Source organism: Serratia nevei (assembly GCF_024160145.1).
In the GTDB taxonomy this organism is placed as follows: Bacteria; Pseudomonadota; Gammaproteobacteria; order Enterobacterales; family Enterobacteriaceae; genus Serratia; species Serratia nevei_A.
In genome coordinates, this window is the sequence record NZ_JAMYWQ010000002.1 from 285308 (window position 1) to 340675 (window position 55368).

The window sequence follows — 55368 nt, forward strand, 5'->3', positions numbered from 1 at the left end:
AGCGTCCGCGATGTTCCGCCTTGGTATCGATGAAGCCATGGCCGACGCCCTGGCGCAGCTGACTTTGCCGCAAATGGTCAAGCTGGCTGAAACCAACCAGCTGGTTTGCCATTTCCGCTTTAACGAAAGCCAGACGATCGAACGCCTGACCAAAGAGTCGCGCGTCGACGATCTGCAACAAATCCATACCGGCATTTTGCTATCAAGCCATTTACTGCAAGAGCTATCGAGTAAAGACGCTAGCCCGACGAAGAAAAGAGCCTGATGATGGTTGAGAAAAGTATTGTTCAAGAAGCCAAGGACATTCAGCTCGCCATGGAGCTGATTTCACTGGGGGCCCGTTTGCAGATGCTGGAGAGTGAAACCCAGCTCAGCCGCGGGCGCTTGATTAAGCTTTATAAGGAGTTGCGCGGTAGCCCGCCGCCGAAAGGGATGTTGCCGTTCTCAACCGACTGGTTTATGACATGGGAACAAAATATTCATTCTTCGATGTTTTACAACGCCTACCTGTTCCTGATGAAAAGCGGGCAGTGCAGCGGGGTGGAAGCGGTGATTAAAGCCTATCGCCTCTACCTGGAACAATGCCCCCAGCAGGCCGGCGATGCGCCGTTGTTGGCGTTGACCCGCGCCTGGACGCTGGTGCGTTTTGTCGACAGCGGCATGCTGCAGCTCTCCGCCTGCAGCTGCTGCGGCGGCGCGTTTATCACCCATGCGCACCAGCCGCTGAACGGTTTCATCTGCAGTTTATGCCAACCCCCATCCCGCGCCGTAAAAAGACGTAAACTTTCGCCGCAACTGGCCGATATTATTCCTCAACTGCTGGACGAGCAGGTCAAACGCGCCATTTGAGCCGCCGCATTGCCGGCTCTCGGCAATGAATACCGACGTGTGATACGCAGGGGCGGCATGCCGCCCCCAGACACGCAGCCTGGTCTGTCGCGCCAGGGCGCGTTTGCCCCACCTTCCATCCACATTGTTAATTTAAGGAATGCGTGTGCTAGTTATTTTGGGTTATCTCGTGGTATTGGGTGCGGTGTTTGGCGGCTACCTGATCGTGGGCGGTCATCTCGGTGCGTTATATCAGCCGGCCGAATTTCTGATCATCGGCGGAGCCGGGGTTGGCGCTTTCATCGTCGGCAACAACGGCAAGGCGATCAAAGCCACGCTGCGCGCGCTGCCACGGCTGATGCGCCGTTCCAAATACAACAAAGATCTGTACATGGATCTGATGGCGTTGCTGTTCCGCCTGCTGGCCAAATCGCGTCAGCAGGGCATGCTGTCGCTCGAGTTCGATATCGATAATCCGCAAGAAAGTGAAATTTTCTCTAATTATCCGCGCATCCTTGCCGATAACACACTGGTGGAGTTCATTACCGACTATTTACGGCTGATGGTGAGCGGCAATATGAATGCGTTCGAGATCGAAGCGCTGATGGACGAAGAGATCGAAACTTACGAACAGGAAAGTGAAGTGCCAGCCGGCAGTCTGGCGATGGTGGGCGACTCCTTGCCGGCGTTCGGCATCGTCGCGGCGGTGATGGGGGTGGTACACGCCCTGGCCTCGGCCGACCGGCCGGCCGCTGAACTCGGGGCGTTGATCGCCAACGCCATGGTCGGTACTTTCCTCGGTATTCTGCTGGCCTACGGTTTCATCTCGCCGCTGGCCACGTTGCTTCGTCAGAAGAGCGCCGAAAACGTCAAAATGATGCAGTGCATCAAGGTCACGCTGCTGTCGAGCCTGAACGGTTATGCGCCGCAGATCGCGGTCGAGTTCGGCCGTAAAACGCTGTATACCACCGAACGTCCTTCTTTCGTTGAGCTGGAAGAACACGTGCGCCGCGTGAAAGCGCCGGCACAGCAGGCGACGGAAGAAGAAGAAGCATGAAACAGAATCACCCGGTCGTTCTGGTCAGAAAGCGCAAGTCGCATCATGCCGCCCATCACGGCGGCTCCTGGAAGATCGCCTATGCCGACTTTATGACGGCGATGATGGCGTTCTTCCTGGTGATGTGGCTGCTGGCGATCGCCAGCCCGCAGGAGCTGACGCAAATCGCCGAATATTTCCGCACGCCGCTCAAGGTCGCCCTGACCAGCGGCGACAAGAGCAGTTCCGAAAGCAGCCCGATCCCGGGCGGTGGCGACGATCCCACGCAACAGCACGGCCTGGTGAAAAAGCAGGTTGATTCGCCGGACAAACGCGCCGAAGAGCTGCGCCTGAACAAGCTGCGCGAAAAGCTGGACGAGTTGATTGAGTCCGATCCGCGCCTGAAGGCGCTGCGTCCGCATCTGTTGATCAACATGATGGACGAAGGGCTGCGCATCCAGATTATCGATAGCCAGAACCGGCCGATGTTCAAAACCGGCAGTGCGCAGGTCGAGAGCTACATGCGCGACATTCTGCGGGCGATCGCGCCGATCCTCAATGATTTGCCGAACAAGATCAGCCTGTCCGGGCACACCGACGATATTCCTTACGCTACCGGCGAGCGCGGCTACAGCAACTGGGAACTGTCGGCCGATCGTGCCAACGCCTCCCGACGTGAGCTGATCGCCGGCGGTCTGGCGGAGGGCAAGGTACTGCGGGTGGTGGGCATGGCGGCCACCATGAGCCTGAAACAGCACGGCGCCGATGACGCGATTAACCGTCGTATCACCGTGCTGGTGCTGAATAAGCAAACGCAAGAAGGCATCGAACACGAAAATGCCGAAAGCAACGCGATGGATATCGCCCAGCCGGACAGCCTGAAACAGCTGGCGCCGTCGGCGACCATGCCGGCCAGCCAAACGCCGGAACCCCAGGCGACAACGCCGGCGGAGCAAACGCCGCCGCAGGTGGCCGCGCCAGGCGGGCAACCGCAGGCATCCCCGACGACAGCCCCGGCCGGCCAGGCGCCGGAACAACCGGCGCCCGCACCGACTAACCGCGACTCACAGCCAGAGGTGACCCCGTGAGCATGGACATTAGCGATTTTTATCAGACCTTCTTTGATGAGGCGGACGAGTTGCTGGCCGACATGGAGCAACACCTGCTGGAGCTGGATCCGCTGGCCCCCGATATCGAGCCGTTGAACGCCATCTTTCGCGCGGCGCACTCGATCAAGGGCGGCGCGGCGACCTTTGGTTTTTCGGTGCTGCAGGAAACTACCCACCTGCTGGAGAACCTGCTGGACGGTGCAAGACGCCAGGAAATGAGCCTGAGCACCGAGATTATCAACCTGTTTCTGGAAACCAAAGACATTATGCAGGAGCAACTGGACGCCTATAAAACCTCGCAACAGCCTGACGCCGAAAGCTTTGAATACATTTGCCAGGCGCTGCGTCAGCTGGCGCTGGAAGCGCAACAGCAGCAGGAGGCGCCCGTGGCTCAGCCGGCCGTTCAGCAGCCCGATGTACGGCCACCGGCCGCGCAGGCGGCGATCGAAGGCGGCATGCGCATCAGCCTGAACGGGCTGAAAGCCAGTGAAATCCCCTTGATGTTGGAAGAGCTGGGCAACCTCGGCGAGGTCAAAGATCCACATCAGACGGAACACAGCCTGGACGTGACGCTGCTCACCTCCGCCAGCGAAGACGACATCAGCGCCGTGCTGTGTTTCGTGCTGGAACCGGAGCAAATCAGCTTCTCGACGCCGATGCAAAGCGCGCCGGCAGCGGCCGAAGCCAGCCAGCCTGAAGCGGTCGCCGTGCCGGAGCCTGCATCTGCGCCTGAGCCGGTCGCCAGCGCCGCGCCGCCTGCCGCCAAACCGGCCGCTGCACCGGCGGAAGCGCCGAAAGCGCGCGCCAAGGCGAGCGAATCCACCAGTATCCGCGTGGCGGTGGAAAAGGTGGATCAGCTGATCAACCTGGTCGGCGAACTGGTGATCACCCAGTCGATGCTGGCGCAACGCTCCGGCACGCTCGATCCGGTGAATCACGGCGATCTGCTGAACAGCATGAGCCAGCTGGAGCGTAACGCGCGCGATCTGCAGGAGTCGGTGATGTCCATCCGTATGATGCCGATGGAGTACGTCTTCAGCCGTTACCCGCGCCTGGTGCGCGATCTGGCCGGCAAACTCAACAAACAGGTGGAGCTGACGCTGCAGGGCAGTTCGACCGAACTGGACAAGAGCCTGATCGAACGCATTATCGATCCGCTGACGCACCTGGTGCGCAACAGCCTCGACCACGGTATCGAAGAGCCGGCTACCCGCATCGCCGCCGGCAAGTCGGCGGTGGGCAATCTGGTGCTGTCGGCCGAACACCAGGGCGGCAACATCTGCATTGAAGTCATCGACGACGGTGCCGGTTTGAACCGTGAAAAAATTCTCGCCAAGGCCGCATCGCAAGGGCTGGCGGTCAGCGACAGCATGAGCGACGAAGAGGTCGGCATGCTGATCTTTGCACCGGGCTTCTCCACCGCCGAGCAGGTGACCGACGTTTCCGGCCGTGGCGTCGGGATGGACGTGGTGAAACGGAATATTCAGGAGATGGGCGGCCACGTCGAGATCCGTTCGCAGGCCGGTAAAGGCACCACCATCCGCATCCTGTTGCCGCTGACGCTGGCGATCCTCGACGGCATGTCGGTCAAGGTGAACGACGAAGTCTTTATCCTGCCGCTGAACGCGGTGATGGAATCGCTGCAGCCGCAGGCGGAGGATTTGCACCCGCTGGCCGGTGGCGAACGCGTGCTGCAGGTGCGCGGCGAATACCTGCCGCTGGTGGAGCTGTATCGGGTCTTCGAAGTGGAAGGCGCCAAAACCGACGCCACGCAGGGCATCGTCGTTATCCTGCAAAGCGCCGGTCGCCGCTATGCGCTGCTGGTGGATCAGCTGATCGGCCAGCACCAGGTGGTGGTGAAGAATCTGGAAAGCAACTACCGCAAAGTGCCGGGCATCTCCGCCGCCACCATTTTGGGTGACGGTAGCGTGGCATTGATCGTCGATGTCTCGGCGTTGCAAACCTTGAACCGTGAAAAGCGTCTGACGGACGCCGCCGCATAATAATGAGTTTATTGATTTAAAAGGTGAATGATATGGCAGGATTGGCAGCCGTCAGCAAATTGGCTGGCGAAACGGTAGGGCAAGAGTTTCTGATTTTTACCCTGGGCAACGAAGAGTACGGCATCGATATCCTCAAGGTGCAGGAAATTCGCGGCTACGATCAGGTGACCCGCATCGCCAACACCCCGGCGTTCATCAAGGGCGTCACCAACCTGCGCGGCGTGATCGTGCCGATCATCGATCTGCGGGTGAAATTCTCGCAGCAGAGCGTGTCCTACGATGAGAACACCGTGGTGATCGTGCTGAACTTTGGCCAGCGCGTGGTAGGCATCGTGGTTGATGGCGTTTCCGACGTGCTGTCGCTGACCGCCGAGCAGATCCGCCCGGCGCCGGAGTTCGCGGTGACGCTGGCAACGGAATACCTCACCGGTCTCGGTTCGCTGGGCGAGCGCATGCTGATCCTGGTGGATATCGAAAAGCTGCTGAGCAGCGAAGAGATGTCGCTGGTCGACAGCGTGGCGAAAAGCGTCTGATTCATGACCCGAGGGGGCAGGGCGCTGCCCCCTTCATCCATTACTATTCCTGACCTGTCGCGACGCCGCAGACCGAGCCCGGAACCCCCACTAAAAATAGTTACTTTCCCGCATAAAGTTTTGCCGCGCTGCGCCGATAACTCTCTCATTCAACGTCATCAGAGCCTGTCTGCGCGGGCTTTCAACAAGGGAAATCATGTTAAATCGTATGAAGGTGGTCACCAGCCTATTGCTGGTGTTGGTGCTGTTTGGCGCCTTGCAGTTGATTTCGGGCGGACTCTTTTTCTCCTCGCTGAAAAGCGATAAGGAAAACTTTACCGTTCTGCAAACTATCCGCCAGCAGCAGCTGCAGCTGAGTGAAAGCCGCGTGGACCTGCTGCAGGCGCGCAACTCATTGAACCGTGCCGGTATTCGTTACATGATGGATACCAATAAGATCGGCAGCGGCGCGACCATTGATGAACTGCTGGCCAAAGCGAAAGAAGAGCTGGGCGAAGCGGAAAGACACTACGCCGCGTACGAAAAAATTCCTCAGGATCCGCGTCAGGATCCCCAGTCTGCGGAACGCCTCAAGCAGCAATACGACATTCTGTACGGCGCGCTTTCCGAACTGATCCAATTGCTGGGCGAAGGCAAGATCAACGCGTTCTTCGATCAACCTACGCAGAGCTACCAGGACAATTTTGAGCAAAGCTACAAAGTTTACCTGGAGCAAAACGGCCAGCTTTACCAAATCGCGGTCGACGGCAGCAACAGCTCCTACAGCTCGGCCATTTGGACGCTGATCGTGGTTCTGGTGGTGGTGCTGGCGGTGATCGTACTGGCCTGGACCGGTATTCATCACATCCTGGTGCGTCCGCTGAACCGCATGATTGACCACATCAAACAGATCGCCGCCGGTGACCTGACTCAGCAGATCGTCGTCACCAGCCGCAACGAAATGGGCGTACTGGCGGCCAGCCTGAAACACATGCAAAGCGAACTGATCGAAACCGTCAGCGGCGTGCGTCAGGGCGCGGACGCTATCTACAGCGGCGCGTCTGAAATCGCCGCGGGCAACAACGATCTCTCCTCCCGCACCGAGCAGCAGGCCGCTTCGCTGGAAGAGACCGCCGCCAGCATGGAACAGCTGACCGCGACGGTGAAACAGAACGCCGAAAACGCCCGTCAGGCTTCACAACTGGCCTTGAGCGCCTCCGAAACCGCGCAGAAAGGCGGCAAGGTTGTGGCCAACGTGGTGCAGACCATGCACGACATCGCCGGCAGCTCGCAGAAAATCGCCGATATCACCGGCGTGATCGACGGCATCGCCTTCCAGACCAACATCCTGGCGCTGAACGCCGCTGTGGAAGCGGCGCGCGCCGGCGAACAAGGCCGCGGCTTCGCGGTGGTGGCCGGTGAAGTGCGCAACCTGGCGCAGCGCAGTGCCCAGGCGGCGAAAGAGATCAAAGGCCTGATCGAGGATTCGGTCAGCCGCGTCGATATGGGTTCCGTGCTGGTGGAAAGCGCCGGCGAAACCATGGGCGACATCGTCAACGCCGTCACCCGCGTGACCGATATCATGGGCGAAATCGCCTCGGCCTCGGATGAACAGAGCCGTGGCATCGATCAGGTTGGTCAGGCGGTGGCGGAAATGGACCGCGTCACCCAGCAGAACGCCTCGTTGGTGGAAGAATCCGCCTCGGCGGCGGCGGCGCTGGAAGAGCAGGCCAGCATGCTGACCCAGTCCGTGGCGGTATTCCGCCTGAGGTCGGAAGGCCAGGAAGAGTTTAAAGCGCCTGTCACCAGCAAGGCGGCGGCAACACCGGTAATCAATCATAAGAAAATGAACGCCAGCGATCTGCAGGATAACTGGGAAACGTTCTGACCGGTATCGGGCCTCTCTCGCAGGGGCCCTTTTCCCTACGTAGGCCGGTCGCCGGCCGGCTGCAAGGAGGTTCACAGTGTTTAACCGAATCCGTATCTCTACCAGCTTGTTCCTGTTGTTGATGACCTTCTGCGTTCTGCAGCTGGCCAGCAGCGGCCTGTCGTATTCCGCGTTTCGCTCCGATAATCACAACCTCGACATCATCACTCTCGGCAGCCAGCAGCGCGATTCGCTTAGCCTGAGCTGGGTGTCGCTGTTGCAGGCGCGCAATACGCTGAACCGCGCCGGCACCCGCGCGGCACTGAAACTGCCGCAGGAGCAGGTGAACGAATTGATGAGCAACGCCCGCAGTTCGCTACAGAAGGCCGATCTCTATTTCAATCAGTTCATGGCGGTTGAGCGCAGCAGTGAGCAACAGAGCCAGCAGACGGCAACCACCAAGGCCAGCTACGAGCGGCTGCGCGGCGCGCTGCGCGAGCTGATCGGCTTCCTGGAGAAAGGGGAGCTGCAGGCGTTTATGGATCAGCCGACGCAGAAAACCCAGGACCTGTTCGAAGCCGACTTCGTGCAGTACCTGCAGCTGATCAACGGTGATATCAACGAAGCCAGAGACGCCAACCAGTTCTCCTTTACCTTGGCGGGCATGATGCTGGCGGGGGCGGTATTGATGCTGATCGTAGTGACCGGCAGCGCCATGTGGTGGTTGCGCACCATGCTGGTACAGCCACTGAACCAAATCCGCAGCCACTTTGAACGCATTGCCGCCGGCGATTTGGCGACGCCGATTCAGGTGTACGGCCGCAATGAAATCAGCATGCTGTTCGCCGGCCTGCAGCGCATGCAGCAGTCGCTGATCGGCACCGTCGGCGCCGTGCGCGACGGGGCAGAATCGATTCTGATCGGCCTGCAGGAGATCGCCGAAGGCAACAACGATCTCTCCTCCCGTACCGAGCAGCAGGCCGCTTCGCTGGAAGAGACCGCCGCCAGCATGGAACAGCTGACCGCCACGGTGAAACAGAACGCCGACAACGCGCGCCAGGCCTCTCAACTGGCGCGCGACGCCTCGGCCACTGCGGCCAAGGGCGGCGCACTGGCCGGCGACGTGGTGACCACCATGCACGATATCGCCAACAGTTCGCAGAAGATCGGCGCCATCACCAGCGTGATCGACGGCATCGCATTCCAGACCAACATTCTGGCGCTCAATGCGGCGGTGGAAGCGGCGCGCGCCGGCGAACAGGGGCGTGGTTTCGCCGTGGTCGCCGGCGAAGTACGTAACCTGGCGAGCCGCAGCGCGCAGGCGGCGAAAGAGATCAAGGGCCTGATCGACGAATCGGTCAGCCGCGTCAAACACGGCTCGGTGCTGGTGGAGAACTCCGGTGCCACCATGCAGGACATCGTGCGTTCGGTGACCCGCGTGACCGACATCATGGGCGAGATCGCTTCGGCTTCGGATGAGCAGAGCCGCGGCATCGAGCAGGTGACGCAGGCGGTGACGCAGATGGATCAGGTGACCCAGCAGAACGCCTCGCTGGTGGAAGAGTCCGCCTCCGCCGCCGCCACGCTGGAAGAGCAGGCCATTACCCTGGCCGACGCGGTCGCGGTATTCCGTCTGGCGGACGATAACTTCGTCGCGCCAGGTAACAGCAACAACGCAGTTTCACCCGTGGTAAAGGAAGCCCAAGATTGTTAAACCGCAAAAGCAGCACGTTTTTCCCCGGTGAGGCGGTATGAAACAGGCGCCGTCAACTTCTAACCGGGATACTGCGTCGATGTTGACGCAAATGGTGCAGCGCCTGCCGCTGTCGGACGTGCATTTTCGCCGTATCAGCCAGTTGATTTATCAACGCGCCGGCATCGTGCTGGCGGAGCACAAACGCGAGATGGTTTACAACCGCCTGGTGCGCCGGCTGCGGCTGCTGGGATTGCACGATTTCGGCGACTACCTGGCGCTGCTGGAAAGCGACCCGAACAGCGCGGAATGGCAGGCGTTTATCAACGCGCTGACCACCAACCTGACGGCCTTTTTCCGTGAGGCGCATCACTTCCCGATCCTGGCGGAACATGCGCGCTCGCGGCCGAACGGCTACAGCGTCTGGAGCACCGCGGCCTCGACCGGCGAAGAGCCGTATTCGATCGCCATCACGCTGAGCGATGCCCTGGGACAACGCGCCGGCAGTTGCCAGGTCTGGGCCAGCGACATCGATACGCAGGTGCTGGAAAAGGCGGAGGCGGGCGTTTACCGCCAGGAAGATCTGCGTACCCTGACGCCGACCCAAATGCAGCGCTATTTTCTGCGCGGCACCGGGCCGCATCAGGGGCTGGTGCGCGTGCGGCCGGAGCTGGCGGCGCGGGTGAACTTTCAGCCGCTGAACCTGCTGGCGCCGGAGTGGGCGCTACCGGGGCAATTCGACGCCATTTTTTGTCGCAACGTCATGATCTATTTCGATAAGGCGACGCAGGAACGCATCCTGCGCCGCTTCGTTCCCTTGCTTAAGCCGGGGGGGCTGATGTTTGCCGGCCACTCCGAGAACTTCAGCCAGATCAGCCGGGATTTCTACTTGCGTGGGCAGACCGTGTATGGGCTGACCAAGGAGAGGTAATGAGTAAAATCAGAGTGTTATGCGTAGACGATTCGGCACTGATGCGCCAGCTGATGACGGAAATTGTGAACGGCCATGCCGACATGGAGATGGTGGCCACCGCGCCGGACCCGTTGGTGGCGCGCGATCTGATCAAAAAATTTAATCCTCAGGTGCTGACGCTGGACGTCGAGATGCCGCGCATGGACGGGCTGGATTTCCTCGAGAAGTTGATGCGCCTGCGGCCGATGCCGGTGGTGATGGTTTCATCGCTGACCGGCAAAGGCTCGGAGATTACGCTGCGTGCGCTGGAGCTGGGGGCGGTGGACTTCGTCACCAAACCGCAGCTCGGCATTCGCGAAGGCATGCTGGCTTACAGCGAGCTGATTGCCGAGAAGATCCGCACCGCCGCCAGAGCGCGCCTGCCGCAGCGTTCCAACAGCCCGGCGCCGGCGATCCTCAGCCATGCGCCGCTGCTGAGCAGCGAAAAACTGATCGCCATCGGTGCTTCCACCGGCGGTACCGAAGCGATCCGTCAGGTGCTGCAGCCGCTGCCGGCCACCAGCCCGGCGCTGCTGATCACTCAGCACATGCCGCCGGGCTTTACCCGTTCGTTCGCCGAGCGGCTGAACAAGCTGTGCCAGATCACGGTGAAGGAAGCCGAGGACGGCGAGCGCGTGCTGCCGGGCCACGCCTACATCGCACCGGGGGACCGCCACCTGGAGCTGGCGCGCAGCGGCGCCAACTATCAGGTGAAGCTGCATGACGGCCCGGCGGTCAACCGCCATCGCCCGTCGGTCGACGTGCTGTTCCGTTCGGTGGCGCAGTATGCCGGCCGCAATGCGGTGGGGGTGATCCTCACCGGCATGGGCAACGACGGGGCGGCGGGGATGCTGGAGATGCACCGCGCCGGGGCCTATACCCTGGCGCAGAACGAGGCGAGCTGCGTGGTGTTCGGCATGCCGCGCGAGGCGATCGCCAGCGGTGGCGTCAGCGAAGTGGTCGAGCTGGACAGGATGAGCCAGCGCATGCTGGCGCAGATTGCCGGTGGCCAGGCTCTGCGCATTTGATTTCAGTCCGCGGGGGCTGCCCTGCGGCGATATGACCCACGGCCGCCGTGCGGCGGCCTGCGGGTTTTGCATTATTAAACGGTTAACTATTTTCAGGAGTAACAATGGCAGACAAGAACCTCAGATTTCTGGTTGTGGACGACTTTTCCACCATGCGTCGCATCGTCAGAAATTTGCTTAAGGAGCTGGGCTTCAACAACGTCGAAGAAGCGGAAGATGGCGCGGATGCGCTGAACAAGCTGCGCACGGGCGGTTTCGACTTCGTGGTGTCCGACTGGAACATGCCAAACATGGACGGGCTGGAGCTGTTGCAAACCATCCGCGCCGACAGCGCGCTGGCCGCGATGCCGGTACTGATGGTGACGGCGGAAGCCAAGAAAGAAAATATCATCGCGGCGGCGCAGGCCGGCGCCAGCGGTTATGTAGTGAAACCTTTTACGGCGGCGACGCTGGAAGAAAAGCTCAACAAGATTTTTGAAAAATTGGGCATGTAAGGAGAGGGCGATGAGAGACATTCCAATGCCTGCCAGCGATGCAGCGACCGCGGGAGAGATCATCTCCCGTATCGGCCAACTGACCCGAATGCTGCGCGACAGCATGCGCGAACTGGGGCTCGATCAGGCGATCGCCCAGGCGGCAGAGGCGATCCCGGATGCGCGCGACCGTCTTGACTATGTCGTAACCATGACGGCGCAGGCGGCGGAACGGGCGTTGAACTGCGTCGAGGCGGCGCAGCCGCGCCAGGCGGAGCTGGAATCCGGCGCGAACGCGTTGAAAGGGCGCTGGGACGAGTGGTTTGCCAATCCCATCGAGCTGGACGACGCGCGTTCTCTGGTCAACGACACGCGTCAGTATCTGGACCAGGTGCCGGGCCATACGGCCTTCACCAATGCCCAGCTGCTGGAGATCATGATGGCGCAGGACTTCCAGGATCTGACCGGCCAGGTGATCAAGCGCATGATGGACGTAGTGCAGGAGATCGAAAAGCAGCTGCTGATGGTGTTGATGGAAAACATGCCGGAGCAGCCGGTGAAGGAAAAACGGCCGAACGACAGCCTGCTGAACGGCCCGCAGCTCGACCAGAACGGCGTCGGCGTAATCGCCAACCAGGCACAGGTCGACGATCTGCTCGACAGCCTCGGTTTCTAAGGCTTTTCGGGGCGCGCGACGGCGCGCCCCGAAAGTTGCGCGGTGTCCCGTAAAGATTAATGTATATAGCATTGCTATATACATTGTTGTGGTTGTAATTTGTACTCCAGTTAAAGGAGGTCGCCATGACGTTAGGTTCTGTCTTTACCAATAATCGGACACAGGCTGTACGCTTGCCTGCAGAGGTGCGTTTCCCTGATACCGTTTCTAAAGTGACCGTCCGCGTAGTGGGCAAAGAGCGCATTCTTGCCCCCCTGGAGAATACCTGGGACAGCTTCTTCTGTGCGGAAAATGAGGTGAGCGATGATTTCCTCAATGAACGTGCCGGGCAGCACCAGCGCGAGCGGGAAGATTTTTGATGTTCAGTCATATGCTGGACACCAACATTGTTATCTATGTCATTAAGCGCCGGCCGCTGGAAGTGCTGGAGGCATTCAATCGTTATGCAGGTAAAATGGTCATTTCGTCAATCACCTATGGCGAATTGGTTCACGGGGTGGAGAAAAGCGCTCGCCCAGCGGTGAACGCCAGAGTCGTTGAGGATTTTGTCTCCCGATTGGACATTCTCGATTACAGCGCCAAAGCGGCATCGTACTACGGCAACATCCGGGCTGCGCTGGAACGCCAGGGAACGCTTATTGGCGTAAACGATCTACATATCGCCGGGCATGCGCGCAGCGAAGGATTGATCCTGGTGACCAATAATCGATGCGAATTTGAGCGCGTTGAGGGTTTGCGGCTGGAAAATTGGTTGTAACGTCTCCCTGATGGTCTCATCCCCTAAATAACCCGCCTTTTTCCCCGTTGTTCCGCCAATGACATCGCCAATTTTTTGGCATGCTGACCGCCATTCTTTACCCTCCCGATACAGGAACGGCGTTTCGTGGCTGAAGACAGCGATCTGGAAAAAAGCGAGGCCCCCACGCCCCACAGGCTGGAGAAGGCGCGTGAAGACGGCCAGATCCCGCGTTCCCGCGAACTGACCTCGGTACTGATGCTGCTCGCGGGCCTGGCGATTATCCTGATGTCGGGCAGCAACATGACGCAACAGCTGGCGGCGATGCTCACGCAAGGCCTGAACTTCGATCACGGCATGGTCAGCAACGATAAACAGATGGTGCGCCAGCTGGGCATGTTGCTGCGCCAGGCGGTGCTGGCATTGTTGCCGATCATGGCGGGGCTGGTGCTGGTGGCGCTCGCCGCGCCGATGCTGTTGGGGGGTATTTTGTTCAGCGGCAAGTCGATCAAGTTCGATTTGAAGCGGCTGAATCCGCTTTCCGGACTGAAGCGGATCTTTTCCACCCAGGTGCTGGCCGAGCTGCTGAAAGGGATCCTGAAAGCGACGCTGGTCGGCTGGGTGACCGGCCTTTATCTGTGGCACAACTGGGCGGCGATGCTGCATTTGATGACTCAGCAGCCGCTCGACGCGCTGGGCAATGCGCTGCAGATGATCCTGTTCTGCGGTTTTCTGGTGGTGCTGGGATTGACGCCGATGGTGGCGTTCGACGTGTTCTACCAGCTGTGGAGCCACTTCAAAAAACTGAAGATGACCAAGCAGGATATCCGCGACGAATTCAAAGACCAGGAAGGGGATCCGCACGTCAAGGGGCGCATCCGCCAGCAGCAGCGGGCGATCGCCCGACGCCGCATGATGGCCGACGTGCCCAAGGCGGATGTGATCGTCACCAACCCGACGCACTACGCCGTCGCGTTGCAGTACAACGACAAAAAAATGAGTGCGCCGAAGGTGCTGGCCAAAGGGGCCGGCGAAATCGCGTTGCGCATTCGCGAGCTCGGTGCGGAGCACCGCATCCCGATGCTGGAAGCGCCGCCGCTGGCGCGTGCGCTGTATCGACACAGCGAGATTGGACAACATATTCCGGCCACCCTGTATGCCGCGGTCGCCGAAGTGCTGGCCTGGGTGTACCAGCTGCGCCGCTGGCGGCGCGAGGGCGGCCTGATCCCGAAAAAACCTGAACGTTTACCGGTGCCGGAAGCACTGGATTTTGCGAGAGAGAGTGACTCTAATGGCTAATTTGGCCTCCCTGCTTCGTTTGCCGGGCAATTTTAAAGATACGCAGTGGCAGGTGCTGGCCGGCCCGGTGCTGATCCTGCTGATCCTGTCGATGATGGTGTTGCCGTTGCCGGCGTTTATCCTCGACCTGCTGTGCTGTTTACCTTCAACATCGCGCTGTCGATCATGGTGCTGCTGGTGGCGATGTTCACCCAGCGTACGCTTGAGTTTGCCGCCTTCCCGACCATTCTGCTGTTCTCCACGCTGCTGCGTTTGTCGCTCAACGTCGCGTCCACGCGCATCATCTTGCTGGAAGGGCACACCGGTTCCGCCGCCGCCGGCCGCGTGGTGGAGGCCTTCGGGCACTTCCTGGTGGGGGGCAACTTCGCCATCGGTATCGTGGTGTTCATCATCCTGGTGTTGATCAACTTCATGGTGATCACCAAGGGGGCGGGGCGCATCGCCGAAGTGGGCGCGCGCTTCGTACTGGACGGCATGCCGGGTAAACAGATGGCGATCGACGCCGACCTGAACGCCGGGTTGATCGGCGAAGACGAAGCGAAGAAACGCCGCGCTGAAGTCACCCAGGAGGCCGATTTCTACGGCTCGATGGACGGCGCCAGTAAATTCGTGCGCGGCGACGCCATCGCCGGCCTGATGATCATGGTGCTGAACGTGGTCGGCGGCCTGTTGGTCGGCGTGGTGCAACACGGCATGGAACTGGGGGCGGCGGCGGAAAGCTATACGTTGCTGACCATCGGTGACGGCCTGGTGGCACAGATCCCGGCGCTGGTGATCTCCACCGCCGCCGGCGTTATCGTCACTCGCGTAGCGACCGATCAGGACGTCGGCGAGCAGATGGTAGGCCAGCTGTTCAACAATCCGCGTGTGATGCTGCTGAGCGCCGGGGTGCTGGGCCTGCTGGGCCTGGTGCCGGGCATGCCGAACCTGGTGTTCCTGCTGTTCACCGCCGCTCTGCTGGGCCTGGCCTGGTGGCTGCGTGGCCGAGAGCAACAGGCACCGAAAACGGTAGAGGCGCCGGTGATGCCGGAGAATCCGCAGGCCGCCGAAGCCAGCTGGGCCGATGTGCAATTGGAAGATCCGCTGGGGATGGAGGTGGGTTATCGGTTGATTCCGATGGTCGATTTCCAACAGAACGGCGAACTGCTGGGGCGTATCCGCGGGATCCGCAAGAAATTCGCGCAGGACATGGGCTATCTGCCGCCGGTGGTGCACATTCGCGATAACCTGGAACTGCCGCCGGCCAGTTACCGCATCCTGATGAAAGGCGTCGAGATTGGCAGCGGCGAAGCGCAGCCGGGCCGCTGGCTGGCGATCAACCCCGGCAATGCCGTGGGCGAGCTGGCGGGAGATAAAACCGTCGATCCGGCCTTTGGGCTCGAGGCGGTGTGGATCGACAGCGCCTTGCGCGAACAGGCGCAAATCCAGGGCTTTACCGTGGTGGAAGCCAGCACCGTGGTGGCGACGCACCTCAATCACCTGATCGGCCAGTTCGCCAGCGAGCTGTTTGGCCGCCAGGAAACCCAGCAGCTGCTGGATCGCGTGTCGCAGGAAATGCCGAAACTGACCGAAGACTTCGTGCCGGGCGTGGTGTCACTGACCACGCTGCACAAGGTGCTGCAAAACCTGCTGGCCGAGCGCGTTTCTATCCGCGATATGCGCACCATCGTCGAAACGCTGGCGGAGCATGCCCCGGCGCAGAGCGATCCTTATGAGCTGACTACCGTGGTACGGGTGGCGCTGGGCCGGGCGATCACGCAGCAGTGGTTCCCGGGCAACGGCGAGATCCAGGTCATCGGTCTGGATACCCAACTGGAGCGCCTGTTGTTGCAGGCGTTGCAGGGCGGCGGTGGTCTGGAGCCGGGGTTGGCCGATCGCCTGTTGGAACAGGCACGCCAGGCGCTGCAGCGGCAAGAGATGCTCAGCGCGCCGCCGGTGCTGCTGGTCAACCATGCGCTGCGGGCCTTGCTGGCGCGCTTCCTGCGCCGCAGCCTGCCGCAGATCGTGGTGTTGTCCAACCTCGAAATCAACGACGATCGCCAGATTCGCATGACCTCGACCATTGGAGCCGCCTGATGAAACGCTGTCTGTTCGTGCTGTGTTTGCTGGCGCCGTTAACCGCCGGCGCGGTGTCCGGCTCCTGGGTGGCCGAAGGGTCGGGCGTGACGCTGGAACAGGGCGGCATGCGCGATGAGTCCGCCGGTTTGCGGCCGCCGAACGCGTTGCCGGATGCCAATGCGCGCATCACCAGCGTCAGCTGGCGCTATCGGTTGCTGGGGCCGGAGCCGGTCGGGCTGCAGGCCCAGCTGTGTACGGTGAACCGCTGCATTCCGCTGGGCGGCGGCAGCGGCAGCAGCAACGGTCTGCAGGGCGAACCGGCCAATGCGGAATTGCGCTTTGTCTATTACGTGCAGTCGCAAGGCGGGCTGAACCCGCCGCTGCGGGTGATTGGCAATCAGGTCATCGTTAATTACCAGTAGGATCAGGCCAGAATTTGCAGGCCGTTGCGTTCCACCAGTGACAGCAACTTCATTGCGGCGGAGTTCGGTTGCGCTTCGCCGCGCTCCCATTTTTGTACCGCCTTTTTACTGACGTTGAGATACAGCGCAAACACCGGCTGACTGACGTTTTCCCGTTCGCGCAGCGCGCGGATCTCGGCCGGCCCGAACTGTTTCACCGGCCGCAGACACAGCATGTCGAAGGTGCGCATGGTCACGTCGTCGACGAAACCGGCGCGGTGCAGGCCCTGAACTTCCTGGTGGATCGATTTCAGCATCTTGCTCATAGTTGTAACCTTATTAATTCCCCGCAGTTGACCAGCTGATACAGTCTGAATGGTGAATAATCCAGATACAGCGCCGCCAAATGCCGCCAGGAAATTAACTCATCCTGATTGATGTTGTCTCTTTCGTTTTTGGCAAAGCCATACATGAAAAAGATCCTGCCTTCATCTGCCGTTGCGATTAATACCCGATACCCGCGCCGTTTTCCACTCCCCATCCGGGCGATGCGTTTTTTGTAAACGCAACCACCGAGATTGGCGTCGTACAACTGATTTTGCATCTCTCGCGCCGCTTTCACTATCGTGGCGTCACTGATGCGTTCGTCGCCGGCAAATGTCTGGAAGGCTTTTGTGAGATAAATGTCGGTCATTCACTCTCCGTGTAAAATATACCCTTAGTGGGTATAGATCAAGATGTTTAACGACCGAGCTAAGATGACGAAATAGGGCGTGATGGGGAACAGGCAAATATCCGTTCTGCGCAGCCTGGCGCATAACGTTAAGGGAATTCAGAAAGCGATAAGAAGAAACTGCGAGAGGGCGCGCATAGCCGGGTAAACCCGCGCCCGGCGGTGCGCACACCGGGCGAAAGCAGGTGACTAAACGCCGATTTTTCTGCCGAGCAGGCTGCCGGCGTGCGACTGGCCGTCCGGGCCATACAGCGATTTGTTGTTCTTGCTGAGGATCGCCAGCGCCTGAGCGTTATGGTCGATCTGCTGATTGAGCAGCAGGCCATTGTGCTGATTCTTCTCGCGCAGCGTTTGGCTGAGCAGTTGAACGCGTTGCCAGCGATCGGCCAGGGGAGCGTGGCTGGTGTAGGGGGCGCGTTGCCCACAGGCTTTTTCCTGCCCCAGGCGCTGTTGCTCAAGGTAGGCGACCGTCGCCAGCAGTTGGCTTTTGGCATCGGTTACGCGCTGCAATGCCACGCCGGGCAGCTGGCCGGAGCACAGCAAGTCGTGCTCTTCCTCCAGCACGCCATTGAGCGCCTGCAGCGTTTCCAACAGTTTATCCAGCAGTTGTGCCAGGTTTTCCATAGTGATGACTTATCCTTTACCGCTACCCGCCGCGCCGTCAGTCGCGCCCGGCGATCCATTGAATGTCGCTCTGCGCGTCTTGCAGCAGCGCGTCGGCGATTTTGCCGGCGTCCATCTTCAGCTCGCCGTTGCGGATCGCCTGCTTGATGGCCTCGACCCGACCCATATCGATATCCTGGGTGCCCGGCTGCATCAGGCGTGCCTGTGCCTCGCTCAGTTTGACCTGCGTGCCGCTGACGGCGGTTTCGGCCACGGCGGCCTTACGCGGCTGGAGCGGGTTGTCGGCCGGGGTTTCACGCGGTTGCACAGTGGATACCGGCTGTAACCGCTGGGTGCGATCGATACTCATGGTCCATCTCCGTTTACGCCGTGACCGCTCTCGGGCGACGACGCTGCAATGAAAGTTTTGCGGCCCTGGTGGCCAATACAATGCTGCTTGATTTGTCTTATCGGCAGGGTTGGCGGAACCTTTACTTTTTTATAACGTAATGCGAATCGCACCGTCGTCCCCGACCACGCCGCTGACGATCTGCCCGGACGCCATGCGCACGCGCACGCTGTCTTCGGCGGCGGCGTTGTTCATCGCCTTGCCCGCACCGCTGATGTTGAACCCTTCGCCCTGAGCGGTGACCTGCACCGGTTGCCCGGCCTTGACAACCCAGGCGCGGCGCAGCATGGCGAGGGTCAGCGGCTGGCCGGGGCCGATATTGCGCAGGCTGACGGCGCCCAACGCTTTGCCCGCTTCGGTCAACGCGCGCGGCGGCAGGGTATCGAGCCGGCCCTCTTTCAACGTCAGGTCCGCCGCCGTCAACCGGCTGCCGGCGCTGATGCCGCGTGCCGAAACGAGATAGCGGCCGAACACCTGCACCTGCGTCTGGATAAAACGCCGTTCCTGGCCACAGCGTGCCGAAATGCTGACGTTGCCGCCGATCCGTGCGTTGGGCGGCAGCGACAGCTGCGGCAGTTGGCAGGCGGGCCATTGGGTTGGCGGCGTGCGCACCCGCACTTTCACCTGCACCGGCTCGCCGTCGAATTTACCTTTGATGAAGCTTTCGATTTGCGTCGCCAAATCGTCGGCGCGCGCGTTCAGACTGCACAGCAGGCCGATAAGCAGCAGCATTTTACCTTTCATCGTCATCTTCTCAAGCCTCATCGGGATACGCGTAAGTGTACCCGCAGCGCGCGCAGGCTAAGCAGATAAATAGCGCCCCATTTTGCGTCTATTCCCGCGATAGGGTGGCGCAGGGGGCGTTTATGCTGTCGGCTCCAAATTCTAACCTCGCGGAGGGAGCATGCTCGACAAACTGGACGCGGCTCTGCGCTTTGGCCAAGAGGCGCTGAACTTGCGCGCCCAGCGGCAGGAAATACTGGCCGCCAACATCGCCAACGCAGACACGCCGGGTTATCAGGCGCGGGATATCGATTTCGCCAGCCAATTGAACAAGGTGCTGGAACAGGGGCGCGTCAACGGCAACGGCATGTCGCTGAACCTGACGGCGGCGCGCCACATTCCGGCGCAGACCCTGCAGCCGCCGCAGCTCGATCTGCTGTACCGAGTGCCGGATCAGCCGTCGATGGATGGCAACACGGTGGACATGGATCGCGAACGCACCAACTTTGCCGATAACAGCCTGAAATATCAGACCGACCTGACGCTGCTCAACGGGCAGATCAAAGGGATGATGTCCGTGCTGCAACAAGGATAAGGCGCATGTCTTTACTGAACATTTTTGATATCTCCGGCTCGGCGTTGTCGGCGCAATCCCAGCGCATGAACGTCAGCGCCAGCAACATGGCCAACGCCGACAGCGTGACCGGCCCGGACGGCGAACCTTACCGCGCCAAACAGGTGGTGTTCCAGGTCGCGGCAGCACCGGGCCAGCCGACCGGCGGCGTGCGCGTCGCTCAGGTGGTGGACGATCCGGCGCCCGAGCGTCTGGTGTATCAACCGGGCAACCCGCTGGCGGATGCCAAGGGCTACGTGCGTATGCCGAACGTCGATGTGGTGGGCGAAATGGTCAACACCATCTCCGCTTCCCGCAGTTACCAGGCCAACGTCGAGGTGCTCAACACCACCAAGTCGATGATGATGAAAACCCTGACGCTGGGTCAGTAACCGGAGGTTCCCATGGCTATTGCCGCAACCACTAACGAGTCGTTGGACAACACCGTCATCGGCAACAACAGCAAAAACACCAACAGCCAGGATCTGCACAACAGCTTCCTGACGCTGCTGGTGGCGCAGTTGAAAAACCAGGATCCGACCAACCCGATGCAGAACAACGAACTGACCTCGCAGCTGGCGCAGATCAACACCGTTCAGGGCATCGAAAAACTCAACACCACGCTGGGTTCGATCTCCGGCCAGATCAACAGCAACCAGTCGCTGCAAGCCACTGCGCTGATCGGCCACGGCGTGATGGTGCCGGGCAACAACATTCTGGTCGGCAGCAAGGACGGCCAGGTCAGCACCACGCCGTTCGGCGTGGAGTTGGAGCGCGCCGCCGATCAGGTGACCGCGACCATCACCAACGCCAGCGGGCAGGTGGTGCGCACCATCGAAATCGGTGGCCTGACCGCCGGCGTACACGCCTTTACCTGGGACGGTTCGCTGGATGACGGCTCCACCGCGCCCGACGGCGCCTACAAAGTGGCCGTCAACGCCAAAGGCAACGGCGAGCAGCTGGTGGCGCGCAGCCTGCACTTCGGCCTGGTCAACGGCGTGATCCGCGACGGCAACGGCGCCAAGCTGGATCTCGGCCTGGCGGGCAACGCCACCCTGGAAGACGTGCGACAGATCTTATAACCCTAAGCATCAGGCTCAATCGGACGATAGCCTGACCACTATTCGGAGAATAATATGGCCTTTTCTCAGGCAGTCAGCGGCTTGAACGCGGCAGCAACCAACCTGGACGTGATCGGTAACAACATCGCCAACTCCGCGACTGCGGGCTTCAAATCCGGCAGCGTGTCCTTTGCCGACATGTTCGCCGGTTCGCAGGTGGGGCTGGGCGTCAAGGTGTCCGGCATCACCCAAAACTTCAAGGGCGGCACCACCACCGGCACCAGCCGCGCGCTGGATATCGCCATCAACGGCAACGGCTTCTTCCGCATGCAGGATAAAGATGGCGGCATCTTCTATACCCGCAACGGCCAGTTCAAGCTGGACGAGAACCGCAACCTGACCAACATGCAGGGCCTGCAGCTGACCGGTTACCCGGCGGCCGGTTCTCCGCCGACCATCCAGCAGGGGGCCAACCCGGTGCCGCTGAGCATTCCTGAAGGCATGATGAACGCCAAGGCGTCCACCTCCGGTGAGATGGTAACCAACCTGAAGTCCACCCATAAAGTGCCGGATAACAAGACCTTCGATCCGACCAAGCAGGACAGCTACAACTACGTCAATACCATTACCGCCTACGACTCGCTGGGCAACGCGCACAACATCAACGCCTACTTCGTCAAGACCGACGACAACAAATGGCAGGTCTACACCCAGGACGGCAGCGCAGCCCCGGTCGATGCCGGCACCATGGAGTTCAGCACCAGCGGCAGCCTGGTCAAAACCACCAGCACCAACGGCACGCCGGGCGAGTTCAGCATGGTGATCCCGATGACCGCCAAAGACGGTGCCCCGGCGCAAAACTTTACCCTGAGCTTCGCCGGCAGCATGCAGCAGAACGTGGGCAGCGACTCGGTGAGCAAAGTGGCGCAGGACGGCTATGCCGCCGGTGAATACACCAACTTCCAGATCAAGGACGACGGCACCGTCGTGGGCATCTACTCCAACCAGCAGACCCAGGTGCTGGGCCAGATCGTCATGGCCAACTTCTCCAACCCGGAAGGGCTGGCGTCGCAAGGCGATAACGTTTGGCAAGAAACCGGTGCGTCCGGTCAGCCGCGTGTCGGTCTGTCGGGCGGCGGCGGCTTCGGTAAGCTGACCAGCGGCGCGCTGGAGTCTTCCAACGTCGATCTGAGCCAGGAGCTGGTGAACATGATCGTCGCGCAACGCAACTACCAGTCCAACGCCCAGACCATCAAGACGCAGGACTCCATCCTGCAGACGTTGGTTAGCCTGCGCTAATAGGGCCGAGTTATGGATCACGCGATTTATACCGCGATGGGCGCGGCGCGCCAGACGCTGGAGCAGCAGTCCATCACCGCCAACAACCTGGCCAACGCCTCGACGCCGGGCTTTCGCGCTCAGCTCGCCGCGTTGCGCGCGGTGCCGGTCGACGGGCCAAGCCTGGCGACGCGCACGTTGGTGACCGCGTCGACGCCGGGCGCCGACATGAGCCAGGGGGCGTTGAACTACACGGCGCGCCCGCTGGACGTGGCACTGCAGCAGGACGGTTTCCTGGCGGTGAGCCTGCCGGGCGGCGGTGAAGCCTATACCCGTAACGGCAACATTCAGATCTCCTCCAGCGGGCAGTTGACGGTGCAGGGGATGCCGTTGATGGGCGACGGCGGCCCGATCGAGGTGCCGCCGTCGGCGGAGATCACCATCGCGGCCGACGGCACCATTTCGGCGCTGAACGCCGGCGATCCGCCGAACACCATCGCGCAGATCGGCCGGCTGAAGCTGGTGAAGGCCGATGCGCGCGAAGTGATGCGCGGTGACGACGGGCTGTTCCGCCTGACGCCGGAAACCCAACAGCAGCGCGGCAATCAGTTGCAAAACGATCCGCAGGTGCGGGTGATGCCGGGCGTGCTGGAAGGCAGCAACGTCAAGCCGATGGAGACCATGGTCGACATGATCGCCAACGCCCGCCGCTTTGAAATGCAAATGAAGGTCATCCACAGCGTGGATGAAAACGAACAGCGTGCCAACTCACTGCTCTCAATGAGTTAAGCAGCAAGGAAATAACCGATGATTCCATCCTTATGGATTGCCAAAACCGGTCTGGACGCGCAGCAGACCAACATGGACGTGATCGCCAACAACCTGGCGAACGTCAGCACCAACGGCTTCAAACGCCAGCGTGCGGTGTTTGAAGATCTGCTGTACCAGACCATGCGTCAGCCGGGGGCGCAGTCCTCCGAGCAGACCACGCTGCCTTCCGGCCTGCAGATCGGTACCGGCGTACGTCCGGTGGCGACCGAACGCCTGCACAGCCAGGGCAACCTGTCGCAGACCAACAACAGCAAAGACGTCGCCATCAAGGGGCAGGGTTTCTTCCAGGTGCTGCTGCCGGACGGCACCCAGGCCTATACCCGCGACGGTTCGTTCCAGATAGACCAAAACGGCCAGCTGGTGACCTCCAGCGGTTTCCAGGTGCAGCCGGCGATCACCATTCCGGCTAACGCGCTGTCCATCACCGTCGGCCGCGACGGCATCGTCAGCGTCACCCAGCAAGGGCAAACCGCCGCCCAGCAGGTAGGCCAACTGACGCTGACCACCTTCGTCAACGACAGCGGTCTGGAGAGCGTGGGCGAGAACCTGTATCAGGAAACCGAAAGCTCGGGCCCGCCGAACGAGAGCACTCCGGGGCTGAGTGGTGCCGGTTTGCTGTATCAGGGTTACGTGGAAACCTCCAACGTCAACGTGGCGGAAGAGTTGGTCAACATGATCCAGACTCAGCGCGCGTACGAGATCAACAGCAAAGCGGTATCGACTTCCGATCAGATGCTGCAAAAGCTGACGCAACTGTAATCTGTCATTGACGGGCCCGGCTTGCCGCGCCCGTCATTCTCTTTCGTGAAACAAAGGCGATACCCGTGGTAACCACATATTCGATGGCAATCCTGCCGCGGCAGGGACAACGCTGGCTGGCGGGAATGGTGATGCTGACGCTGAGCGGCTGCGCCTATATCCCGCACAAACCGCTGGTGGACGGCGCGACCACGGCGCAGCCCGCGCCGGCCAGCGCGCCGATGCCGAACGGCTCGATCTTCCAGACGGTGCAGCCGATGAACTACGGCTATCAGCCGCTGTTCGAAGACCGCCGTCCGCGCAACGTCGGCGACACCCTGACCATCGTGCTGCAGGAAAACGTCAGCGCCAGCAAAAGCTCCTCCGCCAACGCCAGCCGCAACGGCGCCAGCAAGTTCGGCGTCGCCACCTCGCCGCGTTACCTCGACGGCCTGTTGGGCAATGCGCGCGCCGATATGGACATTTCCGGCGACAGCACCTTCGGCGGCAAGGGCGGCGCCAACGCCAACAACACCTTCAACGGCACCATTACGGTGACGGTCAACCAGGTGCTGGCCAACGGCAACCTGCACGTGGTGGGGGAAAAACAGATCGCCATCAATCAGGGCACTGAATTCATTCGCTTCTCCGGCGTCGTCAATCCGCGCACCATCAGCGGCAACAACTCGGTCACCTCGACGCAGGTGGCGGACGCGCGCATCGAATACGTCGGCAATGGCTATATCAACGAAGCGCAGACCATGGGTTGGCTGCAGCGCTTCTTCTTAAATGTTTCACCGTTCTAAGGATTGACTGATGCTGAAAAAATGGTTTATCGCGCTGTGCGTCGGGCTGGTGTGCTTGCCGGCGGCGGCGGAGCGCATCCGCGATCTGGTGACGGTGCAGGGCGTGCGAGACAACGCCCTGATCGGCTACGGCCTGGTGGTGGGGCTGGACGGCTCCGGCGACCAGACCATGCAGACGCCGTTCACCACCCAAAGCCTGAGCAACATGCTGTCGCAGCTGGGCATCACCGTACCGCCGGGCACCAACATGCAGCTGAAAAACGTGGCGGCGGTGATGGTGACCGCCAAACTGCCGCCGTTCTCACGCGCCGGGCAGAACATCGACGTGGTGGTTTCCTCGATGGGCAACGCCAAGAGCCTGCGTGGCGGCACCCTGCTGATGACGCCGCTGAAAGGCGTGGATAACCAGGTTTATGCGCTGGCGCAGGGCAACGTGCTGGTGGGCGGCGCAGGCGCGGCGGCCGGCGGCAGCAGCGTGCAGGTCAACCAGCTGGCGGGCGGGCGCATCAGCAACGGCGCCACCATCGAACGCGAGCTGCCGACCACCTTCGGCAGCGGCGGCGTGCTCAACCTGCAGCTGAACGACGAAGATTTCACGCTGGCACAGCAGATCAGCGACGCCATCAACCGCCAACGCGGCGGCGGCACCGCGACGCCGCTCGACGCCCGTACCATCCAGGTGCTGGTGCCGCAGGGCAACAGTTCTCAGGTGCGCTTCCTGGCGGAAATTCAAAACATTACCGTCAACGTCGGGGCGATGGACGCCAAAGTGATCATCAACTCGCGCACCGGTTCGGTGGTGATGAACCGCGACGTGATCCTCGATTCCTGCGCCGTCGCCCAGGGCAACCTGTCGGTGGTGGTCGATCGGCAAAATACCGTCAGCCAGCCGACGACGCCGTTCGGCGGCGGCCAGACGGTAGTGACGCCAAACACCCAGATCTCGATGCAGCAGCAGGGTGGGTCGTTGCAGAAGGTGAACGCCAGCGCCAACCTGAACAACGTGATCCGCGCGCTGAACGCGCTGGGCGCCACGCCGATCGATTTGATGTCGATCCTGCAGGCGATGCAGAGCGCCGGCTGCCTGCGCGCCAAGCTGGAAATCATCTGATGGCCGGCGATCTGATGGCGATGTCGGGCGCGGCCTACGACGCCCAGGCGCTGAACGGCCTGAAGCGCGACGCGGCGGCCGACCCGCAGGGCAACCTCAAGCAGGTGGCGCAGCAGGTGGAAGGCATGTTCGTGCAGATGATGCTGAAAAGCATGCGTTCTGCCTTGCCGCAGGACGGGGTGTTGAGCAGCGATCAAACGCGGCTCTATACCTCGATGTACGACCAGCAAATCGCCCAGCAGATGTCGCAAAAAGGGCTGGGGCTGGCCGACATGATGGTCAAGCAGATGAGCAACGCCAATACGGTGCCGAGCGAAACGGCGGGTCTGTCGCCGATGGCGCTGGACAACGAGGTGCTGCAAACGCTGCCGAACCAGGCGCTGGAGCAGATGGTGCGCCGCGCGATGCCGAAGGCGCCGCCGGCCACGGCGCCGCTGTCGCTCAATAACGGCAACTTCGTCGCCCGCCTGTCGATCCCGGCGAAGGTCGCCAGCCAGCAGAGCGGCATTCCGCATCAGCTGATCGTCGCGCAGGCGGCGCTGGAGTCCGGCTGGGGGCAGCGCGAGATCCCGACCTCGGATGGCACGCCGAGCTACAACCTGTTCGGCATCAAGGCCGGCGGCAGCTGGAGCGGGCCGGTGACGGAAATCACCACCACCGAGTTCGAACAGGGTGCGGCGAAGAAGGTAAAGGCGAAGTTCCGCGTCTACGGTTCGTATGTCGAAGCGATCGCCGATTACGTCAAGCTGCTGACCAACAACCCGCGCTACGCCGACGTGGCCGCTGCGCGCAGCCCGGAGCAGGCGGCGCATGCGTTGCAACGCGCCGGCTACGCCACCGACCCGCAGTACGCCAGCAAACTGGTCAGCGTGATTCAGCAAATGAAGAACGCAGGGGAACAGGCGGTCAAGGCCTACACCCACGATCTGAAAGATTTGTTTTAACCCTCGGGCGCAGCGTATTGCGCCCATTTTTTTCCTCAAGTTCTTCTCATTTTTGCCGATAACCGAGACAGGCTGAGCGAACAGGCTCAGCAGCTCAATTAGAACCCTGTGGGCCACCGGCGCCGCAGCATAAGGAATTCCGATGTCCAATAGCTTAATCAATACCGCGATGAGCGGGCTGAATGCGGCTCAGGTGGCGCTCAGTACCGTCAGCAACAACATCTCCAACTACAACGTGGCGGGCTACAACCGCCAGACCGCGATCCTGGCGCAGAACGGCGGCATGGCCACCATGAATGGCTTCATCGGCAACGGCGTGACCGTCACCAGCGTCAACCGCGAGTACAACCAGTTCATCACCAACCAGCTGCGCGGCGCACAAAGCGCGTTTGGCGCGCAAAATGCCTATTACGAGAAGATTTCTCAGATAGACAACCTGTTGGCGAGCAAAACCAACCCGCTGTCGACCAACATGCAGGATTTCTTCACCAACCTGCAGAACCTGGTGAGCAACGCCGGTGACGATGCCGCGCGCCAGACGGTGCTGGGCAAGGCCAACGGCCTGGTGAACCAGTTCAACAATACCGACAAATTCCTGCGCGACATGGATAACGGCGTCAACCAGCAAATCAGCGATACGGCGCAGCAGATCAACAGCTACAGCCAACAGATCGCCAAGCTGAACGACGAGATCACCCGTCTGCGCGGCAGCGCCGGCGGCGAACCGAATGCGTTGCTGGATCAGCGCGATCAGCTGGTCACCGAGCTGAACCAGCTGGTGGGCGTACAGGTCACGCAGCAGGACGGCGACGCCTACACCGTCTCCTTCGCCAACGGTTTGACCCTGGTGCAGGGCAGCAACACCTATCAGGTGGAAGCGATGCCTTCCAGCAGCGATCCTTCCCGTCTGACCATCGGTTATAACCGCGGCAACGGCGCCAGCGAAGTACCGGAAGGCCAGATCACCAGCGGCAGCCTGAGCGGCGTGCTGAAATTCCGCAGCGAAACGCTGGACGGCGTGCGCAATCAGCTGGGCCAGTTGGCGCTGGCGATGGCGGACAGCTTCAACCAGCAACATCGCGCCGGTTTCGACCTGAACGGCGACGCGGGTGGTGACTTCTTCAGCTTCAGCGGCGGCCGGGTGGTGGATAACACCCGCAACACCGGCGACGCTTCGTTGTCGGTTGCTTACACCGATACCGGCAAGGTGAAGGCCAACGATTATCGCGTTGAGTTCGATGGCAGCAACTGGCAGGTCAGCCGCCTGCCGGACAACGTGAAAGTCAACGCCACGCCGGGCACCAGCGCGGACGGCAAACCGACGCTGAACTTCGACGGGTTGGAAGTGAGCATCGACGGCAATGCGCAGGCCAAAGACAGCTTCACCGTGAAGCCGGTCAGCGACGTGGCGGGCAACCTGAAAGTGGCCATCACCGATTCGTCCAAGATCGCTGCCGCCGGTAAAGACGACAGCGGCCGCGGCGATAACGAAAACGCCAAGAAGCTGCTGGATCTGCAGACCAAAAACCTGGTGGACGGCAAGGCGACCCTGAGCGGCGCTTACGCCGGCATCGTCAGCGGCGTCGGTAACCAGACCGCTGCCGCCAAGGCCATTGCCACCTCGCAAGCCAAGATCGTGACGCAGCTGGGCGAGCAACAGCAGTCGATGTCCGGCGTCAACCTCGACGAAGAGTACGGTGAGCTGCTGCGTTTCCAGCAGTACTACATGGCCAACGCGCAGGTGATTCAGACCGCCAGCTCGCTGTTCGACGCGCTGCTGAATATTCGTTGATTTCATTGTTAACCGGCGCCGACAGCGGTGCCGGTCGCTCAGAGTAAGGAACCCACAGCATGCGTATGAGCACCAGCATGATGTACCAACAGAACATGAACGGCATCACGGGCAACCAGTCGCTGTTCATGAAGGCCGCCGAGCAGCTTGCGACCGGCAAGCGGGTGATCAACCCGTCCGACGATCCGCTGGCGGCGTCGCGCGCGGTGATGTTGTCGCAGTCGCAGGCGGAAAACAACCAGTACACGCTGGCGCGTACCTTTGCCCGCCAAAATGTGTCGATGGAAGAGACGGTTCTCGCCGGCGCGACCACCACCATTTCGGACATGAAGGCGCTGATCGTCAGTGCCGGCAGCACCGAAAGCGACAACGACCGCCAGTCGCTGGCGACTCAGTTGCAGGGGCTGAAAGATCAGCTGTTGAACCAGGCCAACAGCACCGATGGCAACGGCCGCTATATGTTCGGCGGGTATGTGAACGACAAGGCGCCGTTCGTCGATAACGGCGGCACCGTCAGCTACCAGGGCGGCGACAAAGCGGTACAGCAGAAGGTGGACGCCAACCGCACCATGACCATCGGCCATACCGGCAATGCGGTGTTCATGTCGTTGACCAGCAATCCGAAGCCCGAGCCGGACGGCAGTGCGCCGGTCAGCAACGTGTTCGAGAGCATCGATATCGCGCTGAACGCGCTGAAAACGCCGTTGCAGGGTGCCGACGAGGCCACCAAGCAGCAGGTGAACGACGCGCTGGCGAAAGCCAACCGCGGTCTGGACAACTCCTACAACAACGTGCTGAGCGTGCGTGCCGAGCTGGGCAGCCAGCTGCAAGAGATGGATCAGCTGGACAGCATCGGTAAAGAGCGCGACATGACCAACCAGATCCAGATGAGCGCGTTGACGGATGCCGACCTGGCCGAGTCTATCTCGTCTTACTTTATGCAGCAGACGGCGCTGCAGGCGTCGTATAAAACCTTCAGCGATATGCAGGGCATGTCGTTGTTCCAGATGAATCGTTAAGAGCAAGATCCCGTTGCCCGATCGCGACGGGTTTCCCTTTGGTGCGCTTAGAAAACGTCCCCTCCGCTCGCGGGGGGGAAGGCTTCTTGAAACCGGGCGCACTCGTTTGGCGCGTCACTCGTTCTCCCACTACTGACCGAGCGGCGCGCCTTTTTTTCATCAAGAAAGAAATAATAAGATTGTCACCCGTATTTAATGCGCAACGGCATAATTGAATTACCGGTGGGAAAATCGTGAGGGGATATTATTTCCCTGATGATAAATGGCGATGTTATTTCTTTTTCTTCACCACTTTCCATTTTCCCCCATCGCTGGTCTCGGTGAAGGAAACTCTAAACTTGTTGCTTTTCCAGTGGGTCAAACCGAATAATCGGCGTGCCTTGCGGTTGCTTTTCGCTTTAATCATGATCTCGCTCCTGTGGTTAGCAAAGGTCGATGCTGCGCCCTGCAGCCGGCAGGCTGCCGGACGCATTTATTCAGGGTGTAAGTTATCTGTCGCGCATTTAACTCTGCGCGACTGCGTTATTTTTTATTTTCGCTGAGGAGTAAGCGTTTTTATCGCCGCCGATGGCTAATGGGGAGGCGATGTTTTCTTGTTACCGTGTCTATTCTAGGTCGGGGTTTTATTTATTCAAGCCGCCGGAGACATTTGAACCTTAATCCGGATAAAAGGCGTTTCTCAGGCTTTTGTCCCAATAAAACGGTTTTATTGCCATTTTGTCTCAGGCAAAAGGGGGAGAAGGAAGGAGGAGGCGGATTCAGAAGGTCATGCCGCCGATCACCGCCGCCAGACGATCGAATATCTCACCGAACAGATGCTCGCAGAATGGCGCCAGCATCGGCATCATCATGCCCAGCGTCATGATGCCGAAGGTCATGGTGACCGGGAAGCCGATCACGAACACCGACAGCTGCGGCGTCATGCGGTTGAGCAAGCCGAGCGCCATGTTCAGCGTCAATAGCAGGCAGATCAGCGGCAGCGCCAGCATCATGCCGTTGATGAAGATCAGCGAGCCGACCTGGGTCAATACCAGGAAACCGTTGCCGTTCAGCGGCTGCGTTTGGATAGGCAGGGTGTGGAAACTGTCCGCCAGCAGCGAAATCAGCCACAGATGGCCGTTGAAGCTAAGGAACAGCAGCATCGCCAGCAGGTTGAGCAGGCGCGCCAGCACCGGCATGTTCGGGCCGCCGCTGGGATCGAAGAAGGTAGCGAACGACAGGCCCATCTGCATGCCGATCACTTCGCCCGCCAGGCGCACCGCCGCGAAGGCGAACTGCATGGTCAGGCCCAGGGCCACGCCGATCAGAATCTGTTGAATCGCCAGCCACAGGCCGGCGGCGGAGAAGATCGGGATATTGCTGGCGGGCAGCGTCGGTGCGATCAGGATAACGATCAGCCCGCCAAGGCCGACTTTGACCTTCTTGCTGATTTGCTTTTCGCTGAATATCGGTGCGGTGCTGATCAGCGCCAGAATGCGCAGCAGCGGCCAAAAATAGTGGCTGAGCCAGACGGTGAGCTGGGCGCTGTCAAAGGTGAGCACGGTCAGCCGATCAGGGTAGGCAGGTTGCTGAACAGGGTGCGCATGTAGTCCAGCAACAGGTTCAGCATCCAGGGACCGGCGATGATGATGGTGGCCACCACCGCCAGAATTTTTGGAATGAACGACAGCGTCATTTCGTTGATCTGGGTGGCGGCCTGCAACAGGCTGACCACCAGGCCGCTGATCAGCGCCGCCAGCAGCAGCGGGGCGGCCAGCGCCAGCGCCACTTTCATCGCTTCGGTGCCTAACGCCATAACCGATTCGGGTGTCATCTCGCTTTCTTCTCCGGGCAGGGGTTACGAATAGAAGCTCTGTGCCAGCGAGCCGAGCAACAGCTGCCAGCCATCGACCAGCACGAACAGCATCAGCTTGAACGGCAGCGAGATGGTGGCCGGCGGCACCATCATCATCCCCAGCGCCATCAGCACGCTGGCGACCACCAGATCGATAATCAGGAACGGAATGAACACCGTAAAGCCGATCTGGAAGGCGGTTTTCAGTTCGCTGGTGACGTAGGCGGGCAGCAGGATGCGCATCGGTACCGCCTCCGGGCCGGCCAGCGGCGGCTGATTGGCCAGCCTGGCGTACAGCGCCAGATCGGTTTCACGCGTTTGGCGCAGCATAAATTCGCGCAGCGGCTGAGAACCTTTATCCAGGGCGACCTCCAGCCCGATCTTGTCCTGGCTGAACGGCAGGTAGGCGTCCTGATAGACCTTGTCGAACACCGGCGACATGATGAAGAAGGTCAGGAACAGCGTCAGCCCCAGCATCACCTGGTTCGGCGGCGCGGACGGCGTGCCCAGCGCGTTGCGCAGCAGCCCGAGCACGATGATGATGCGGGTGAAGCTGGTCATCATCAGCAGCATGGCGGGCAGGAAGGTGAGTGAGGTCAACAGCACCAGCGTCTGCACCGGCAGCGACCAGCTTTGGCCGCCGTTGGCCAGCGGCTGGCTGATCAGCCCCGGCAGTTGCGCCAAAGCCGCCGGGCTGACGAACAGCAGGGCGGCAGGGAGCCAAACCGCCGGACGGCGGACGAGGGTATGAAGAGTCGAGGTCATGCCGATTTTTCCGGGCGTTTCAGAACTTTTTGCATCAGTTGGCGGAAGTCCGCCGGCGTCGCCGCGTCGGCCGCCGCGGCGTCTTTCGGCGGCGCGGGCAGGGTATGCAGCGGGGTGATCTGCTGGGCGGTGACGCCCAATACCAGCAAGGTATCGTCGACTTCCACCACCACCACGCGCTCGCGCTGCCCGACCTGGCAACTGGCGCGCAGGTTGAGCAGCTTGTTGTTGCGCGCCTGCGGGGCGAAGCCCAGCCGGCGGAACAGCCAACCGGCCAGCAGGATCAGCAGCAGAATGCCGCCGAGTGCGCTGCTGACCTGCATCAACACCGAACCGGCCGGCAAGGCCGGCGCGGTAGGGGGTTGGGTGCTTTGGACGGTAACGGGCGCAGGGGCGGTCATCAGCGGCTCAGGCGACGCATGCGTTCGGACGGGGTGATGATGTCGGTGATGCGCACGCCGAACTTGTCGGCCACCACCACCACTTCACCTTGTGCGATCAGGTAACCGTTGATCAGGATATCCAGCGGCTCGCCGGCCAGGCCGTCCAGTGCGACCACCGAGCCTTGCGACAGGCGCAGCAGCTCTTTGATGGTCATCTTGGTGCGCCCCAGTTCCACGGTCAGCTTGACCGGAATATCCAGGATCAGGTCGATATCCTGCAGGCTGCCGAGCGCATCCTGAGCTTCCAGCGACTTGAACACCCCTTCGGTGCTCGCGCCGGATTTCTCTGAAGACTGCTGCTCGTTAAACGCATCAGCCCACAGATCGTCTACGGATTCCTTTCCTTCGCCAGACGGTTGCTTAGGATCACTCATTGGGCTGTTCCTCACTCAGAGCATTCAAAATAGGGTTAATCAAATGTTCAACACGCAGGGCATATTGCCCGTTCAACGTGCCGTATTGGCTGGTCAGAACCGGTACGCCGTCCACGTGGGCGATCAGGCGTTCCGGCTTGTCTATCGGTAATACATCGCCCGGCTGCAGCTTCAGGACTTTCGACAGCCGCATCGGGATATCGACGAAGTTGGCGATCAGCTCCAGCTCGGAGTGCTGCACCTGTTTCACCAGCGTTTCGCGCCAGTGGCTGTCTTCCTGCCGCGAGTTTTCCAGCGGCGGGTTGGTCAGCAGTTCACGCAGCGGTTCGATCATCGCGAACGGAATGCAGATGTTGAACTCGCCGGTCAGCGCGCCGATCTCCACCTGGAACGGCGTGGTGACCACGATGTCGTTCGGCGAGGTGGTGATGTTGGTGAATTTCACCTGCATTTCGGCGCGCACGTACTCTACGTCGATCTTGTAGATGGCGCTCCAGGCGTCGCCGTAGGCGTCCAGCGCCAGGCGCAGCATGCGCTTGATCACCCGCTGTTCGGTCGGGGTGAACTCGCGGCCTTCGACCTTGGTCGGGAAGCGGCCGTCGCCGCCAAACAGGTTGTCGACGGCGATGAACACCAGGCTCGGCGCGAACACGAACAGGGCGGTGCCACGCAGCGGGTTCAAATGCACCAGGTTCAGGTTGGTCGGCACCGGCAGGTTGCGGGCGAACTCGTGATACGGCTGGATTTTGATCGGGCCGACGGTAATGTCCGGGCTGCGGCGCAGCAGGTTGAACAGCCCCATGCGGAACTGCCGGGCAAAACGTTCGTTGATGATTTCCAGCGCGTGCAGACGCTCGCGCACCACGCGGCGCTGGGTGTTTGGATCGTAAGGCTTGACCTCGCTCTCTTTGCCGACTATCGCTTCGGGTTCATCACCCGCGCTGTCGCCGTTGAGCAAGGCGTCGATCTCTGCCTGTGAAAGAATGCTGTCGCCCATAGTGATTACCGCAGTATGAAGGCGGTGAACAGCACGTCGCTGACCACCTGCTTCGGTTGTCCCTTAACCAGCGGCGGGCTGAGCACGTCCTTAATCTGCGCCACCAACTGTTGCTTCCCTTGTTCATTGGCCAGCTGGCTCGCTTCCTGACGGGAAAGCAGCATCAGCAGACGGCTGCGCACTTCCGGCAGAAAATCGTTCAGCTGACGACGGGTACTTTCGTCCGGCAGACGCAGCGTGAGGCCGATGTACAGCACGCGATCCGGGTTGTTGTCCGGCGTCACCAGGTTGACGGTAAAGGTGTCGAGCGGCATGAACACCGGCGCGGCCGGCGGTTTCTCTTTGGCGGCGGCCGGTTCGGCGCCGTTTTTATGCTGTTGCAGCAGCCACCAGCTGTAGCCCGCGGCGCCACAGGCGACGACGCTGATCAACACCAGCAGGATGACCAGAAGGGGGCGTTTCGGTGCTGCCGGAAGGGAGTTCTGAGACATAGCCAAATCTAATTCCTGTTGTTCCACCCGCGGCCGGCGAGGCGGCGGGCATGGCGCGCGGCAAGGCCGCACGCATGACATGTAAAGGTATTATCGCGTCTATTGCGGCGTGCAATAGCCTGAATAGACGCGCAAATGGGTGCCAGCTTGGGCGTTTGCAGCGGCTCAGGCGAAAATATCGACGCCGTTGGCCGCATTGGCCATGCGCTGCAGCGCTACCGGTGCACTGATGCCGTCGTCGGCCGCGCCGTCACCGCCATGATGTTCAGCATAGCTGGAACGGCCCTGGCCGTTGGCGGCCTGCTGTTGCGCCTGCTGCTGCCATTGCGGGGTGGACTCGCCGCCCACGCTGCTCTGCCCCAGGTTGATACCGCTCTCTGCCAGCGCGTGGCGCAGCTGCGGCATTGCCGCTTCCACCGCCGCGCGCACCTGGCCGTGAGCGGAGGCGATGTGCAGCTGCGCCTGCTGATCGTCCAGTTTCAGCGTGATCTGCAAGGCACCCAGCTCCTGCGGATGCAGGCGCAGTTCGGCGCTCTGTTGGCCGTTGCGGTGGAACATCAGCACCTGTTGGTTCAACGCCTGCTGCCACTCCGGGCTGCCCAGCTGCGCGTTGAGCTGCGGCGCAGGCGGTGCGCTCACCAGTGCGCTGGCCGGTGCGGCCGTTTGCGTCGGGCTGGCGGCGGCCAGAGCAACGGCGTGATTGAGCGTCGGCTGCGTCTGCGTCTGAGTCTGAGCCTGCGCCTCACTCGCCGGCAGCGGCTGCGCCGCGCTTGCGCGTTCGCCGGTGGTCGGCTGCGGGAGCGCCGCTGTTGCCTTGTCACCGTCGGTGGCCGGTGCTTTCGCGCTGGCTACCGACGGGGCTGATGGGGCAGACGGAGCCGCGGCGGTGATATCACCGGCCGCCGCGATGTTCAGCAGGCGGTTGCCGGGCTGCAGCGTCGCCGCATCATCAGCGGTTGCCACCGGCAGCGGTTGTTTCCCGTCGGCCGGTTGAGCCTGGGCGACGATCGCGGCCGGGAGCATGGCGTACAGCGCCTGCAGCGTTGCGGCATCCAGCTCTTTGGCGGCGACGATCGGCGGTTGCACCGGCTTATCGTCGGCGGCGGGCGCATCGCCCTCGATGCCTTCAGGTGAAAGCGTATCGGCGGAGGCTGTCTGGCCCGGCAGCAGGCCGCCGCGCTCGCCGAAGGTGGCCAGCAGTTGATTGAGCTGGTTGCGGCTCAGGGCCGGGGCGCGTTCCTCGTCCGCGCTCAGCGCGACCGGCGGCTGTTTGCCGTCGGCGGCGGGCGCGAAACGGGCGCCGAGCAGCTGGGCGAAAGCGGACGACAGCTGGCTCTCATCCAGCGCCGACGTCAGTTCGGCCAGGCCGCCGGCGTCGCCGGGTAAGACCAGGCCGGGCAGGGCGTTCAGATTCATGGGTTGATATTCCTTTGTGCACTGCGTTGAGCGAACTCATCCATCAGTTTTTGATCCCGTTTGTTCTCCTGCTGCTGCTCCGCCGTCATGGCGCGGGTATGCAGGGTCTCGAAAGCGTTCAGCCGCTGTTGTTTGTCTTGCCATTGCTTCACCGCATGATCCACTTTCTGCCCCCACTGCAGCAGCTGCTGGCGGTGCTGGTCGATGGCCTGCTCCAGCGTGCCGATAAACTGCTGGTAGTTTTGCCAGCGTGAGCTATCCATGCCGTCGCAGAGCGTATGATTCAGCTTCTGGCGGTATTCGTCCTGATAGTTGAGCAGCATCGACAGCTGTTGCTCTGCCGCCTGCTGCGCCTGTCGTACCTGGCCCAGCTGTTGCGCGGCCTGTTCCACCGCATCCTGCGCCAGATCGCGCAGGGTAATCAGGGGTGACTGTGATTTCATCGCTCTGCGCCTCTGTGACGTTAAACAATCAACTGCTGCAGCTGTTGACAGGCTTCATCATAGCCGCTGCGTTCAAAGATGCCCTGTTGCAGGTACGCTTCCATCTGCGGATACAGCGTCATCGCTTTGTCCAGCAGCGGATCGCTGCCCGCCGCGTAGGCGCCGACGCTGATCAGATCGCGGTTGCGCTGATAGCTGGCCAACATCTGTTTGAAGGTGCGCACCCGGCGATAATGCTCTTCGTCGATCAGCGACGTCATGGCGCGGCTGATTGACGCTTCGATGTCGATCGCCGGGTAGTGGCCGGCCTCCGCCAGGCGCCGCGACAGCACCACGTGGCCGTCGAGGATCGCGCGCGCCGAGTCGGCGATCGGATCTTGCTGATCGTCCCCTTCGGTCAACACGGTGTAGAAGGCGGTGATGGAGCCGCCGCCGCTGATGCCGTTGCCCGCGCGTTCCACCAGCGCAGGCAGCTTGGCGAAGACCGACGGCGGATAGCCTTTGGTCGCCGGCGGTTCGCCGATGGCCAGGGCGATCTCACGCTGCGCCATGGCGTAGCGGGTGAGAGAATCCATGATCAGCAACACGTGCTGCCCGCGATCGCGGAAATCTTCGGCGATGCGGGTGGCGTAGGCCGCCCCCTGCATGCGCAGCAGCGGCGACACGTCCGCCGGCGCGGCGATCACTACCGAACGCGCCCGGCCTTCGGCGCCGAGAATGTTCTCGATAAAGTCTTTGACCTCGCGGCCGCGCTCGCCGATCAGGCCAACGACGATCACGTCCGCCTGGGTATAACGGGCCATCATGCCGAGCAGCACGCTCTTGCCGACGCCGGAGCCGGCGAACAGGCCCATACGCTGGCCGCGACCGACGGTCAGCAGGCCGTTGATGGTGCGTACCCCCACGTCCAGCACCTGCTCGATCGGCGTGCGCTGCAAGGGGTTGAACGGCGCGGTGATCAGCGGCGCGCGGTAACCGGTTTCCGGTGAAGGCAGACCGTCGAGCGGTTTGGCGCTGCCGTCCAGCACGCGCCCCAACAGGGCCGGGCCGAGCGGCAGCTGTTTGCCGGCGCTTTGGCCTTCGGGCGCGATGCGGGCGTAAACCCGCGCGCCCGGCACGATGCCTTCCACTTCTTCCAGCGGCATCAGGAACAGACGCTGGCCGTTGAAGCCGACCACTTCGCTTTCCACTTCCTGCACCTCACCGGCGTCGTGCCGTTCGATGAGGCAGGTGGCACCGAGCGGCAGCTGCAGGCCGGTGGCCTCCAGCACCAGCCCGGTAGCGCGGGTCAGGCGACCGTAGCGGCGCACCGTCGGCGCGCGCGCGATGCGCTTTTCCAGCGTATCCAGAGAGCTCAGCCAGCGGCCGAGACGCGCGGTCATCAGACTTCTCCCGGTGCCGCCAGGCGGCACAGTTCATGCCAGCGCGTCGCCAGGCTAGCGTCGAGATCGCCTTCCTCGGCGCTGACCTTGCAACCGCCCGGATGCAGTTCGCCGTCCGCCAGCAGGCGCCAGCCGTGCAGGCTGAGGGTGACCCCCAACTGCTGCTCGACGCGCGGGTAGTCGTCCGGGTGTACCCGCAGCTGCGGTTTGCCGTTGAACATCGGTTCCTGCTGGATCAGCTGTTGGATCTGCGCGAGCAGGGCGGTGCCGTCGCACACCGGCGGTTGGCCCAGCACCTGTTTGGCGGCGGTCAGCGCCAGCTGCATCAGCCGCGAAGCGATCACGCTGTCGAGCGCGTCCAGCGTGTGCTGGAATTCGGCGACCAGCTGCTGCCAGTGGGCGGTCAGCGGCTGCTGCTGCTGCTGCGCTTCCAGCAGCCCCTGCTGACGGCCTTCCTCCAGCCCGGACTGAAAACCGGCCTCATAGCCTTTTTGCTGGCCGTCGGCATAGCCCAATTGCTGGCCCTGTTGCTCCGCCTGCAGGCGCAGCGCCGCCAACTGCTGCTGCAACTCGGCCTGCGCGTCAGGCGACGGATCGTCGAGACTGAGATCCGGCAGCGGCGGCAGTTCAATCGCCGGTGTCTGTTCCCCCAAATCGTTGAGCGACCAGGGTTGCCAGGGCAGGGCGTTAATGCGATCAGACATAGGTGTCCTCGCCGCCGCCGATGATCATTTCGCCGCTTTCCGCCAGGCGTCTTACCACCAGCAGGATGGCTTTCTGTTCGTTCTCCACCTGCGACATGCGCACCGGCCCACGGTTGGCCAGATCGTCGCGCAGAATGTCGGCGGCGCGTTGAGACATGTTCTTGAGGAACTTCTCGCGCAGCGGCTGTTCGGCGCCTTTCAACGCGATCAGCAGCGACTCGCCTTCCACGTCCTGCAGCAGGCGTTGGATACTGCGGTCGTCGACTTCCACCAGGTTTTCGAACAGGAACATCTCGTCGATGATCTTCTGCGCCAGCTCGCCGTCGTATTCGCGCATCGCGTCGATGACCGCTTCTTCCTGCTGGGTTTTCATCAGGTTGATGATCTCGGCGGCGGTGCGCACCCCGCCCATTTTGCTGCGCTTGAGGTTCTGGCCGTCGAGCAGGTTGTTCAGCACTTCGGTCAGCTCCGCCAGCGCCGCCGGCTGCACGCCGCCGAAGGTGGCGATACGCAGCATCACGTCGTTGCGCAGGCGTTCGTCGAACAGGGCCAGGATATCCGCCGCCTGGCCGCGTTTGAGGTGCACCAGAATGGTGGCGATGATCTGCGGGTGTTCGTCGCGGATCAGATCGGCAGCGCTCTGCGGCTCCATAAAGTTGAGCGTTTCCATGCCGGTGGTGGTCTCGCGGGATTCGAGAATGTCTTCCAGCAGGCTGGCGGCGCGTTCTTCACCCAGCGCCTTGACCAACACCGAACGCAGGTAGTCGCTGGCGTTGACGCTCAGCGCCGCGTATTGCTCGGCATCGTCTTCAAACTCGGTCAGTATTTCGCCGAGCTGTTTGTGCGACACCTGGCTCATGCCGGCCATGGTGCCGCTCAGCAGCTGTACTTCGCGCGAGGAGAGGTGTTTGAACACCTCCGCCGCGCGATCTTCACCCAGCGTCATCAGCAGGATGGCGCTTTTGTCGGTTCCGGTCAGGCTCATATCTCGTTACTCATCCATTGGCGGATTACCAGAGCGACCACGCGCGGGTCTTTGTCAGCCAGATCGCGGATCCGCTGGCTCTGGACTTCTGCGCTGACGCGCTGCTGCGATTTACGACGTTGCGCCAGCTCCTCGTTGCTCGGTTTGCTGCTGTCGACCGCTTTAGCCGCAGGGGCGTTGGCGCTGGCGATAGCGGCCTGTTGCGCCGCCTGGCGCTGTTGCAGCTGCGGCCGCACTAGTTTGCGCCACAGCAGCCAGGCAACCAGCAGCACCAGCAGATAGCGGCCCGCGTCGATCAGACGATCGATAAACGACTGGCTTTGCCAGAACGGCAGTTCGCCACCGGTCACCTGGCTGTCGGTAAACGGCGTGTTGACCACGTTCAGAGTGTCGCCACGGCTGCTGGAATAGCCCATCGCCTCACGCACCAGCGCTTCGATCTGCGCCAGCTGCTCTTTGCTCATCGGCTGCGGTTTGCCGTCTTTATCCACGCCGAGGTAGTTGACCACCACGGCGACCGACAGACGTTGCACGGTGCCAGCCTTTTGCTGGGTGTGGCGAATAGTGCGGTCGAGCTCGTAGTTGGTGGTCGCGTCGCGACGGGTGTTCTGCGGAACGCCGGCGGCCGCCGCGCTGCGGGTGGTCGCGGTGTTTTGCGTGGCCGCGTTGGCGTTGGCATTATTGCCTGCCGCAGCGGCCGGCTTGGCGGTCTCTATCGGCGCGGTGGCCGGCGCGCTCGGCTGATTGGACAGCGCGCCCGGCACGCCGCCGACCTGCGGCCCACCGATCTGCTCGCTCAGGCTGGTTTGCTGAGAGCGGATAGCGGCTTTGTCCGGCTGCTGGTTTGGTTGGTACTGTTCGTCGGTCTGCTCGCGGGTGGCGAAGTCGATCTGCGCCGTGACCTGCGCACGCACGTTGGCGCTGCCGACTACCGGGGCGAGGATCGCTTCGATGCGGCGCTGGAAACCGTTTTCCACTTCGTTGGCGTATTTCAGCTGCGAAGCGTTGAGATCGCGCCCGGTGCCGTCGGACTGCGTCAGCAGGCGGCCGGCCTGATCGACCACGGTCACGTTGCCCGGCGGCAGGCCGGCGACGCTGCTCGACACCATATAAACGATGGCGTTGATCTGGCCATCGTCCAGCGCACGGCCGGGTTGCAGGGTCAGCGTTACCGACGCGGAAGGGGATTTTTGTTCGCGTACGAACAGCGAAGGTTTGGGCAGCGCCAGGTGGACGCGGGCGTTTTGCACCGGCCCCAGCGACTCGATAGTGCGCGACAGCTCGCCTTCGAGGGCGCGCTGATAGTTGATCTGCTCGCTGAACTGGCTGATGCCGAATTTTTCCTGGTCCAGCAGTTCGAAGCCGACGGCACCGCCTTTCGGCAGCCCTTGCTGCGCCAGGCGCAGACGGGTTTCATGCACCTTTTCTGCCGGGATCAGCAGCGCTGCGCCATTCTCGGCAAAGCGGTAAGGGATATTCATCTGCGTCAGCTGGGTGACGATGGCACCACCGTCGCGATCGTTCAGGTTGCTGTACAGCACGCGGTAGTCGGGACTTTTCACCCACAACAGCAGTGCGACGACGATGGCGATCGCGGCGGAAGCGGCAACCAGCAACGGAATTTTCGGGTTGGCGCGCAGACGATTCCAGATGGCCTGCAGGCCGTTGTCGCGGCTTTCGCCGGCGGTTATCGAAGCACTCATTTTAGGTCGCGTCCTTCAATGGCGCTCACGATCCCGTACGGGCCGCTGAGCAGCTCCCTGCCAGGCTGATGAACGGTATGGTTAGCGTTGTGTGACAAAACAGACTCCCTGATACACATATCTTCTAAATAGCGGCGCTCCCATTTCTGGGCAGGCCATTATTCGCCTGTTCAGACAATTCTGATTGACCGATAAGCCGGGTTTTTTGCAGTTAATTAGCCGCTTTAGTCTGAAAAACGCTGTGTTAGGGTGTGCATCATTGGAGAAATGCAGGGCGAAACTTCGTCCAGCGAGACGAGACGATTGAGGACCAGATGGCGATTCAGGGCATTGAAGGGGTGCTGCAGCAGATGCAGACCATGGCGGTTCAGGCCGGCAAAATGGGGCAAAATTCGGCGCCGCAGGGCGTCAGCTTCGCCAGCGAACTGACCGCGGCGCTCGGCAAGATCAGCGAGACCCAGCAAACGGCGCGCAAACAGGCGCAGGACTTCGAGCTGGGTGTGCCGGGCATCAGCCTGAACGATGTGATGGTCGATCTGCAGAAATCGTCGGTGTCGTTGCAGTTGGGCGTACAGGTGCGCAACAAACTGGTGGCGGCCTACCAGGACATCATGAATATGCCGGTGTGATGCTCGGCCTGTGTCGCCTGTCAGAGCCGGGTCCGTCGCCAAAAGCGACGGATCTCGACGGCCAGCAGGAGGGCAAAAGGGCCGATGACCAGCAGTATCAGCAGCATCGAACAGGCCTCAACCCGCCAATTCCGCGATGCGCGCGTGGGCGTTCGCCAGCCCCTGAGCGAGGCCGTGCGGTTTCATATCCAGCCCTTCGGCATAGATAAATTGCACGTCGCCGATCCCCATCAGCCCCAGCACCGAGCGCAGGTAGGGCGTCACGGCGTCGGTTGGCTGGCCGGCGTGTACGCCGCCACGTGAACTGAACACCAGCGCATTGACGCCTTTCACCAGCCCGACCGGGTAGCTGGCGGTATAGTTGAACGTCACCCGGGCGCGCGCCACCAGATCGAACCAGTTTTTCAACGGGGTCGGCACGTTAAGGTTGTACATCGGCGCCCCGATCAGCAGCAGATCGCTCTCTTTCAGCTCGGCAACCAGTCGATCCGAAAGCGCCACCGCCGCCATGACGCGTTGGCTGGTGTTTTCCGCACCGCGCAGCGCAGCGAACAGCTCGCCGTCCAATACCGGCAGATCCAACGCCGTCAGATCGTGTTCGACGATCCGGTCTTCGTATCCTTTGGCCCGCCGTTCCGCCAGATAGCGGTCAATCAGGTTATTGGTCTGCGAGTCGTTTCCCATAATGCTGGATTTGAGCACCAGTATTTTTTTCATGCGGTTGTCCTCTGACGGTCATCTGTGGCTTTCACCGGGGATCCCGGAATGACGGCAGGTTATCATTGCTTAATGCTCATCAGTGGTGATAGGTTTTCACTTTATTGATTCCATTATGGAAACATTAAGATGAAAAGCGATCTCAGCGCGCTGCCGGCTTTTGTTGCCGTGGCGGAAGGGGGCAGCTTTGCCGCCGCGGCCGAAAAACTGCATCTGACCCGCTCTGCGGTCAGCAAAATCGTGTCGCGCCTGGAGGCGCGGCTCGGCGTGATGCTGTTTATGCGCACCACGCGCAGCCTGAGCCTGACGGATGAAGGGGCGCTGTACTACGAACACTGTCGGCAGGCGTTGGCGGGCATCCAGACGGCGGAACACCAGCTGGACAGCGGCAAGATGCGGGTCAGTGGGCGGCTCAGGGTCTCGGTGCCGGTGTTGTTCGGCCATCTGTGCATTGCGCCCTTGCTGACGGCGCTGGCGCATGAGCACCCGTTGCTGACGCTGGAAATCTCGTTCAGCGACCGCAGGATCGATCTGATCGACGAGGGATTCGATCTGGCGATACGTATCGGCGAACTGACAGACAGCGGCAGCCTGGTGGCCCGACGCCTGGGCGAACATGGCATGCTCCTGTGCGCCTCACCCGACTACCTGCAGCGCTGCGGCGAACCACGCTCGGTGGACGCGTTAAGCCGACATCAGGCGGTGGGCTATCTGCGCGCCGGCGTCGTGCTGGCCTGGCAACTTCGCGACGAAAACGGCGAGCTGCGGTCGTTCAGGCCTCCGGCCAAGATGATGATGGATGATATGCAGGGGATCGTCGACGCCGTTGCCGCCGGCGCCGGCATTGCCTGGCTGCCGGAGTGGTTGGTACGCGATCGGCTGATGGCGGGGACGCTGAAAGAGGTGATGCGCGGTAAGTCCAATCTCCGTTTTCCGGTGAACGCCGTGTGGCCCTCTATGCCTTACCAGCCGCTCAAGCTGCGGCTGGCGGTGGACAAACTGCTGGCGGAGCTGCCGGGAAAATTGGCGTTCATCGCAGAGTCGGCGCGCAAATAGGGAAAGGGTGGCTTAATCAGCCGAACAGAGCGAGAAAAGTCGCGTTGTCATACATATTGAGTGGGCGTAACCCGATTATTATGGCCTGATTAGTAAGGTTATTATTAGGGGCGTGCCAATGAGCAGGAAAAGTGAGTCCAGATGGCGCCTGGTCAGTATTTTTATGCTGGCTTTTTTAGCCGTATTAATTGGCGTTGTGGTTAAATTGGGCTGAAGTCTGACCAGGTGATAAAAAACCTGGCCGTTTTATTGTGCGGCCAGTAAACGCATCATGTCTTCTTCATACAGCAATGCTAACAGCCACAGTCCCAACAACATTATTGCCAGAGAAAATAATCGCTTTTCATTACGCATCGCTTAATTCGCTTTTCGGCGGATGGACGTTGCGTAGCCTATCTCAGCGTTGTTACAACTGTTAGGTATTTGTGCCAAATAAAGCCATTTTGTTGCGCGTTTATTTATGTTCCTCCGGCGGCCAGCGTTTCGATGCCCTGGAGGCCGGGTTCCATAATCCTTTGGTGGCCGCGAATGGCGGTTGGTGCGAAGCCGAAGCGTTTACGAAAACGTTCGGCGAAACGCGAGGCGCTTTCATAACCGACATGTTGCGCAATGGCGGAGATTGGCCAGTCGGTCGATTGCAGCAGGGCCAGCGCGCTGCTCATGCGCACGTCGATCATCAGGTTGCGCAACGCGGTGTTTTCCATCGACAGTTTGCGGCGCAGCATCACTTCACTCATCGACAGGCTTTCCGCGACTTTGGCCGCCGTCCAGATGCTGTGCGGATCGGTCGCCAGGCAGCGGCGCACGCGCTGCGTCAGATCCTTGGCTTCGTTGTGGATGAAACGAATGCCGAACTGGGCCAGCCACAGCAGAATTTCCAGCATTTTGTGACGCACGATGATGGTGGGAAAACGCTGCCGGAGCGCCAGCGCCAGACTGGTGGTCTCAAAACTGTGCTTCAGGGCGCAGGGCAGGTTGCGCAGCGCCAGAACGGCATCGAACGGCATCGGCGCCGGCGTTTCCTCGGCCGGAGGCTGGATATTCAGCAACAGTGGGTCACAGGTCAGCAACTGGCAGCTGAACACACCTTCTTTGGATGGGCCGTTAATAATGTCCACCGTCTGTCCCCCGTCGATAATCAACAGTTCGCCGGGATGAGCCACCACTTCATGTTGTTGCCAGCGTACGCGCTTATGGCCTTGTTGTATCAGATACAGATGTGGTTGCTCAAAATAGACTGAAGGGAATAATAATTCAGTATGCTGAATGATGTGCGCTGAGGCGCCAATTCCTGGACAGAGATTAATTGTACGTTCCATCGATATTCATTTCGCAGCCATTATCTGAGAATATCTTTACGCTTTGATCAGCGTTGGAGCAACATTTTTCCATGGGCTGTGAAACACAGCGGCGTGTTTTATCTATCAAAAATCAATTTCCTGCTGAACAGAAAACGTCCGTGTCGGGATGATGTTTATCCATTAAGGTGAGAGCCAAGCTCGAAGCGCGCATTTTACTAATTACCCATAAACTGAATAATTCAAATGCCATAGATTAATATCCTAACGTAACCCGAGAGTAATAGCGCATAGTGCTATTTAATCCATTTTCGTCAGTATTGTCGATCTTATCGGACCTGTGGTTCCCCCAACAGCAACGCGCGGTCATGAAATTGGCCGTAGGTATTGTTGACCACGTTTTGACGCGTGGACTGTTCGATCAGCGTTTTCAGCTCATCCATGCGCTGTTGTAACAGGCGTTTTAGCTCGGTTTCGTTGTCGAGGATCTGTTGCAGCTTGTTGCGCAACATCTCCTGCAATGCCATCGACGGGCCGGCCTGGCCGGTAAAGGCGGCGGTTTTCTCCACCGCCGTCACGTAGGCGAATTCCAGCTCGACGAGCTCTTCCCAGCGCCCGGTTTGCGCCAGTGCGATCATCTGGCTGCTCAGACTGTAAATTTGTTGATAGGCGGCTAACAGCTGCTGTTGACGTTCCATTACACGGCGTCCTGCGAAGGTTGGTAGTTGGGGCCGATCTGGCGCCAGGCGTCGGCGATGTTTTCCAGCAGCTTGACCACTTCGGCGATCGCCGCTTCGTCGTTGTGCAGGTTGGCCTGCATCAGTCGACGCTTCATATAGTCATACAATGCCGCCAGATTTTCGGCGATCTCGCCACCTTGTTGAGGGTCGAGGCCGCTTTTCAGACCGTTGTCGATGATGTTGATGGCTTTGGACAGCGCCATGCCCTTGCCGGCGATATCGCCCTGGTTCATCAGGATGCGTGCGCGAAGCAGGGCGCTGAGCGCCCCGTCGAACAGCATCACGATTAACTGGTGCGGGCTGGCGCTCATCGCGCCGCTTTCCAGACTGACCTGTGCATAGGCCTGAGTGCCGCTTCGGTTATACATGCTGTTTCTTTACCTGTTAAGGAGTTACTTGAACTGTTGGGTCAAATAGTTACTGGTGCCGTTCATTTTCGACATCATGGTATCCAACTGAACGAACTGCTGCTTGTAACGGTCGATGGTGTTTTGAATGCTGGCCGTGACCGTAGTGATCTGGCTGTTCAGGCGATCGAGGTTGGTATTGATGCTCTTGGTCGAGTTCTCGATGATGCCGCCGGATTTGATGTAATTTTGGATCTCGTTGTGGATCTCGGTGGCCATGCCGGTGTCTTTGCCGTTGCCGACGAAGAAATTGCTGACCTGATCCGGTTTTTCATCCAGCGCTTTTTTCAGCTTGGTGCTGTCGATTTCCAGCTTGCCGGTTTTGGTGTTGGTGGAAATACCCAGGTTGCCCAGGCCTTTCAACTCCGGGTTGTCCTGGGCGGCGCTCAGGGCGCTTTTGATCGAAGACTGAATACCGCGCAGGGTGTTGTCGCCCAGCAGCGGACCGTTGCTGGGGTTTGGCGCTTCGCCGCTTTTAACCGGGGTGAATTTGGTCAGCGAATTGAAGGTGTCCAACAACGAGTTATAGCCGTCGACCCACTCTTTTATTTTGTCGGTGGTGCCGGCGGTGTTGGTGCTGATTACCAGGTTTTGTTTTTCATCAGGTTTGGTTTTGGTTTTCAGATCGATGGTGACGCCCTGCAAGGCATCGCTGATCGAGTTGGTGCTGCGTTTAATTTCCGTGCCGTTCACCACCAGTTCCGCATCTTGTGGCTCTACCGTTTGCTTCATGGCGGTGGCGGTGCCGCGGGTGGCTTTGTAGTTCAGGATATCGCCCAGTTTGTCGTCATTGTCGACCTGGAGGGAAATCTTGTTGTTCTCGCCGGTGGAGGAGGAGCTGACCGCCAGCTGATAATCGTTGTCGCCGACGCGCATGATGCTGGCGGTGACGCCGGCCTTGGCACCGTTGATGGCGTCGCGCAGTTCCACCAAGGAGGTTTGATCGTCGCTGAGCGGGATCTTGGTCTCTTTCGGCGGATTGCCGGCGGTGATGGTCAGGGAACGGTCAGTCGCGCCGTCGGTGCCTAACTTGGCGGTCTGCTCGCTGATGGGCGCCTGGGTGGTCAGCGTTTGCGCCTGCGCCAGATTCTTCACTTCCACCACGTAGTTGCCCGGTACCGCCTTGGCGTTGGTGGTGATCTTGAAGGCATCGTGTTCGGTGGCGGTGGTGGCCTTGAAGAAGTCCTCTTTCGCCATCTCTTTGCTGAGATTGTCGAATTTTTCCAGTGCGCCTTTCAGCGTGCCGTAACCGGTCAACTGGGCGTTATAGCTGGATTGTTTGGTGGTGTAAGGGGTCAGGCGCTGTTGTTCCGCTTTGGTCAGCTTGTCCAGCAAACCGTTGAGGTCGAGTCCTGAGCCGAGACCTAATGAACTGATCGTTGCCATTGGTAATTCTCCTTGATAATGACTTTATACGCTTTACGCGTTATCGGCCCAATGGTGAAAAAGTTTACCGAAAAAAACAAAAAAGCGATGGCGCAATAGAGGAGGGAAAAAACGCGTTATTTCCGCCATTGCCGCAAGCGCAAAAAATTTTAAAAAATTGCTAAAGGTTGTTAGGGGAGGGCCGATACCTGAGGGGACGGTGGTTGACGCCGTGGGCAAACAAGCCCGAACCTTTTAACTGTGTTGCGAAGAACGCAACTGACTCGTAAGGAAAGCAAACAATGGCACAAGTAATCAACACTAACAGCCTGTCTCTGATGGCGCAGAACAACCTGAACAAATCTCAGTCTTCTCTGGGTACTGCGATTGAGCGTCTGTCTTCCGGTCTGCGTATCAACAGCGCGAAAGATGACGCTGCGGGTCAGGCGATCTCTAACCGTTTCACCGCTAACATCAAAGGTCTGACTCAGGCTTCTCGCAACGCCAACGACGGTATCTCTCTGGCGCAGACCACTGAAGGCGCACTGAACGAAGTTAACGACAACCTGCAGAACATCCGTCGTCTGACCGTACAGGCTCAGAACGGTTCTAACTCCAGCAGCGACCTGAAATCCATCCAGGACGAAATCACTCAGCGTCTGTCTGAAATCAACCGCATCTCCGAGCAGACTGACTTCAACGGCGTGAAAGTGCTGAGCAGCGATCAGAAACTGACCATCCAGGTTGGCGCTAACGACGGTGAAACCATCGATATCGACCTGAAAAAAATCGACGCTAAGCAACTGGGTCTGGATACCTTCAACGTGACCGACAAAGGTCCATCTGTTGGTGCAGCCGTGACTAACGGTACCGTTGTTAAAGCTGACAGCGGCGCGGATGTTACTTATGATCCAACCAAATCCACCCTGGCAGCAGGTAAAGAGCTGGTTGCTGGTAAAGATAAAGACGGTAAAGCGGTTAACTACGTGCAGACCACCGCAACTGACGGCACCAAAACCTACAAAGAAGCAAAAATCAGTGATGCAGGCGTTGTAACCGAAGGCGCTGACGTTACCATCAAAAACCCACTGGATACCCTGGACAAAGCGCTGGCACAGGTTGACGGCCTGCGTTCTTCCCTGGGTGCGGTACAGAACCGTTTCGATTCTGTTATCAACAACCTGAACAGCACCGTTAACAACCTGGCTGCTTCTCAGTCTCGTATCCAGGATGCTGACTACGCGACCGAAGTGTCCAACATGAGCCGTGCCAACATCCTGCAACAGGCTGGCACCTCTGTTCTGGCACAGGCTAACCAGTCTACTCAGAACGTCCTGTCCCTGCTGCGTTAATCGTCTCTCCCGATTAACTGTCGCAAAGAAACCCCGCCTCGGCGGGGTTTTTTTATGCTCGCGCACCGCGCGGTGATTACATGGCATAAATAAAGCCCGTTTTGTGCGACTGTTCAGCCGATTGGCATTCCTCCCCCTACGCATAATAGCGCTGACTCTCTTATCCGCAGGTTTAAGACATAGTGAGCGATCTGTATACCGCCGAAGGCGTGATGGACAAAAATTCTCTCTGGCTGCGCTACGTCCCGTTAGTGCGCCACGAGGCGTTGCGCCTGCAGGTCAGGCTGCCCGCCAGCGTGGAGCTTGACGATTTGCTGCAGGCGGGGGGAATCGGGCTGTTGAACGCCGTTGAGCGTTATGACGCCCTACAGGGAACCGCCTTTACCACCTATGCGGTGCAGCGCATCCGCGGCGCGATGCTCGACGAGCTGCGCAGCCGCGACTGGGTGCCGCGCAGCGTGCGGCGCCATGCGCGCGAGGTTGCACAGGTGATGCGGCAATTGGAACAGCGTCACGGCCGCCCGGCGAGCGAGACGGAAGTGGCGCAGACGCTGAATATCTCACTGGATGAGTACCGTCAAATTCTGTTGGACACCAATAACAGCCAGCTTTTCTCCTACGACGAATGGCGCGAGGAGCATGGCGAGAACGCGGAACCGATGCTGGAAGGGCATGAAGAGGCCAACCCGCTGCATCACCTGTTGGAAGGCAGCCTGCGCCAGCGAGTGATCGACGCCATCGAGGCGTTGCCGGAGCGCGAAAAAATGGTGCTGACGCTGTATTACCAGGAAGAGTTGAATCTCAAAGAGATCGGCGCCGTGCTGGACGTCGGGGAATCCCGGGTCAGTCAACTGCACAGCCAGGCGATCAAACGGCTGCGCGCGCGGCTGGCGAACGATACCTGACGGCGGCTGCCGCCCCCCAACTCGATGACACATGCGACAATCGGACTGCCCTTTATGCCAGGAATACTGTTGAAGAAACGGCCGCTTAGCCGTTACCTGAAAGATTACAAGCACAGCCAGACCCATTGCTCCCAGTGCGGCAAACTGTTGGACCGTATGGCGCTGGTGTTTCGAGGCAAGATCATCAATAAAGAAGCCATCGCGCGTATGGATCAGCCGATCGACGATGCGGTCTGGCAAAACGTGCAGCACGAGCTGACCGCGCTGTGCCGCTTTTGCAGCGAGATCTCCTGCAACAGCCACCCGAGCTATTTCGATATCATGGCGTTCAAACAGTATCTGTTCGAACAGACCGAGATGAGCCACAGCACCATCCGCGAGTACGTGGTGCGGCTGCGTCGGCTGGACGAAATGCTGGTGGCGCGCAACTACCCGGCGGACAAGTTCGCCAACAGTGCCAGCCACCAGCGCATCATCGACGACCTGCCTACTGCTGCGCACAACAACTACCGCATTGCGCTGCGCAAATACGATCAGTATCTCGCCTGGCAGCGCAGCTACTGAGACTTTCCCCGGCCGTGGGGCCGGGGTCTGCCGTTCCCCCGTGATAAAGGATGATTATTCGGTTCACATCTGATAAATCTATCGCTTATCCGATGTCGATACTCGATTCCCTGGGGGGAAGTAGTGAACCTGCAACAACAACTGGCGCAATTTCCGCGTCTGGACCTGGTTGGCGCTGCCACACCGCTGGAAAAGCTGTCCCGTCTCTCCGATTACCTCGGCCGCGAAATCTACCTTAAACGTGATGATGTCACGCCTATGGCAATGGGCGGCAACAAGCTGAGAAAGCTGGAGTTTCTGGCCGCCGATGCGCTGCGACAAGGCGCCGATACGCTGGTCACCGCCGGCGCCATTCAATCCAACCACGTGCGCCAGACGGCGGCGGTGGCGGCGAAACTGGGCCTGCACTGCGTCGCGCTGCTGGAAAACCCGATCGATACCCGTGCGGAAAACTACCTGACCAACGGCAACCGCCTGTTGCTTGGGCTGTTCAACGCCGAGGTGGTGATGTGCGAAGCGCTGCACGATCCGCAGCAGCAGCTGGCGGAACTGGCGACGCGCCTCGAGGCGCAGGGCTTCCGCCCTTACGTGGTGCCGGTAGGCGGCTCCAATGCGCTGGGCGCCTTGGGATACGTGCAGTGCGCATTGGAAATCGCCGAACAGAGCCAACGCAGCAACGTGGCGTTCAGTTCGGTGGTGGTGGCGTCCGGTAGCGCCGGCACCCACGCCGGGCTGGCGGTGGGGCTGCAGCAGCTGCTGCCGGAAACCGAACTGATCGGCGTGACCGTCTCGCGCACCGTGATCGATCAGCTGCCGAAGGTGGAGCAGATCCAGAAAGCCCTGGCCTGTTCGCTGAATATCGACGAGCTGGCGTCGATCGCGCTGTGGGACGATTACTTCGCGCCGCAGTACGGCATGCCGAACGAAGAGGGCATGGCGGCGGTGCAGCTGCTGGCGCAGCTAGAGGGCGTGTTGCTGGATCCGGTGTACACCGGCAAAGCGATGGCCGGTTTGATCGACGGCATCGCCCAGCGGCGTTTCCGCGATGAAGGCCCCATTCTGTTCGTTCACACCGGCGGTGCGCCGGCGCTGTTCGCCTACCATCCGCAGGTGTAAATACCGCTTGTTATTCCATTTTGAACTATATTTATAAGGTTATATTCCTTTATGCGGACGGTCGCACTGTTAAAGTGCTGATATCAAAAAAGATAACTAACACACAGGGGTGTTTATGATGTTTGCGAAAGTTCGTCGTCAATGGCTGTTGGGCGTGGCAGGTGTCGCATTGGCCGCCGGTTTGGCGACCCAAACCTACGCTGCCGACAATCTGCTGCAGCAGGTGAAACAGCGCGGCACGCTGATCGTCGGGTTGGAAGGCACCTATCCGCCGTTCAGCTTCCAGGGGGAAGACGGCAAGCTGACCGGTTTCGAAGTGGATTTCGCCAACGCGCTGGCGGAACATCTGGGCGTGAAAGCCAAGCTGAATCCGACCAAGTGGGACGGCATGCTGGCATCGCTGGATTCGAAACGCATCGACGTGGTCATCAACCAGGTGACGCTCTCCGATGAGCGCAAGAAAAAATATGACTTCTCCACCCCTTACACCGTTTCCGGTATTCAGGCGCTGGTGAAAAAAGGCAATGAAGGCACCATCACCAAACCGGAAGACCTGAAAGGCAAGAAGGTCGGCGTGGGTCTGGGCACCAACTATGAGCAATGGCTGCGTGAGCATGTGCAGGGCGTAGATGTGCGCACCTATGACGACGACCCGACCAAGTATCAGGATCTGCGCGTCGGCCGCATCAACGCCATTCTGGTGGATCGCCTGGCGGCCCTGGATCTGGTGAAGAAAACCGGCGATACGCTGGCGGTAGCCGGCCCGGCGTTCTCTCGTCAGGAATCCGGCGTGGCGCTGCGCAAGAACAACCCAGAGCTGCTGGCCGCGATTGACCAGGCGATTGCCGAGATGCAAAAAGACGGCACGCTGGCGAAGATCTCCGAGAAATGGTTTGGCGCGGACGTAACGAAATAATGCACGAAAGTATTCAACTGGCGCTGGATTCAGCGCCATTTTTATTGAAGGGTGCAATACTGACGCTTCAGCTCAGCCTGGGCGGCATGGCGTTTGGCTTGCTGCTCGGTTTTCTGCTGGCGCTGATGCGCCTTTCGCCGCTGTGGCCGCTGTCGTGGCTGTCGCGCATTTACGTGTCGCTGTTCCGCGGCACGCCGTTGATCGCCCAGCTGTTTATGATCTACTACGGTCTGCCGCAGTTCGGCATCGAGTTCGATCCTTTCCCGGCGGCGCTGATTGGGCTGTCGCTCAATACCGCCGCCTACACCTCGGAAACGCTGCGTGCGGCGATTTCGTCGATCGACAAAGGGCAGTGGGAAGCCGCCGCCAGCATCGGTATGACCCGTTGGCAAACCCTGCGCCGGGTGATCCTGCCGCAGGCAGCGCGCACCGCCTTGCCGCCGCTGGGCAACAGCTTCATCGGCCTGGTGAAAGACACCTCGCTGGCCGCCACCATTCAGGTGCCGGAACTGTTCCGTCAGGCGCAGCTCATCACCTCGCGCACGCTGGAGGTGTTCACCATGTACCTGGCGGCATCGCTGATTTACTGGGTCATGGCGACCCTGCTTTCCGCGCTGCAAAACCGCCTGGAAGCCCACGTGAATCGCCAGGATCAGGAGTAGCGCATGAGTGCCATTGAAGTTAAGCAATTGACCAAGCAGTTCAAGGGACAAACGGTGCTGCACGGGATCGATCTGGCGGTGGACGCGGGCGAAGTGGTGGCGATCATCGGCCCGAGCGGTTCGGGGAAAACCACCTTGCTGCGCTGCATCAACCTGCTGGAGGAGCCGGATTCCGGCACCATTCGCGTCGGCGATATTCTGATCGACGGCAGCAAGCCGCTGAGCAAACAGAAGAGTCAGGTGCGGGCGCTGCGTCAGCAGGTCGGTTTCGTGTTCCAGAACTTCAACCTGTTCCCGCACCGTTCGGTATTGGAGAACATTATCGAAGGGCCGGTGGTCGTCAAGGGTGAGGCGAAAGCCAGCGCGGAACAGCGCGCTCGCGCCTTGCTGACCAAGGTGGGCCTGAGCGGCAAAGAGCAGGCTTATCCACGGCGGCTGTCCGGCGGCCAACAGCAGCGGGTGGCTATTGCGCGCGCGCTGGCGATGCAGCCGGAGGTGATCTTGTTCGATGAGCCGACGTCGGCGCTCGATCCCGAGCTGGTGGGGGAAGTGCTCAATACCATGCGCTCATTGGCGGAAGAGAAACGCACCATGGTGATCGTCACCCATGAGATGAGCTTTGCCCGCGACGTGGCCGACCGGGTTATCTTTATGGATCACGGCCGCATCGTCGAACAGGGCCCGGCTAAAGCGCTGTTCGCCAATCCTCAGCACCAGCGCACCCGGCAATTCCTCGACAAGTTCCTGAATCAATAAGACGGCGGGGGAGCTCCCCCGTCCGTGTTCACTCCGCTTTCAACAATTCGTTTCGCGCGGCGGCGAGAAACCCGCTGCGACTACCGTATCCCGGATGTTGCCGAACCCGAGAGTCAATGCGACTCGTAGCGTTCTGCCGCGGTTTGCAAGCAGACTAATCCGTTCTGAGCTCACCCTGCTGTTATCGCCCATGAGGCACCACATCTTCATGCAAGGATCAAGACGCTAACGGCTGACCGAGCTGTGGGCAATAAAAAACCCTGCACAAGTGCAGGGTTTGCGTAGCGGTGAGCCAATCAGGCGGCAATGCATGGCCGCCTTGACGATGCGTTAACCGATGGTCATCAGGCTGGCGTTACCGCCGGCGGCGGCGGTGTTGACGCTCAGCGAACGCTCGATCAGCAGGCGCTCCAACAGGATGTTGGTTTCACCGTGAGCGAAGCCCTGCACCGAGACGATGGCGCCGCCGCGCTGGGCAATCTGCTCGCACAGGGTGCGCAGCTGATCGGCATCGCCGTGATAGATGGCGGCGTCGAACTCGACCTTGTCCTGCTGCCAGTCTTTGCTAAAGGCGATGCGCGCCTGCACATCGTTCGGCAAGCGGCGGAACAGGTTGCGCTGCAGCTCCGCTTCCGGCCACAGCGCGCAGCTGCCGACCGCCAGCACGGCGGCCAGCTGGATCAGCGCGTCGGCTTCGTTATCCGCCAGGCACAGCACGCGTTCACGCGGCAGCAGGGCATAGGTATTGCGCTCGCCGGTTGGGCCCGGCAGCGGACGTACGGTGCCGCCCTGGCCCAGTTCCGCATAGCGCTGCGCCAATGCCGCCAGGTCGCCGTGTTGGCTGGTGACCGCCCATTTTTCCAGCGATTGCAGCGCGCCCAACAGCTGCGGCCGCGCGGTGACTTCCATCGGACGCTCTTCGTCCTGACGGTGCAGCGTGCGTTGCAGCGCGTCGTCCGGCCGGTTGGCCAGCAGACGGTACAGGTACAGCGGGCCGCCGGCTTTCGGACCGGTGCCCGACAGGCCTTCACCGCCGAACGGCTGTACGCCGACTACCGCGCCGACCATGTTACGGTTGACGTACAGATTGCCGACCTTGGCGCGTTCGGTCACCCGAGCGATGGTTTCATCGATACGGGTGTGAATGCCCAGCGTCAGGCCATAACCGGCGGCGTTGATCTGATCGACCAGCGCGTCCAGATTGTTGCGCTGGAAGCGCACCACGTGCAGCACCGGGCCGAAGATCTCTTTTTGCAGCTCGTCGAAGCTGTCGAGCTCGATCAGCGTCGGCTTGATGAAGGTGCCGCGCGCCCACTCTTTCTCATCCTGCGCGCTGCCTTTGGCGGCCTGGTACACCTTGCGGCCTTTGGCGCGCATCGCCTGGATGTGGCGTTCGATGCCGGTTTTGGCTTCGGCATCGATCACCGGGCCCACGTCGGTAGACAGACGCTCCGGATTGCCCATGCGGCATTCGGCCATCGCGCCGCGCAGCATTTGCAGCGTGTGCTCGGCCACGTCTTCCTGAATGCACAGGATACGCAGCGCGGAGCAGCGTTGGCCGGCGCTGTCGAAGGCGGAGGCCACCACGTCGGTCACCACCTGTTCGGTCAGGGCGGAAGAGTCGACGATCATGGCGTTCAGGCCGCCGGTTTCGGCGATCAGCGGCGTCGGCCGGCCTTGCGGATCCAGACGACCGGCGATGCTGCGCTGCAAAATGCCGGCGACGTCGGTGGAACCGGTAAACATCACGCCGCGGACGCGGGCATCGTTGACCAGCGTTGAGCCGACGGTTTCACCCTGGCCCGGCAGCAGCTGCAGCACGCCTTGCGGAATGCCGGCTTCCAGCAGGATGCGCACCGCCTGCGCGGCGACCAGCGGCGTTTGCTCGGCCGGTTTGGCCAGCACGCTGTTGCCCGCCGCCAGCGCGGCGGCGATTTGGCCGGTGAAGATCGCCAGCGGGAAGTTCCACGGGCTGATGCAGACCACCGGGCCCAGCGGGCGGTGGCTGTCGTTGGC

At 60.7% G+C, this 55368-nt stretch carries 61 protein-coding genes and 2 pseudogenes (2 of these 63 only partly in view); 37 read left to right on the top strand and 26 right to left on the bottom strand.

Features of this window, described 5'->3' with window-relative positions:
• From flhD to M6G53_RS03160, 17 genes and pseudogenes are all read left to right on the top strand, one after another.
• Nucleotides 1-265: the 3' portion of a flagellar transcriptional regulator FlhD gene (gene flhD / locus M6G53_RS03080; RefSeq protein ID WP_033647796.1), read on the top strand. Its footprint begins 86 nt before the window's first position; only the last 265 of its 351 coding nucleotides appear in the window; its start codon lies beyond the left edge, outside the window; its stop codon occupies nt 263-265.
• Nucleotides 265-849: a flagellar transcriptional regulator FlhC gene (gene flhC, locus M6G53_RS03085; protein WP_019452971.1), complete on the top strand. Its 585-nt coding sequence runs from the start codon at nt 265-267 to the stop codon at nt 847-849. Before flhD ends, flhC begins: the two co-directional genes overlap by 1 nt.
• Before the next feature lie 145 nt (nt 850-994).
• Complete coding sequence (motA, locus tag M6G53_RS03090) at nt 995-1885, top strand: flagellar motor stator protein MotA (RefSeq protein ID WP_015378266.1); 891 nt, start codon at nt 995-997, stop codon at nt 1883-1885.
• Nucleotides 1882-2952, top strand: a complete 1071-nt coding sequence (gene motB, locus M6G53_RS03095; protein WP_253328841.1) for a flagellar motor protein MotB — start codon at nt 1882-1884, stop codon at nt 2950-2952. The genes motA and motB overlap by 4 nt, the downstream gene beginning before the upstream one ends.
• Complete coding sequence (gene cheA / locus M6G53_RS03100) at nt 2949-4976, top strand: chemotaxis protein CheA (protein WP_253328843.1); 2028 nt, start codon at nt 2949-2951, stop codon at nt 4974-4976. The genes motB and cheA overlap by 4 nt, the downstream gene beginning before the upstream one ends.
• A gap of 32 nt (nt 4977-5008) precedes the next feature.
• Complete coding sequence (gene cheW, locus M6G53_RS03105) at nt 5009-5509, top strand: chemotaxis protein CheW (RefSeq protein WP_025303271.1); 501 nt, start codon at nt 5009-5011, stop codon at nt 5507-5509.
• A gap of 196 nt (nt 5510-5705) precedes the next feature.
• Complete coding sequence (locus M6G53_RS03110; protein WP_253328845.1) at nt 5706-7376, top strand: methyl-accepting chemotaxis protein; 1671 nt, start codon at nt 5706-5708, stop codon at nt 7374-7376.
• Between the two features lie 76 nt (nt 7377-7452).
• Nucleotides 7453-9069 carry a methyl-accepting chemotaxis protein gene (locus tag M6G53_RS03115; protein ID WP_253328847.1) on the top strand — a complete coding sequence of 539 codons (1617 nt, stop codon included), beginning with the start codon at nt 7453-7455 and terminating at the stop codon, nt 9067-9069.
• Between the two features lie 37 nt (nt 9070-9106).
• A complete protein-coding gene (gene cheR / locus M6G53_RS03120; RefSeq protein ID WP_025159837.1) occupies nt 9107-9979 on the top strand; it encodes a protein-glutamate O-methyltransferase CheR in 873 nt (290 codons plus the stop codon).
• The gene (locus M6G53_RS03125; protein WP_253328849.1) at nt 9979-11028 is read left to right on the top strand and encodes a protein-glutamate methylesterase/protein-glutamine glutaminase; all 1050 of its coding nucleotides are present in this window, start codon (nt 9979-9981) and stop codon (nt 11026-11028) included. The genes cheR and M6G53_RS03125 overlap by 1 nt, the downstream gene beginning before the upstream one ends.
• Nucleotides 11029-11132: 104 nt before the next feature.
• A complete protein-coding gene (cheY, locus tag M6G53_RS03130; protein ID WP_253328850.1) occupies nt 11133-11522 on the top strand; it encodes a chemotaxis response regulator CheY in 390 nt (129 codons plus the stop codon).
• A gap of 10 nt (nt 11523-11532) precedes the next feature.
• Entirely contained in the window at nt 11533-12177 is a 645-nt protein-coding gene (cheZ, locus tag M6G53_RS03135; protein WP_004934858.1) for a protein phosphatase CheZ, read from the top strand.
• Nucleotides 12178-12302: 125 nt separating this feature from the next.
• Nucleotides 12303-12536 carry a type II toxin-antitoxin system VapB family antitoxin gene (gene vapB / locus M6G53_RS03140; protein ID WP_041035628.1) on the top strand — a complete coding sequence of 78 codons (234 nt, stop codon included), beginning with the start codon at nt 12303-12305 and terminating at the stop codon, nt 12534-12536.
• A complete protein-coding gene (vapC, locus tag M6G53_RS03145) occupies nt 12536-12934 on the top strand; it encodes a type II toxin-antitoxin system tRNA(fMet)-specific endonuclease VapC (RefSeq protein ID WP_253328852.1) in 399 nt (132 codons plus the stop codon). Before vapB ends, vapC begins: the two co-directional genes overlap by 1 nt.
• A 126-nt stretch (nt 12935-13060) precedes the next feature.
• Nucleotides 13061-14212: a flagellar biosynthesis protein FlhB gene (gene flhB, locus M6G53_RS03150; RefSeq protein ID WP_253328853.1), complete on the top strand. Its 1152-nt coding sequence runs from the start codon at nt 13061-13063 to the stop codon at nt 14210-14212.
• Nucleotides 14205-16288 (top strand): annotated as a pseudogene (flhA, locus tag M6G53_RS03155) (flagellar biosynthesis protein FlhA). The gene flhB and the pseudogene flhA overlap by 8 nt, the downstream one beginning before the upstream one ends.
• On the top strand, nt 16288-16692 hold the full coding sequence (locus M6G53_RS03160) for a flagellar protein FlhE (protein ID WP_253328855.1): 405 nt from the start codon (nt 16288-16290) through the stop codon (nt 16690-16692). The pseudogene flhA and the gene M6G53_RS03160 overlap by 1 nt, the downstream one beginning before the upstream one ends.
• Nucleotides 16693-16694: 2 nt before the next feature.
• Here the strand turns inward: M6G53_RS03160 and M6G53_RS03165 are convergent, their stop codons facing one another.
• The 5 genes from M6G53_RS03165 to flgA all read right to left on the bottom strand — a co-directional run bounded on the left by M6G53_RS03165 (nt 16695) and on the right by flgA (nt 19160).
• A complete protein-coding gene (locus tag M6G53_RS03165) occupies nt 16695-16997 on the bottom strand; it encodes a helix-turn-helix domain-containing protein (RefSeq protein ID WP_038876832.1) in 303 nt (100 codons plus the stop codon).
• Entirely contained in the window at nt 16994-17365 is a 372-nt protein-coding gene (locus tag M6G53_RS03170) for a type II toxin-antitoxin system RelE/ParE family toxin (RefSeq protein ID WP_033647787.1), read from the bottom strand. The genes M6G53_RS03165 and M6G53_RS03170 overlap by 4 nt, the downstream gene beginning before the upstream one ends.
• A 228-nt stretch (nt 17366-17593) precedes the next feature.
• Entirely contained in the window at nt 17594-18028 is a 435-nt protein-coding gene (locus M6G53_RS03175) for a flagella synthesis protein FlgN (RefSeq protein ID WP_253328857.1), read from the bottom strand.
• A 37-nt stretch (nt 18029-18065) separates the two neighbouring features.
• Nucleotides 18066-18377 carry a flagellar biosynthesis anti-sigma factor FlgM gene (flgM, locus tag M6G53_RS03180; protein WP_019452957.1) on the bottom strand — a complete coding sequence of 104 codons (312 nt, stop codon included), beginning with the start codon at nt 18375-18377 and terminating at the stop codon, nt 18066-18068.
• Nucleotides 18378-18506: 129 nt separating this feature from the next.
• On the bottom strand, nt 18507-19160 hold the full coding sequence (flgA, locus tag M6G53_RS03185; RefSeq protein WP_253328859.1) for a flagellar basal body P-ring formation chaperone FlgA: 654 nt from the start codon (nt 19158-19160) through the stop codon (nt 18507-18509).
• A 160-nt stretch (nt 19161-19320) separates the two neighbouring features.
• On the opposite strand from flgA, the gene flgB reads away from it, so the two are divergent.
• From flgB to flgL, 11 genes are all read left to right on the top strand, one after another.
• Nucleotides 19321-19734 (top strand): flagellar basal body rod protein FlgB, encoded by a 414-nt coding sequence (gene flgB / locus M6G53_RS03190; protein ID WP_033634995.1) that lies wholly within the window; start codon nt 19321-19323, stop codon nt 19732-19734.
• Nucleotides 19735-19739: 5 nt separating this feature from the next.
• The gene (gene flgC / locus M6G53_RS03195; protein ID WP_004934826.1) at nt 19740-20144 is read left to right on the top strand and encodes a flagellar basal body rod protein FlgC; all 405 of its coding nucleotides are present in this window, start codon (nt 19740-19742) and stop codon (nt 20142-20144) included.
• 12 nt (nt 20145-20156) lie between these two features.
• Nucleotides 20157-20834, top strand: a complete 678-nt coding sequence (gene flgD / locus M6G53_RS03200) for a flagellar hook assembly protein FlgD (RefSeq protein ID WP_253328861.1) — start codon at nt 20157-20159, stop codon at nt 20832-20834.
• Between the two features lie 54 nt (nt 20835-20888).
• Complete coding sequence (flgE, locus tag M6G53_RS03205; protein WP_253328863.1) at nt 20889-22112, top strand: flagellar hook protein FlgE; 1224 nt, start codon at nt 20889-20891, stop codon at nt 22110-22112.
• A 12-nt stretch (nt 22113-22124) separates the two neighbouring features.
• A complete protein-coding gene (locus M6G53_RS03210) occupies nt 22125-22880 on the top strand; it encodes a flagellar basal body rod protein FlgF (RefSeq protein WP_253328865.1) in 756 nt (251 codons plus the stop codon).
• Between the two features lie 18 nt (nt 22881-22898).
• Entirely contained in the window at nt 22899-23681 is a 783-nt protein-coding gene (gene flgG / locus M6G53_RS03215) for a flagellar basal-body rod protein FlgG (protein WP_149571148.1), read from the top strand.
• 83 nt (nt 23682-23764) lie between these two features.
• Complete coding sequence (gene flgH / locus M6G53_RS03220) at nt 23765-24466, top strand: flagellar basal body L-ring protein FlgH (protein WP_004934817.1); 702 nt, start codon at nt 23765-23767, stop codon at nt 24464-24466.
• Nucleotides 24467-24476: 10 nt separating this feature from the next.
• Nucleotides 24477-25577 carry a flagellar basal body P-ring protein FlgI gene (locus M6G53_RS03225; RefSeq protein ID WP_253328867.1) on the top strand — a complete coding sequence of 367 codons (1101 nt, stop codon included), beginning with the start codon at nt 24477-24479 and terminating at the stop codon, nt 25575-25577.
• Nucleotides 25577-26521: a flagellar assembly peptidoglycan hydrolase FlgJ gene (gene flgJ, locus M6G53_RS03230; protein ID WP_253328869.1), complete on the top strand. Its 945-nt coding sequence runs from the start codon at nt 25577-25579 to the stop codon at nt 26519-26521. Before M6G53_RS03225 ends, flgJ begins: the two co-directional genes overlap by 1 nt.
• A gap of 142 nt (nt 26522-26663) precedes the next feature.
• Entirely contained in the window at nt 26664-28313 is a 1650-nt protein-coding gene (gene flgK / locus M6G53_RS03235; protein ID WP_253328871.1) for a flagellar hook-associated protein FlgK, read from the top strand.
• 59 nt (nt 28314-28372) lie between these two features.
• Nucleotides 28373-29332: a flagellar hook-associated protein FlgL gene (gene flgL, locus M6G53_RS03240; protein ID WP_253328873.1), complete on the top strand. Its 960-nt coding sequence runs from the start codon at nt 28373-28375 to the stop codon at nt 29330-29332.
• A gap of 271 nt (nt 29333-29603) precedes the next feature.
• On the opposite strand, the gene sra is transcribed toward flgL, so the two are convergent.
• From sra to fliF, 14 genes are all read right to left on the bottom strand, one after another.
• Nucleotides 29604-29738: a stationary-phase-induced ribosome-associated protein gene (gene sra / locus M6G53_RS03245; RefSeq protein WP_013813483.1), complete on the bottom strand. Its 135-nt coding sequence runs from the start codon at nt 29736-29738 to the stop codon at nt 29604-29606.
• A 352-nt stretch (nt 29739-30090) separates the two neighbouring features.
• The gene (gene fliR / locus M6G53_RS03250) at nt 30091-30873 is read right to left on the bottom strand and encodes a flagellar biosynthetic protein FliR (protein ID WP_253328875.1); all 783 of its coding nucleotides are present in this window, start codon (nt 30871-30873) and stop codon (nt 30091-30093) included.
• Nucleotides 30874-30875: 2 nt separating this feature from the next.
• Nucleotides 30876-31145, bottom strand: coding sequence for a flagellar biosynthesis protein FliQ (fliQ, locus tag M6G53_RS03255; RefSeq protein ID WP_004934803.1), 270 nt, complete (start codon nt 31143-31145; stop codon nt 30876-30878).
• A 24-nt stretch (nt 31146-31169) separates the two neighbouring features.
• Complete coding sequence (gene fliP, locus M6G53_RS03260) at nt 31170-31931, bottom strand: flagellar type III secretion system pore protein FliP (protein ID WP_253328878.1); 762 nt, start codon at nt 31929-31931, stop codon at nt 31170-31172.
• Nucleotides 31928-32332 (bottom strand): flagellar biosynthetic protein FliO, encoded by a 405-nt coding sequence (gene fliO / locus M6G53_RS03265; protein WP_253328880.1) that lies wholly within the window; start codon nt 32330-32332, stop codon nt 31928-31930. Before fliO ends, fliP begins: the two co-directional genes overlap by 4 nt.
• Nucleotides 32332-32748, bottom strand: coding sequence for a flagellar motor switch protein FliN (gene fliN, locus M6G53_RS03270; RefSeq protein WP_004934799.1), 417 nt, complete (start codon nt 32746-32748; stop codon nt 32332-32334). Before fliN ends, fliO begins: the two co-directional genes overlap by 1 nt.
• Nucleotides 32741-33745, bottom strand: coding sequence for a flagellar motor switch protein FliM (gene fliM / locus M6G53_RS03275; protein WP_025303254.1), 1005 nt, complete (start codon nt 33743-33745; stop codon nt 32741-32743). The genes fliN and fliM overlap by 8 nt, the downstream gene beginning before the upstream one ends.
• Before the next feature lie 5 nt (nt 33746-33750).
• Entirely contained in the window at nt 33751-34236 is a 486-nt protein-coding gene (fliL, locus tag M6G53_RS03280) for a flagellar basal body-associated protein FliL (RefSeq protein WP_253328882.1), read from the bottom strand.
• Between the two features lie 165 nt (nt 34237-34401).
• The gene (locus tag M6G53_RS03285) at nt 34402-35652 is read right to left on the bottom strand and encodes a flagellar hook-length control protein FliK (RefSeq protein ID WP_253328884.1); all 1251 of its coding nucleotides are present in this window, start codon (nt 35650-35652) and stop codon (nt 34402-34404) included.
• Nucleotides 35649-36095, bottom strand: coding sequence for a flagellar export protein FliJ (gene fliJ / locus M6G53_RS03290; protein ID WP_033634978.1), 447 nt, complete (start codon nt 36093-36095; stop codon nt 35649-35651). Before fliJ ends, M6G53_RS03285 begins: the two co-directional genes overlap by 4 nt.
• 20 nt (nt 36096-36115) lie before the next feature.
• On the bottom strand, nt 36116-37477 hold the full coding sequence (gene fliI / locus M6G53_RS03295) for a flagellar protein export ATPase FliI (RefSeq protein WP_004934781.1): 1362 nt from the start codon (nt 37475-37477) through the stop codon (nt 36116-36118).
• Nucleotides 37477-38181, bottom strand: a complete 705-nt coding sequence (gene fliH, locus M6G53_RS03300) for a flagellar assembly protein FliH (RefSeq protein WP_253328886.1) — start codon at nt 38179-38181, stop codon at nt 37477-37479. The genes fliI and fliH overlap by 1 nt, the downstream gene beginning before the upstream one ends.
• On the bottom strand, nt 38174-39166 hold the full coding sequence (gene fliG, locus M6G53_RS03305; RefSeq protein WP_253328888.1) for a flagellar motor switch protein FliG: 993 nt from the start codon (nt 39164-39166) through the stop codon (nt 38174-38176). The genes fliH and fliG overlap by 8 nt, the downstream gene beginning before the upstream one ends.
• The gene (fliF, locus tag M6G53_RS03310; protein ID WP_253328890.1) at nt 39163-40869 is read right to left on the bottom strand and encodes a flagellar basal-body MS-ring/collar protein FliF; all 1707 of its coding nucleotides are present in this window, start codon (nt 40867-40869) and stop codon (nt 39163-39165) included. The genes fliG and fliF overlap by 4 nt, the downstream gene beginning before the upstream one ends.
• Nucleotides 40870-41183: 314 nt before the next feature.
• On the opposite strand from fliF, the gene fliE reads away from it, so the two are divergent.
• Nucleotides 41184-41498, top strand: coding sequence for a flagellar hook-basal body complex protein FliE (gene fliE, locus M6G53_RS03315; protein WP_253328891.1), 315 nt, complete (start codon nt 41184-41186; stop codon nt 41496-41498).
• Between the two features lie 117 nt (nt 41499-41615).
• Here the strand turns inward: fliE and M6G53_RS03320 are convergent, their stop codons facing one another.
• Nucleotides 41616-42215, bottom strand: a complete 600-nt coding sequence (locus tag M6G53_RS03320; protein ID WP_253328893.1) for an FMN-dependent NADH-azoreductase — start codon at nt 42213-42215, stop codon at nt 41616-41618.
• 129 nt (nt 42216-42344) lie between these two features.
• Between M6G53_RS03320 and M6G53_RS03325 the strand changes: the two genes are divergently transcribed.
• Nucleotides 42345-43271: a LysR family transcriptional regulator gene (locus M6G53_RS03325; protein WP_253328895.1), complete on the top strand. Its 927-nt coding sequence runs from the start codon at nt 42345-42347 to the stop codon at nt 43269-43271.
• Nucleotides 43272-43729: 458 nt separating this feature from the next.
• Here M6G53_RS03325 and M6G53_RS03330 read toward each other — a convergent pair whose 3' ends face one another.
• From M6G53_RS03330 to fliD, 4 genes are all read right to left on the bottom strand, one after another.
• Entirely contained in the window at nt 43730-44590 is an 861-nt protein-coding gene (locus M6G53_RS03330) for a helix-turn-helix transcriptional regulator (RefSeq protein ID WP_253328897.1), read from the bottom strand.
• A 308-nt stretch (nt 44591-44898) separates the two neighbouring features.
• Nucleotides 44899-45267: a flagella biosynthesis regulatory protein FliT gene (fliT, locus tag M6G53_RS03335; RefSeq protein ID WP_038876898.1), complete on the bottom strand. Its 369-nt coding sequence runs from the start codon at nt 45265-45267 to the stop codon at nt 44899-44901.
• The gene (gene fliS, locus M6G53_RS03340) at nt 45267-45677 is read right to left on the bottom strand and encodes a flagellar export chaperone FliS (protein WP_004934758.1); all 411 of its coding nucleotides are present in this window, start codon (nt 45675-45677) and stop codon (nt 45267-45269) included. Before fliS ends, fliT begins: the two co-directional genes overlap by 1 nt.
• Before the next feature lie 24 nt (nt 45678-45701).
• On the bottom strand, nt 45702-47102 hold the full coding sequence (gene fliD / locus M6G53_RS03345; protein WP_253328899.1) for a flagellar filament capping protein FliD: 1401 nt from the start codon (nt 47100-47102) through the stop codon (nt 45702-45704).
• Nucleotides 47103-47383: 281 nt separating this feature from the next.
• On the opposite strand from fliD, the gene M6G53_RS03350 reads away from it, so the two are divergent.
• The 7 genes from M6G53_RS03350 to tcyN all read left to right on the top strand — a co-directional run bounded on the left by M6G53_RS03350 (nt 47384) and on the right by tcyN (nt 53352).
• Nucleotides 47384-48433 (top strand): flagellin N-terminal helical domain-containing protein, encoded by a 1050-nt coding sequence (locus M6G53_RS03350; protein WP_253328901.1) that lies wholly within the window; start codon nt 47384-47386, stop codon nt 48431-48433.
• A gap of 182 nt (nt 48434-48615) precedes the next feature.
• Nucleotides 48616-49338: an RNA polymerase sigma factor FliA gene (locus M6G53_RS03355; protein ID WP_253328903.1), complete on the top strand. Its 723-nt coding sequence runs from the start codon at nt 48616-48618 to the stop codon at nt 49336-49338.
• Between the two features lie 54 nt (nt 49339-49392).
• The gene (fliZ, locus tag M6G53_RS03360; protein WP_004934751.1) at nt 49393-49902 is read left to right on the top strand and encodes a flagella biosynthesis regulatory protein FliZ; all 510 of its coding nucleotides are present in this window, start codon (nt 49393-49395) and stop codon (nt 49900-49902) included.
• Between the two features lie 123 nt (nt 49903-50025).
• Entirely contained in the window at nt 50026-51018 is a 993-nt protein-coding gene (locus tag M6G53_RS03365; RefSeq protein ID WP_253328905.1) for a D-cysteine desulfhydrase, read from the top strand.
• Between the two features lie 115 nt (nt 51019-51133).
• Nucleotides 51134-51934 carry a cystine ABC transporter substrate-binding protein gene (tcyJ, locus tag M6G53_RS03370; RefSeq protein WP_253328906.1) on the top strand — a complete coding sequence of 267 codons (801 nt, stop codon included), beginning with the start codon at nt 51134-51136 and terminating at the stop codon, nt 51932-51934.
• A complete protein-coding gene (tcyL, locus tag M6G53_RS03375; protein WP_015378233.1) occupies nt 51934-52596 on the top strand; it encodes a cystine ABC transporter permease in 663 nt (220 codons plus the stop codon). The genes tcyJ and tcyL overlap by 1 nt, the downstream gene beginning before the upstream one ends.
• Nucleotides 52597-52599: 3 nt before the next feature.
• On the top strand, nt 52600-53352 hold the full coding sequence (gene tcyN / locus M6G53_RS03380; protein ID WP_253328908.1) for an L-cystine ABC transporter ATP-binding protein TcyN: 753 nt from the start codon (nt 52600-52602) through the stop codon (nt 53350-53352).
• A gap of 28 nt (nt 53353-53380) precedes the next feature.
• Here tcyN and M6G53_RS03385 read toward each other — a convergent pair.
• A pseudogene (locus M6G53_RS03385) lies at nt 53381-53476 on the bottom strand (type II toxin-antitoxin system HicB family antitoxin); the annotation flags it as partial.
• Between the two features lie 206 nt (nt 53477-53682).
• A protein-coding gene (gene putA, locus M6G53_RS03390) for a trifunctional transcriptional regulator/proline dehydrogenase/L-glutamate gamma-semialdehyde dehydrogenase (RefSeq protein ID WP_253328910.1) crosses the window boundary here: on the bottom strand, nt 53683-55368 show its end. 2286 nt of this gene lie beyond the right edge of the window; only the last 1686 of its 3972 coding nucleotides appear in the window; its start codon lies off the right edge, out of view; the stop codon is at nt 53683-53685.

Bases quoted from the DNA above. Each gene is read 5' to 3' on its own strand.
- flgA (WP_253328859.1), bottom strand. From the start codon at position 19,160: ATGAAAGGTAAAATGCTGCTGCTTATCGGCCTGCTGTGCAGTCTGAAC.
- M6G53_RS03165 (WP_038876832.1), bottom strand. From the start codon at position 16,997: ATGAGCAAGATGCTGAAATCGATCCACCAGGAAGTTCAGGGCCTGCAC.
- M6G53_RS03325 (WP_253328895.1), top strand. From the start codon at position 42,345: ATGAAAAGCGATCTCAGCGCGCTGCCGGCTTTTGTTGCCGTGGCGGAA.
- fliH (WP_253328886.1), bottom strand. From the start codon at position 38,181: ATGTCTGATCGCATTAACGCCCTGCCCTGGCAACCCTGGTCGCTCAAC.
- M6G53_RS03170 (WP_033647787.1), bottom strand. From the start codon at position 17,365: ATGACCGACATTTATCTCACAAAAGCCTTCCAGACATTTGCCGGCGAC.
- flgH (WP_004934817.1), top strand. From the start codon at position 23,765: ATGGCAATCCTGCCGCGGCAGGGACAACGCTGGCTGGCGGGAATGGTG.
- M6G53_RS03285 (WP_253328884.1), bottom strand. From the start codon at position 35,652: ATGAATCTGAACGCCCTGCCCGGCCTGGTCTTACCCGGCGACGCCGGC.
- cheY (WP_253328850.1), top strand. From the start codon at position 11,133: ATGGCAGACAAGAACCTCAGATTTCTGGTTGTGGACGACTTTTCCACC.
- fliE (WP_253328891.1), top strand. From the start codon at position 41,184: ATGGCGATTCAGGGCATTGAAGGGGTGCTGCAGCAGATGCAGACCATG.
- fliM (WP_025303254.1), bottom strand. From the start codon at position 33,745: ATGGGCGACAGCATTCTTTCACAGGCAGAGATCGACGCCTTGCTCAAC.
- fliQ (WP_004934803.1), bottom strand. From the start codon at position 31,145: ATGACACCCGAATCGGTTATGGCGTTAGGCACCGAAGCGATGAAAGTG.
- M6G53_RS03320 (WP_253328893.1), bottom strand. From the start codon at position 42,215: ATGAAAAAAATACTGGTGCTCAAATCCAGCATTATGGGAAACGACTCG.
- flgB (WP_033634995.1), top strand. From the start codon at position 19,321: ATGCTCGACAAACTGGACGCGGCTCTGCGCTTTGGCCAAGAGGCGCTG.
- sra (WP_013813483.1), bottom strand. From the start codon at position 29,738: ATGATTAAAGCGAAAAGCAACCGCAAGGCACGCCGATTATTCGGTTTG.
- fliL (WP_253328882.1), bottom strand. From the start codon at position 34,236: ATGTCTCAGAACTCCCTTCCGGCAGCACCGAAACGCCCCCTTCTGGTC.
- M6G53_RS03110 (WP_253328845.1), top strand. From the start codon at position 5,706: ATGTTAAATCGTATGAAGGTGGTCACCAGCCTATTGCTGGTGTTGGTG.
- flgM (WP_019452957.1), bottom strand. From the start codon at position 18,377: ATGAGTATCGATCGCACCCAGCGGTTACAGCCGGTATCCACTGTGCAA.
- M6G53_RS03350 (WP_253328901.1), top strand. From the start codon at position 47,384: ATGGCACAAGTAATCAACACTAACAGCCTGTCTCTGATGGCGCAGAAC.
- cheZ (WP_004934858.1), top strand. From the start codon at position 11,533: ATGAGAGACATTCCAATGCCTGCCAGCGATGCAGCGACCGCGGGAGAG.
- M6G53_RS03210 (WP_253328865.1), top strand. From the start codon at position 22,125: ATGGATCACGCGATTTATACCGCGATGGGCGCGGCGCGCCAGACGCTG.
- cheW (WP_025303271.1), top strand. From the start codon at position 5,009: ATGGCAGGATTGGCAGCCGTCAGCAAATTGGCTGGCGAAACGGTAGGG.
- tcyN (WP_253328908.1), top strand. From the start codon at position 52,600: ATGAGTGCCATTGAAGTTAAGCAATTGACCAAGCAGTTCAAGGGACAA.
- flhC (WP_019452971.1), top strand. From the start codon at position 265: ATGATGGTTGAGAAAAGTATTGTTCAAGAAGCCAAGGACATTCAGCTC.
- vapB (WP_041035628.1), top strand. From the start codon at position 12,303: ATGACGTTAGGTTCTGTCTTTACCAATAATCGGACACAGGCTGTACGC.
- flgD (WP_253328861.1), top strand. From the start codon at position 20,157: ATGGCTATTGCCGCAACCACTAACGAGTCGTTGGACAACACCGTCATC.
- fliG (WP_253328888.1), bottom strand. From the start codon at position 39,166: ATGAGCCTGACCGGAACCGACAAAAGCGCCATCCTGCTGATGACGCTG.
- tcyL (WP_015378233.1), top strand. From the start codon at position 51,934: ATGCACGAAAGTATTCAACTGGCGCTGGATTCAGCGCCATTTTTATTG.
- flgL (WP_253328873.1), top strand. From the start codon at position 28,373: ATGCGTATGAGCACCAGCATGATGTACCAACAGAACATGAACGGCATC.
- M6G53_RS03160 (WP_253328855.1), top strand. From the start codon at position 16,288: ATGAAACGCTGTCTGTTCGTGCTGTGTTTGCTGGCGCCGTTAACCGCC.
- fliO (WP_253328880.1), bottom strand. From the start codon at position 32,332: ATGACCGCCCCTGCGCCCGTTACCGTCCAAAGCACCCAACCCCCTACC.
- flgE (WP_253328863.1), top strand. From the start codon at position 20,889: ATGGCCTTTTCTCAGGCAGTCAGCGGCTTGAACGCGGCAGCAACCAAC.
- fliJ (WP_033634978.1), bottom strand. From the start codon at position 36,095: ATGAAATCACAGTCACCCCTGATTACCCTGCGCGATCTGGCGCAGGAT.
- M6G53_RS03330 (WP_253328897.1), bottom strand. From the start codon at position 44,590: ATGGAACGTACAATTAATCTCTGTCCAGGAATTGGCGCCTCAGCGCAC.
- fliS (WP_004934758.1), bottom strand. From the start codon at position 45,677: ATGTATAACCGAAGCGGCACTCAGGCCTATGCACAGGTCAGTCTGGAA.
- fliN (WP_004934799.1), bottom strand. From the start codon at position 32,748: ATGAGTGATCCTAAGCAACCGTCTGGCGAAGGAAAGGAATCCGTAGAC.
- fliD (WP_253328899.1), bottom strand. From the start codon at position 47,102: ATGGCAACGATCAGTTCATTAGGTCTCGGCTCAGGACTCGACCTCAAC.
- fliI (WP_004934781.1), bottom strand. From the start codon at position 37,477: ATGACCGCGCGTCTCGGCCGCTGGCTGAGCTCTCTGGATACGCTGGAA.
- flgK (WP_253328871.1), top strand. From the start codon at position 26,664: ATGTCCAATAGCTTAATCAATACCGCGATGAGCGGGCTGAATGCGGCT.
- fliP (WP_253328878.1), bottom strand. From the start codon at position 31,931: ATGACCTCGACTCTTCATACCCTCGTCCGCCGTCCGGCGGTTTGGCTC.
- M6G53_RS03225 (WP_253328867.1), top strand. From the start codon at position 24,477: ATGCTGAAAAAATGGTTTATCGCGCTGTGCGTCGGGCTGGTGTGCTTG.
- motB (WP_253328841.1), top strand. From the start codon at position 1,882: ATGAAACAGAATCACCCGGTCGTTCTGGTCAGAAAGCGCAAGTCGCAT.
- fliT (WP_038876898.1), bottom strand. From the start codon at position 45,267: ATGGAACGTCAACAGCAGCTGTTAGCCGCCTATCAACAAATTTACAGT.
- M6G53_RS03125 (WP_253328849.1), top strand. From the start codon at position 9,979: ATGAGTAAAATCAGAGTGTTATGCGTAGACGATTCGGCACTGATGCGC.
- flgC (WP_004934826.1), top strand. From the start codon at position 19,740: ATGTCTTTACTGAACATTTTTGATATCTCCGGCTCGGCGTTGTCGGCG.
- vapC (WP_253328852.1), top strand. From the start codon at position 12,536: ATGTTCAGTCATATGCTGGACACCAACATTGTTATCTATGTCATTAAG.
- tcyJ (WP_253328906.1), top strand. From the start codon at position 51,134: ATGATGTTTGCGAAAGTTCGTCGTCAATGGCTGTTGGGCGTGGCAGGT.
- fliF (WP_253328890.1), bottom strand. From the start codon at position 40,869: ATGAGTGCTTCGATAACCGCCGGCGAAAGCCGCGACAACGGCCTGCAG.
- M6G53_RS03175 (WP_253328857.1), bottom strand. From the start codon at position 18,028: ATGGAAAACCTGGCACAACTGCTGGATAAACTGTTGGAAACGCTGCAG.
- fliZ (WP_004934751.1), top strand. From the start codon at position 49,393: ATGCCAGGAATACTGTTGAAGAAACGGCCGCTTAGCCGTTACCTGAAA.
- flgG (WP_149571148.1), top strand. From the start codon at position 22,899: ATGATTCCATCCTTATGGATTGCCAAAACCGGTCTGGACGCGCAGCAG.
- cheR (WP_025159837.1), top strand. From the start codon at position 9,107: ATGAAACAGGCGCCGTCAACTTCTAACCGGGATACTGCGTCGATGTTG.
- flgJ (WP_253328869.1), top strand. From the start codon at position 25,577: ATGGCCGGCGATCTGATGGCGATGTCGGGCGCGGCCTACGACGCCCAG.